Here is a 42066-nt window from a genome sequence, read left to right as displayed (position 1 = left end):
GTGGACATAGTAAGTGCAAATGCGATCATAAAAAATGTAAGGATTGTGGACATAGTAAAAGTAAATCCGAATCTATACATGAACAAAAGGTAGAGCAAAACGTTAATGTAAATGTAAACATACCTGCTCAAGGCTTTCAAGGTTCTCAAGGCCCCCAAGGCGACCACGGCCCCCAAGGCGACTACGGCATACAAGGCGTTCAAGGCCCCCAAGGCGACCACGGCCTCCAAGGCGACCACGGCCCCCAAGGCAATCAAGGCCCCCAAGGCGACCACGGCCCCCAAGGTGACCAAGGCCCCCAAGGCGTTCAAGGCCCACAGGGCAATCAAGGCCCCCAAGGCGACCACGGCCCACAAGGCAATCAAGGCCCCCAAGGCGTTCAAGGTCCACAAGGCGTTCAAGGCCCCCAAGGCGACCATGGCCCCCAAGGCCCCCAAGGCGACCATGGCCCCCAAGGCCCCCAAGGCGACCATGGCCCCCAAGGCGTTCAAGGAACACAAGGCGTTCAAGGAACACAAGGCAATCAAGGCCCACAAGGTGACCAAGGCCCACAAGGCAATCAAGGCCCCCAAGGTGACCAAGGCCCACAAGGCAATCAAGGCCCACAAGGTGACCAAGGCCCACAAGGCAATCAAGGCCCACAAGGCGTTCAAGGCCCACAAGGTGACCAAGGCCCACAAGGCGTTCAAGGCCCAGCTGGATCTCTATCGACCAACCTCATTTATGTAACAAATGGTGCCACCTTCGACGTTTCCGTTATTGATGGAGTAACGAATACCGTGATTGCTACCATTCCCGTAGGGAATACTCCAACTGGTGTGGTAGTCAATCCATCGACCAGTCGAATTTATGTAGCAAATGCAATCAACAACACTGTTTCCGTGATTGACGGAGCGACGAATACCGTGATGGCTACTATTACCGTTGGGACTCTTCCACTCGGTGTGGGAGTCAATCCATCGACCAACCTCATTTATATATCAAATAACTTAGATGATAACGTTTCCGTGATTAGCGGAGCGACGAATACCGTGATAACAACCATTACCGTTGGGGATGCTCCAAGAGATGTGGGAGTCAATCCATTAACTAATCAGATTTATGTAGCAAATCAGACTAGTTCCAACGTTTCCGTGATTGATGGATTATCAAATACCGTGGTTGCTACCATTCCTGTCGGGGGAAATGCAGTCGGTGTGGGAGTCAATCCATTAATCAATCGAATTTATGTAACAAATTTCACGGATGATACGGTTTCAGTGATTAACGGAGCGACGAATACAGTGATTGCTACCATTTCCGTCGGGGATGCCCCAGCCGCTGCGGGAGTCAATCCATCGACCAACCTCATTTATGTACCAAATTTGGGAGACGACAACGTTTCCGTGATTAGCGGAGCGACGAATACAGCGATTGCTACCATTTCCGTCGGGGATACCCCAGCCGCTGCGGGAGTCAATCCATTAACCAACCGAATTTATGTAGCAAATACTTTCGATGACAACGTTTCCGTGATTGATGGATTATTTAATGCAGTGATTGCTACCATTTCCGTCGGGAAGGCTCACAAGGAGTGAGAGTCAATCCTTAGAATCTCCTTGTTATAAGTAAGTCACTATTTGAATAAATAACTGTATGGAGGAGTGATGATCTATTTAGCTCCTCTCCACAATAATGTGTACTCTAATTTATAGAATGAATCTTATTGGAGATCAAAACATCCTGGATTTCATAAAATCTCAGGATGTTTTCATGCAATCAACAGTCTAAAACTCTTTTTTGATGTTATTTTAGACTGTTTCTTTCTGTTGTGGACTCTTTCACTAATTCCTTCAGCATTTGGATATTTTGGAGGATGTCTTTGTCATCAGGTAGGTAAGTAAGTGACAGTTGATTATGCTGAAGAGAGCGTTCATAGTCCGCTAAATGGAAATAGCAAAGAGCGAGTTGTTTATGGGGAAGCCAAGTCCGGAATGGTTGACTTTCGATAACCCAAGGATGGTCCGACATCGGCACTTCTATTGCCATTTTGTACCAGAACACCGCTTGAACATACTGTTTGTTTTCTAAAAACTGTTCCGCTAAGCGACAACAGAATTCCGGACGAGGAATGTCACAAGCGAAGGATTTTAACGTAATTTCCCGCTCTTTGTCCCGCTTTCCAACAAAGAAGTAACAACTTGCTAATTTGTTATATACATACAACCGATGTTCCACTTCGATATCCTTGCAATTTAAGAAGCGGAGATAAAACTTAATCGCTTTGTCATACAACTGGTGCTTTTGCAATTCCCTCGCATAATGAAATATATCGTGGGGAGTCATCTTTTTACCTTTGCGTATCGCCCTTTCATAGATAGTAAGGTTTCTATCCGATGTTGCAGTATTTTTCAGATCTTTCTTATGTGTGATGATAATATTACTATCATAATGTTGGCATGGCCCCTCTGCTTTTACATCTTCATGTACATATCCATACCATCGGAAATGTTTGTTTTGTTTCACCAACCGAAGTCTTCGAATACTTGACAGTACATTATTGTACTCATCAAATAAGGTATGGTAGATCATAGAGACGGCATCAATCGTTGGATCGAGTGTTTGTTTTAACTCAAGCAGTTTTTGGCGATCTTCTGGCAAAAGAATGTCATCAGCATCAAGCCACAAGATATAATCCATTGTGGCTTGATCAAAGGAGTAGTTGCGTGCGGCAGAAAAATCATCTATCCATTTGAAATCAAGAACATGTGGTGTCCAATTGAGAGCTATTTCTTTCGTCAGGTCTTTCGAGCCTGTATCTACAATGATGATCTCATTTGGAATGTCCTTGATGGATTCTAAACACCTTTCCAGTGTATCCACCTCATCTTTGACAATCATACACAGGCTGATGGTTATCATATAAACACCTCTTTACTTTAGCCAGAATGAGCAAAACAAATCTCAATACGGGGATTGGTTCAGGCAGAGGTGTATTCTTGCAATCGTCTAGATTTGCTATGACATCTACTCCTTCTGCCTCTACAAGATCAAGGTTAATCCATCCATTGAGAATCGTCCGTCCACAGCCTAGGTGAAGTTTTTCTCATGCATGTTTATACCTCGCTTTCCTTTCTTTTGAAAATTATTTGTGTTCACCTATATATATACAATTCTTATTTAAAAAATATACATTTCGTATTAAAGGATAACTGTACATCGCCAGCAAGGTAAGAAATTAACAAATGTTAGAAGAAGAGTAGGGATACCACCACTGTCACATTCATCAATAATGATGGAGGTATATTTTCAACTGAATACTTTATCACCATTATTTTGAAAAAACCTATGAAAAGCTGGTCTAAGGTATCCAGACCCATAATTAGGATATTATGTATATATTTTTATAGTTATAAAAATATACCTATATCTAGTACTGGATTAGCTGTGTTTTTTTTGTTAAGAAAATAGAATTTTTTTAACAAATCAAGGTTAAAACCAAGTATTTTTATCTGAATTAGATTATATTGAAATTATACTGATATTATTGTTGATTTAGCTTAAGGAGGAAACGGTTCATGTTACAGATAATTGTGTTAGGAATTATCTGTGGTTTACTGCTGGGTTTTGTGCTTCAAAGAGGCCGTTTCTGTGTTGTTGGTGCATATCGTGATTTAATTTTAGCTAAAGATGGACGGATGTTTTTAGCAACTTTTGTGGTAATAGCGATACAAAGTATTGGGGTCTATGCATTGAATGATACAGGAGTGATTCAGTTTGGTAATGATGGTTTTCCATGGTTGGGAACAATCGTGGGGGGCTTTATTTTCGGTATCGGAATGGTTCTTGCCGGTGGTTGTGCGACAGGAACATGGTACCGTACCGGAGAGGGAATGATCGGCAGTTGGGTCGCCCTTTTTGGATATATGCTTGGAGCTGCAATGACGAAATATGGTGTTTGGAAAGCAACCGGGGATAACTTGTTAGCCTACCGTTCAAGGGATACGTACATTCATGAAACACTGAATGTTTCACCATGGGTGCTGGTTATTGTGTTGACACTTGTAGTTGGTATCTTTGTGATCCGTGAAATAAGAAAGCCTAAACTGCCGATTTTTAAAATGAAACCGAAAAAAACTGGTTTGGCGCACATTTTATTTGAAAAACGTTGGCATCCATTTATCACAGCAGTACTAGTTGGCCTGATTGCAATAATGGCATGGCCTCTAAGTGCAATGACAGGGAGAATGTTTGGATTGGGGATTACAGCTCCTTCAGCGACATCTTAACGTTCCTTGTAACAGGAGATAATGCGTTAATCGATTGGGGGACGTTCTTAGTATTGGGTATATTTCTTGGAGCTTTCATCGCAGCTAAAGGGAGCGGAGAATTCCGTTGGAGATTGCCAGATATGAAAACTTTACGTAACAATGCTTTCGGTGGGGTAATAATGGGATTTGGTGCGAGCGTTGCCGGTGGATGTACTATTGGTAACGGTCTTGTAAACTCGGCGTTATTTGCTTGGCAAGGTTGGGTTGCCATTGTCTTTTTCCTATTAGGCACATGGGTAGCGACTTATTTTACTATTATCCGTAAGCAAAAGCACACAGCGGGTACTTCCAAGGCTGCCTAAGTTTTTAGAATGAAACCATAAAAAAATTTAGTTAAGGAGTGGAGTATTAATGGCGAAAGTATTGGAAACAACAGGGATGGTATGCCCATTCCCTTTAGTAGAAGCAAAAGAAGCGATTGTTGATATGGAAAAAGGGGAAGAACTGATTATTAATTTCCTTTCGATTGCACGCAAGCAACGGAAAGCATTCCGCGTTGGGCTGCTACAGAAGGTCATGAAATCACTGAGTTTGAACAAGTCGATGACGCAAAATGGCGAATAATAGTAATAAAAGGTAATTAATTTATAGAAACGTGCCAGGTTTTCCTGTGCACGTTTTTTTTGATATTTTCAAGGCTGAATCGTTGGCGTGAGACGCCTGGAGTGATAACATAACTTTAATCACAAATAAAGGAGATGTTTAAAAGATGATAGATGAAGTCATTTTGGACGATGTATCACTGCATGTTACTGATTTTCATGCAGAAGTTATACAAGATTCTGAAGGTGGAGAATTCAGAAAAGTCAGTTTTAATTTCAAGGTAACTAATAAAGAATATCATGATATAACAACACTGCTTTATCAAATGGTGTTTGATATAAAGATTCCGCAGTCAAACGAGGATTTTCGTGCGGAGATTTTCAACTATTCTACTTCGGTTACGAATCTTTATGAAGAAAATGCTGTGGGAGATTTTTCACTGGTTTTATTGGAAGTAAACGAACAAGAATGATTCTATTGCCAGTCTTGTAAAGATATGGGTTACTGTCTATAATACATAGTAACAATTATTCTATACATATGAGGTGGTTCTTTGCTTGGAGGCTGGTTTTTATGGTTTATTCTATTTTGGGTAGCCCTTTTAATAATTTTGATGAGCATCGGTGGCTTTTTCATGTTTCGGAAATTCCTAAAAAGGTTTCCTAAAGAGGATGGAAAATCCGATATGGATTGGGAAGAATATTATTTGGACCAAACAAAGCATTTATGGTCAAAGCAGCAAAAGGATTTACTAGAAGATTTAGTGAGCCCAGTACCAGAACTTTTTCGTGATGTTGCACGACATAAAATTGCTGGTAAAATTGGTGAATTGGCGTTAAAGGAAAAAGCGGGTGCTATTACAGAAGATATAGTAATACGTGGCTATATCATAGCCACACCCAAACGTGATCATAAATTTTTACAAAAAAAATTAGCTGAACGAAAAGTGAATATGAGTCCATATGAGCATTTATTTAGCTGATGATTAAAAAAGGTAGACTCTTTAGAGTATGCCTTTTTTTGCTTGAAAAAAGATGTGTTTCAAATTGTGGTAAAAATTAGAACGTTTGTACCCAATCCATGCTATCCGTTCAATTTTTGATATAATAATAGTAAGTAAAAATGAGGACGGAGTGAAACTATGAAATTTATCCATACGGCTGATTGGCATTTAGGGAAAATTGTTCACGGGGTACATATGACAGAAGATCAAAGACATGCACTCCTGCAATTTATTGAAATAGTAGAAGAAGAGAAACCAGAGGCAGTGGTGATTGCTGGTGATTTATATGATCGTTCCGTTCCACCGACGGAGGCAGTAGAGCTTCTTGATGAAATTCTTTATACGATTAATGTGAAAATGAATACGCCGATTGTTGCGATATCGGGAAATCATGATTCGGCGGAGAGGCTGTCATTCGGTTCATCATGGTATCGTCATAGCCAGCTATACATTCATGGGAAATTGACAAAAACATGTGAACCGGTCCGTATTAAGGGCGTGAATTTTTATTGTGTACCTTATGCAGAACCTGGAACCGTTCGCCATCTTTTTGAAGATGAGAGCATTCATTCTCATCAAGAAGCAATGAAACGGATAACTGGAACTATTGCAGAAACATTCAATCCGAATGAACCAAATGTTTTCGTTGGACATGCTTTTGTATTAGGTGGTAAAACGAGCGATTCAGAACGTATTTTGTCAGTAGGCGGTTCTGGATGTGTATCATCTGATTTATTTGATGCGTTTGATTATACGGCACTTGGGCATTTACATAGTCCAGATGCGATACGCCATCCAAAGGTATATTACTCCGGCTCACTATTGAAGTACTCTTTTTCTGAGGCCAAGCAAAATAAGTCGTTATCGATTGTCGAGATGAAAGAAGATGGAGCCTTTGATGTACGCTATCGATCTTTGATGCCTAAGCTTGATATGAGAGAGCTGGCAGGCACGATGGAAGAGTTACTAGACCCTGCTTTTTATCAATCACAAAAAATAGATGACTATTTAAAAATAACACTAAATGATGAGGGATCACTCATCGATCCGATTAATCGCTTACGCCAGGTCTACCCGAACGTACTTCACCTAGAGCGAAAATGGGATTTGGCTGACTTGAGAAGAAAAAAATCTTTTTCCTCTGTAAAGGATGAACGAAAGTCCGAATTGGATTTGTTTGAAACGTTTTACCAAGAGATGACAGATCGAGATTTTGATTCTCAAAAGCAAGATTTAATGGTTTCGGTAATTGAAGCTGTGAAGAAAGAGGAGGCTTTGAAATGAGACCTCATATTTTAACGATGCAGGCATTTGGGCCATATGCTGGAAGAGAAACTATTGATTTTAATACCCTTGGAGAAAGAACCATGTTTGTCATTTCTGGAAAGACGGGTGCTGGTAAAACAACGATTTTTGACGGAATTAGTTTCGCGATATATGGAAAAGCGAGTGGTGAAGATCGAAGTGGGCAAGATTTACGAAGTCAATTTGCCGAAGATGATATGTTGACGGAAGTCTCGCTACAATTTACACTGCGTGGAAAAATATATTTGGTAACTCGTTCACCACAACAGGAGCGAAAGAAGAAATCGGGCGATGGCACGACAACAGTTGGCGCGAAGGCTGAATTATATCAGCTGTTGCCAGAAGGCAAAAAACTGTTAGGTGCCAATGTACGCGAGGTTGAAGAGAAAATCAAATTACTTATTGGACTTGATGCCAATCAGTTTCGGCAAATTCTGATGATTCCTCAGAATGAATTCAGGAAACTGTTAACATCCGACAGTAAGGATAAAGAACAGATACTTCAGAAATTATTTCATACCGAACTTTATAAACGAATAGAGGAAAAATTAAAAGAAGAAGCTTCAATTCTTAAAAAGGAAAGTGAAAGAAGTGCACAGCGGCGAATTGAATTAATGAAGGGAATCAAGCCGGGTAATCATGAAGGACTGCAGGAACATTTGGAAGCAGAAGAGCCAAATGAACAACAAATTTTGCCGCTCTTACATGCTGTTATTTCGGCAGCAACAGAAAGAAGTCAATATGTTAGCAAGCAAATACAGGAGAAACAGGAAGCTCGAGATCAAGTTAACCAAGAGCTTTCAAAAGCGGTCGATTTGTTAAATAGGTTTACTGAAAAAGAAAGATTACGAAATAAAAAAGAGATCCTTGAAGCGAAAAAACCTGAAATAGATGAATTAAAAGAACAAATTAAAATGGCGCACAAAGCAGCTTCGCTTGAAAAACAAGAGCAATATTATTTGCGGATTGGCAAACAAGTACAAGATGTAACTACTGAACTTCAAAAATTAAGTGAGCAGGCAGAGAAGTTCATGGCTGAGCGGATTAAGAAGCAAGATTCCTATGAACAGGAATTATTGAAGGAAGATGAAAGGGAGAGGGCAGTTCGAAATGTGCATCAGCTTGAGCAGGTAAAAGATGCTGTGATGACATATGCAAGTTTAAAAGCGCAAGTTCTTTTAGATGAAAAAGAGTGGCAGAATAGTAAGCAGCTTCGTGAAAAAAATGTATCAGAACATAGTTCAATTGAAGCGGAAGCAGAAAAAGTTGGCCTTGAAAAATCCGAAGCGGAAAAAGCAGCCGTTCTTTATAGTGATAAGGAAAGAGAAGTCGAAAAAAGTCAGCAATTATTATTAAAAATGAAAAAACTTCAAGATGTTCTTTCAGAATCACAGAGCACAAAGCGGTTGTTGGCTGAAAAGAATAACCGTTTCCAGGAGCTTCTTAAAATTCAGCTACAAGAAAAGGAAAAACTAGAGGCTCTTAATCAAAAGTGGCGCACTGGTCAGGCAGGGATGCTTGCATCCATGTTACACACTGGTGAAAATTGTCCTGTGTGTGGATCTGTGCGTCATCCTGAACCCGCCCAAATGCATGATGAGATGCCAACGGATATTGAATTGAAACAGCAGGAAAATAAGCAAAAATATGCAGATCAACAAAAAAGTCAAGCTGAAAGCGAATTTTATCAAGCGGAATCTAAGTTCAATGCACTAATAGAGTCCTCACAAGAAAAATTGACTGACTTACAACAGAGTTTGCCAGAGCTTTCTTTCGATCAAATTGATGCTTACTTGAATCAGTTCGACCAAAAAGGAAAAGAGCTGCAAGAGCAGCTACGGATATTAAAGCTTAAGAAGGCCGCGTTTAGTGAACTGGAAAGAAAGTTGCTTGAATTAAAAGAGAAAGCAGTCCAACTAAAAGAAAATTTGAAATCCATAGAAAGAGTAGAAGATCAAGTCAAAACCAGATATATTGAAAATTCAACAAAGCTTAAAGGATTAACTGATTCTATGCCAGATGGAATCAGGACTGAGGAGGAATATACTGCAGCATATCAAGCGGCCGTCAAAAAGCAGAAACTTTTACAAAATGCATTAGAAGAAGCACGAAAAAATCTTCAAATGGTTAAAGAGAAAGAGTCGGCCATTGATGCGAAAAAAGAATCACTAACCGGAAATATTAAAGCGTTAAATCGTGAATTGACAGAGGAACGGGAAAAGTTGATTACGGATATGACCAAACAAGGATTTGCCAATTATAAAGAATATACAACAGCCAAAAAAACAGAATCGGCTCTCGAATATATAGAGAATCAAGTTCTGCAATACAATCAAAGTTGGCAAAGCGTTCTAAGTCTATTTCATGATTTGGAGATGAAATTAAAAGATGTGGTCAAACCGGACCTCGAAGGGTTGAAAAAGACTTTTGAGTTCATAGATTGTGAATTGGAATTGTTGCGCCGAAATCAGAATGAATTACTGGCTGACAAGCAAATGAACGAAGAAATTGAACGAAAACTGGCGCTAATAAGGGAAAATCAGAAAAGTCTGGATGAAAGGTACAGTATCGTCGGTCATCTGTCTGAGATTTCTAAAGGTCAAAACTCCTTCCGGATTACTTTTGAACGGTATGTATTGGCGGCCTTTTTAGATGATATTCTAAAAGAAGCCAATCTAAGATTGTTGAAGATGACTAGCGGTCGTTATCAGCTTTTACGAAAACTGGATCCAACACGAAGGAATATTCAAAGCGGTCTGGAGTTATCTGTATATGATCAATATACGGGCCAGGAACGACATGTCAAAACGCTTTCAGGAGGCGAAAGCTTTAAGGCGTCGCTTGCACTTGCTCTAGGGCTTGCCGATGTTGTCCAGCAGAATGCTGGTGGCATATCTCTTGAGACGATGTTCATTGATGAAGGTTTTGGTACGCTCGACCCTGAATCACTTGACCATGCGATTGAAGCGTTAATGGATATTCAGAGCACCGGAAGATTGGTGGGTATAATTTCCCATGTTCCGGAATTAAAGGAACGAATCGATGCCCAGCTTCAAGTCATTTCGACACAAAAAGGAAGTCGAACCTCATTTTACTTTGCGGGCTAATCAATATAAAAAAAGAATGGCACAGGAAGCAAGCAGCCTCCGTAGCCATTCTTTTTATTATGAAGAAAGAAAACTACTCAATATTTATATCGTCAACTGTTTTTCCGGGGGAAAACTTATGGATGCGAATCACTAATAACGGATTTGAAAATTCTGCAGTAATCCTACGTGAACAAATTGAAAAGGGGAAGGGGATTTTCCTTTGTGTGGGTAATGTATCCGCTTTATTTTCAAGAAAGGGTTTATGAGTATCGTCAACGATGATCGATAGCTCATTTTCAATTAGACATACTTTAATATCTTTAACATCATGATTTTCTAAAACCGCTTCCACCATATACTCATCTTCACTTTCGTATATATCAATTGAAAATAGTTGATGATCTAACGCACTTGTTTCTGGATCCAGAAAAAACTTTTTCACCCATTCATCAAACTTTTCAACCTCATTCATTTGCGATCCATGTAAATTGTCTTGCATGTTGATACCCCCGGTTTTTCCTTTGTATGTATTATATGTTTGAAGTATGAAGAATGGTGATTGAAAAAAATAAAAATGTTGGCAAAATTTCATAATCTGGAAACGATTAACACTATAATATATCCTGATAGACTGTTATTAAGGACAACTAAGCATTGGTCTAATAGAGGAAACTATAGAGAGATTTGAAGTGACAATCACGTAAAATGAAATAAAAAGCATATCAACGAAATTAGACTACTTTAGTCTCAAGAAAACAGAGATAAATTAGCTTATTTCGTAGGGGTAGCAAGGAAAGTGTGTGGGCACTAAATAAGAATCAATAAGTAGAATATAAGCTATTAAAAATGACCAATTTTGAGTTTGTCTACAGTTTTTTTGAGGGTTTTAAAAATTCGAACGTTACTTTCCACTTCAGGTACTCGCTTTCCGCGGGCGGTCCGGGAGCCTCCTCGGCGCCTTTGCGCCTGCGGGGTCTCCCTTGGACTCGCTTTTCCCGCAGGAGTCTCGCACCTTCCGTTCCAATCAACTTTGTTTTAACATTTAGATAGAACCCCTTTTGTCTACAAACTGAAATGACCAATTCATATTTGAGTTGGTCTTTTTTTTATTAATTAGAGATTTACTCTTAATCAAGTATTCAATCAATAAGATTTAAAACCTTGATATTATCAATTGAAATAGCTGTACTAGTGTTTAACCTGAAGCAGTCTATTAAGATATTAAATTATTGACAAACAGTATAAAAAATCTTAATAAGTATAATAATTTAAAAAATTTACCAAAAATAATTGCAATTCTGAAAATTACATAGTATATTATGTAATATAAACGGAAGTTAATAAAACGTAATACTAAAACAGAGGAGTGTTGATGAATGAGTACAGCAGTTGAAACTAAGAGAACGCTTACAATCCAAAAGAACAAAGAAACTGGGGTTGCAGAGGTACATCTTCATATTAACAAGACGAATGCTTACACGCTTGATTTTTACAAAGAGTTAAATGAGGCAATTGATGATATTCGTTTTGATTCAGATATTAAGGTAGCTGTGTTAATGAGCGATATGCCTAAATTTTTCTCGGTGGGGGCAGATATAAACTTCCTTAAAGCTGCTGATCCCGTTTTTAAAACACAATTCTGCCTGTTCTGTAATGAAACACTTGATAAAATTGCTCGTTCACCGCAAATCTGGATTGCTTGCCTAGAAGGCCATACAGTAGGTGGAGGTTTGGAAATGGCGATGGGCTGTGATCTACGCTTTATGGGTGATAAAGCAGGGAAAATTGGTTTACCAGAAGTTAACCTTGGGGTTCTTGCTGGGACAGGCGGTACACAACGTATGGCTAGATTGGTTGGCCACTCAAAGGCTATCGACTTGAATATCACAGGAGAATCGATTTTACCTCAGGAAGCTAAGGAAATTCGTCTGGTTGACCGGGTTTACCCACAAGAAGTAATTCGTGAAAAAACATTGGAATATGCCAAAAATGTCGCTAGTAAAGCAAGTTATGCAGTCACTAATATCAAGCTTTCGATCATGAATGGTAAAGAAATGCCATTAAACGCGGCGATTCGTTACGAAGGAGAAATACAAAATCTGTTATTCCGTTCTGAGGATGCTAAAGAAGGTTTGGCTTCATTCCTTGAAAAGCGTGAACCACAATGGAAAGGTAAATAATAAATTTACCCTTTGGAAAAGCAATATCGGTTTCTGCCGATATTGCTTTTTTAATACTAACTCTATAGGAAGATGGTGAAATATATAATGGAAGAAACTCAATTAATAAGACGTGTCAACGAAACAAAATTTCAAATCCAATGGGGTGATACAGATCGAGCGGGGATCGTCTATTATCCAAATTATTATAAATGGTTCGATTTAGCAGGTCATAATTTTTTTCGCTCAATAAATATGAGCCCTAAATATTTAGAAGAAGAAAAAAAAATTATCATTCCTTTACTAGAAGCAAAGTGTACCTTTGAAAATCCACTATACTATGACGATGAAGTGATGGTGTACACCCATGTGGAGGAAATGAAAACCAAGACAATTCGTTTTCATCATGAAGTATTTTGTGGAGAGAGAAGGACTGGCCATGGCTATGAAATTCGCGCTTGGACTTCTATTGAGGGCAATAAGTTAAAGGCTGTCCCAATTCCTGAAGATATTAAAAGATTATTAAAAGTTAGATGATAGTTTATTATATGATAATCCTCTAACAAGTTTGAAAATTGAGCTAATTTAGATTACATTAAGAAGAAAAGGCTTTATGAGAACAGGAGAATCAACATGAAACCAAGGTCATTATTGTACACTCTTTTTGGTGATTTCGTTCAATTTTATGGAGGGGAGGTATGGATTGGCACCCTTATAAAAATGATGAATCATTTTGGTATTTCCGAATCATCTGTGCGCGGTGCCATTTTACGACTCGTACAGCAGGATCTAATAATTGGGCGGAAAATAGGCAATAAAAGCTATTATTCATTAACACCAAAAGGAAAACGCAATATGGATGATGGTGTCAAACGTGTTTATACAATTAGAAATCATCAATGGGATGGTTTATGGAGAGTGGTAACCTACTCAATTCCTGAGGAAAAACGTGTACTTCGAAATCAAGTACGTAAGGAATTGAGTTGGACTGGTTTCGGGCTTATGTCTAATAGTATTTGGGTCAGTCCTAATCCATTGGAAAAACAAGTACTAACTCTCATGGATACATATGATTTAAAGGACTATTTAATTATATTTAGTTCGAGCCAGGTCATCACTCATACTAATGAAGAGATTTTAAGCACTTGTTGGGATTTAAAAGAAATAAACAAAAACTATTTAACCTTTATACAGCAATATGAATCGAAGCTTCATGACATGCAGCAGGCTGTTTGGGAAGATACCATTTCCAATGAGCAATGCTTTTATGAACGAACCAAGATTGTACATGAATATCGGAAATTCCTTTTCTTGGACCCCGGTTTTCCGCTTGATTTGCTGCCTGGTGATTGGCATGGAATCAAGGCTAGGGAGTTGTTTTGGAATATCCATCAACTAATTTCAGTCAAAGCGGTGAAATATTTTGAATCGATAATGGAATATCCGCCTGACAAAGCAGGCAATGTTAATCGAGAGAAAGCAATCAACCCTTTTTCAGAAATCTATCATGATTAATTAGGAGGAGAGGTTTATGCTAAAAGTTTATGTTACAAAAAAAGATAGTATCGCTTATGTCGTATTAAATAGACCGGAAGAGCTAAATAGTCTTGATTATGGGTCATTAAAGGAATTGAATGAAATCGTTCTGAACTTAAGTACCGATTTAGCCATTAAAGCGGTGGTTTTTTCCGGATCTGGTATGAAAGCTTTTTGTGCTGGCGCTGATTTGAAAGAGCGAAAAACATTGTCAGAGCAAGAGACACGAAGAAATGTTTGTCTAATTCGAGATGTTTTTAATAGAATAGAAGACTTGCCGCAGCCTACAGTAGCGATGATTAATGGATATGCACTTGGAGGTGGTTTGGAATTAGCCCTTGTCTGTGATTTTAGATTTGCGGTATCGGAGGCGCAGCTTGGTTTAACTGAAATAAACTGGGCTATAATTCCAGGTGCAGGTGGAACACAACGTTTACCGAAGTTGATTGGCATTTCGAAAGCCAGGCATCTTATTTATAGCGGTAAAAAGATTAATGCCATTGAGGCGAAAAATATTGGATTAATTGACGAAAACTTTGATGACCAGGACACACTTGAGGCTTATACACTTAAATTCTTGGAGCCTATATTGCTAAAAAGTTCGATTGCTCTCCAACAAGCGAAATATGCAATTAATAAAGGAAATGCTACTGATTTGCGAACAGGGATTGCTATCGAATCAAAGGCGTATGAGTTAACAATAGGCACTGGGGATCGAAAAGAAGCATTACTCGCCTTTCAAGAAAAACGGGACCCAGTTTTTAGGGGGTCCTGTCAATGGCTGTGCTTTCAGGAAATCATCAACAAATAACAGATTATTTAACACGCATCGGCATACCTGTACCATTCCCAATGAAGTATGTCTATTGTTATATATTCCGCACGATAGAAGAAATCATTTTGATTGATGTTGGTTTTCCAACAACAGACGCGAAACAGTGTTGGGAAGAAGTCTTTGAAGAGTTGTCTATCAATCCAACAGATATATCAAAGATTGTCCTGACCCATTTTCATCCTGATCATTCAGGATTAATTAGTTGGATGCAACAAAAAACCGGGGCGCATGTTTATATGAGCGAAGAAGAAGCTAAGATGATTAAAACTGTTTTTGGCGGAAGTACGAAGCAGGCTGAGGCAACATATGAATTATTTCAAAAGCATGCTGTCCCAGAGTCATTGTTGACGAAAGTTAAAGAGAACGTATTGTTTCTTTCAAATAAAGTAAATCCACTTCCCGAAATTAATAATTTCAATGAATCGCAATTAGATAGTCCTGGTGGAAGATGGGTCGTCCATAAATATAGTGGACATGCTGAAGGACATCTATGTTTTTATCATGAAAGTCAGAAAATTATGTTAATAGGCGATGTTGTCTTGAATCGAATCACTCCGAATATTAGTCTTTGGCCCAACTCTGATCAAAATCCCTTAGCTAGTTACTTTTCAACATTGCATTGCCTTGTTGATCAAGATATAAGCATTGCTTATCCAGCCCATGGAACACCTATTGAAAATCTCGCACAGAGAGCTAAAGAAATCATTTTACATCATAAGGAACGTTTAGCTACTATTTTAACCATTTTGGAAACGAAACAAGTAGCCTTTGAGATTACAGAGAAGCTGTTTCAGCATAAAAAGCTTACTGATCATCAGTGGCGATTCGCTATTGCAGAAACGCTAGCACACCTGGAATATTTAGTGGAATCAGAGAGAATTCATAAAATCTCAACAAATGGTGCGTTTAAATATAAATTATAAGGAATAAACGAGATGTATTTTTGTACATCTCGTTTATTTGTTTTCTGAAAAATCTGATAAACTCTTGACTATCCATATAAAGTAAATTATCATATTACTTATATAAGACGATAGTTCAAAAAACATAATATGATAGGAGAGGGAGATATGGCAGTATCTGCGAATGATTTGATGAGCAAGGTTCAATCTGGGTTTGTGGTGGAGAGATTAGAAGATATGGATGAAAATTATAAAAGGGCATTGAAACAAACTCTGATGATAGTTGGGGATACAGAGTTATTAAGTGTGCCGCCACTTCTGACTGTTTACAAAGATGCTCCTAATTTAAATTACAAAATAACAGCTCTTGCTGTGATGCAGGATGAAATTGGGCATGCGCATATTGCCTACAGGCTATTAAAGGATTTAGGAGAAGATGTTCAATCTTTGTTATACGAACGTCCGCCAAATAAATGGAAAAATCCATATGCCTTTGATTTTAAATTAAATAATTGGGTTGAGCTCGGTGTGTTTAATGGATTGTTTGACCGTGCAGGTTATACTCTGTTGGGAGATGCACATCAGCATACATCATACGGACCATGGAAACGTGCATTAGTCAAAGTAGATAAAGAGGAATTATTTCATTTAAGAAACGGTGAAATTATCATGAAGGCAGCTATGAAAGAACCTGAAACGGCTAAGCAGGTCCAAGAAGCACTTGATTGGATGTTTATTATGTCGCTGGAATTCTTTGGTGTAGCAGATAACTTAAAAAGTCGTTCATCCCAGCTTGATTATAAGTTGAAAGGAAAAACAAATGATGAATTAAGGCAAAAATGGATGTCAACAGCTGTTCCTTTCTGTGAATCTCTTGGGCTTAATGTTCCAGCCCAATACAATGAAGAGACCGGGAAATATGATTTGATTGTTCCCTTTCCATGTAAATTCGATGTTGAGAATAAGCGGTGGAAATACGATGAGCCGGATACATGGGATAATGTCATCCAGCGCTTTAAGCAGCGAGGTCCGCAAAATCAGGAATTTGTTAATCGAATTCAAAAAGGATATCAACAACTTGAAGAATATCGAAATGAGGCGATCTAGATGGAAAAGGTTTTTTATAAAGATCCCGTTCTTATCAATGCATTACAAGACGTTACTGATCCTGAATTTCCAATAAGCATTGTTGATATGGGATTAATTTATGGGGTAGAAAAACAAGAAAATAAGGCGCTTGTTACGATGACTTATACTTCAACAGGATGTGGGTGTATGCAATGGATTGAAAGTGATATCAAAAATCGGCTCCTTCAAGAAGCAAATATTAATACAGTGGAAATTGAAGTGGTTTGGAGTCCTGCCTGGACGGTCGATCAAATGAGTGAGGCAGGTAAACAAAAATTAAAGACTTGGGGGGTTAGTTCACGATGAATATTAAAGCAGTTCAACAGTTTGAATATGATGTGCTTTCCAGAATTAATCGAGGTGATGATTTAATGCATATTGGAACCGTCGAGGCCAACAGTGATGAGTTGGCACGTGTTTATGCACGTTATATTTACGACGAAGAAAAATGGGTGGAAATGTATATAGTCAAGAGGGAAAATATGATTTGCATTAGAGAAGTAGAACCATTTTTTAAGAAAAGGGTGGTTTAATATGGTGAATTCCAAAAATATCAATTATGAATTAATAAATTTAATAGAAACGATTGCTGATAACAAATTTATTTTAGGCGATCGTCTTGTCGAGGTCGGTGTGAGCGGACCAGACTTAGAAGGAACACTTGCAGCAATTGCGATGGCGCAGTCAGAGCTTGGACATGCGCGTCTTCTTTATAACTGGGGAGCGAATTTAAAAGGTGGGAAAGGTAACAAAAATGATGTGAAGGAACAAACGGGAAAAGCCTTCCATAGCATAGTTAAAATCGAGGACTGGATATCACTTATTGCAGGACTATACTGTATGAACACAGCGCTTAACACATTGATAACCGCTTTAACCAGTCATCAGAAAAGCAGTGAAATCGGGCTGCAATTTAATAAATTAGTAAAAGAACAGGAAGAACATATTTTGTATTCAAAAAGCTGGGCACTCAAGTTGCTAAATGATGGCGGATCTATACCGGCTCGTTTCATTAATGCTTTTAAGCTTTGTGAACAAGAAGTCATTACATGGATGAAGCAAGTGGAAAACAATATTGTTCTTGTTGAGAGTGATGTTCTTCTTGAAAATAGTAAGCTAGCTGATTCGTATAAGAATGCATTGATTCCAAGTTTAAGGGATGAGGAGATTGTAAATGCTCAGTGAAAAGGAAAAACCAACTTGTCCATTTTGTGATGGGAAAAATGTTGAGTTATATTCATCCTTCGGCACTGCACAGCTGGTTAGGCAGTACTATTGCCAGAGCTGTAAAACTGTTTTTGAAAGTATACGTTGGAATGGAACTGCTGCTACATCTCCTTAGCAAATTCAAGGAATCTAAACGGTCGGTGTAGTTGGTTCAGGGACAATGGGAAATGGAATTGCCCAGACTTTTTGCAAAGTGGATTATCCGTTACTTTATATGATATAGAAGCCGAAATCCTTGAAAGAAACTCTAGAAATATTATTACTAATATCGAAAAAATGAAAGTAAAGGCAAAATTTATCCTGAGCTGGCAGAGTCAGCAAAACTCACCGATGTATCGGGTTTAGACTTAATTATTGAAGCTGTACCGGAGATTAAATCTTTAAAAATAGAATTATTTAGAAGTTAGAGGCAGTTACTGACACTGAAACGATACTAGCAACTAATAAGTCATCCTCAAAGAATGGTTGGTATACATTTATTCAATTGAGTACCTCTAATGCCACTTATTGAAATTGTAAAAAGTTAATTAACTGACCAAACCACAATCGACAGAACAAGGGACTTATTACTCCAAATTAAGAAAAGGCCTGTAATATGTAAAGATACACCAGGCTTTATCGTCAATAGAATTGCCCATTCTTTTAAAATGAGTCCCTTAGAATTGTTGATGAAGGACTAGCCACACATGAAAAAGTTGACCGCATCATGAAAAAGGCTGGCGGGTTTAAAATGGGCCCATACTCCATAAAATTTTTGAAGGTTCTACAAAAATTGGATCTGCTAATCAATTAGCCGATTATGAAACAGAATTTTTTGATATCATTTGGGAAACAGAGCATGGCAATCTAGGAAACAAGAAAAAAACAATTCAGGCACTTGGAAAATTTGTTTTAAATAAACATTCAATTGTTATAACGAGTGTACTTTCTATTACTTGCACAGAAGTATTTAATTGGACAAATGGACATTTGAAAATTGTAGGATTTGCTTGTTTTCCAGACTTGGATTCTCAAAATCTGATTGAATTAACTTTGCCGTTAACTGGGGAAACCAACAATTTGAAAGCGGTTACTAAACAACTTGAAGATGTAGAATTAGAATCGGAATTTACTAAAGACCAAGTAGGACTAGTGCTTCCAAGGGTGCTTTCAATGATTATTAATGAAGCATTTTATGCTTTTACGCAAAAAATAGCTATTAAGGAAGATATCGATATAGCAATGAAGCTTGGAACAAACTACCCCAAAGGGCCGCTAGAGTGGGGAGAGCGTATTGGGCATGTGAAGTGTATTCTTTCTAACAAGGGTTATACAATAATTTACAGGAAGAACGATGTCGGGTGGCCCCATTGTTAAGAAAGTTTGTTATTACTGGTTGGAACGTTGAAGCATTTGCCCGGTATGAAAATTACAAACAGCAGATTAAGTCATATAACATGTCACGAATAGAGAATAAAGAACTACCTTTTACCACCTGAGACTCAATGAAAATTACAGAGTGAGAGATTTATCGGGTAGATGAAATGAAATCCCTATTCTTTTTTTGACAGTGCGGAGAAGAAGTATTCGGTCCAGTCGTTGTTGTCATGAAATCAATGAAAAAGAAGGAATTGAAATGGCAAACCACTCGATTCATGGTTTAGCATCTGTAGTTTGGACAATAACCCATGCAAAAGCGAATCGGGTAGCAGCAAAAATTAATGCCCGGATTGTTGATTAACAGCCAGATTTCTGCATTCCAGGGAACCCTATTTGGAGGTTATAAGCAGTCAGGATTTGGTAGAGAACTATCTCGTGAAACCCTTGGTTTATATACTGAAACGAAAAAAGTGTAGTCTCTTATGTAGGTGAATAGCAGTTAAATATGTTTGGTCTGTCAAAAGAATAATAGTTGGAGAAATTTCTATCAGAAAAATAAAGGATTTTAGAAAAAGGCAGGAAATCTATTAAGGTTATTGGGGGGAAATATGTGTGATAAAAACCGAGCATAAAATTAGAGGGTTGGGATCGATGTATAATGCATCTTATAATTTCTTTCAAAAAAATATAGAAGTAGGCAGAGGTGATAAAGCGGCGATTTTTTATGAAGATCGATTTTACACCTACCAAGAGATCGAAACATCTGCTAACCAATTTGGTGCTGCCTTAAAAGAGTTAAACACAGAGATGGAACAGCGCGTTTTACTATTATTAGATGACTCTCCAGAATTCATTATTGGTTTCTTTGGGGCAATTAAAGTTGGAGCGATTCCTATTCCTGCCAACACACTTTTACCTTTAAAGGATTATGAGTTTCTATTGAATAATAGTCGATCAAAAGTGTTGGTTACTACCTGTGAACGGTGGGAAGAATTAAAGGCTGTTAAGAATCGTTTACTCTTCTTAAAACATGTAATCCTAGTTGACGGGAAAAATCGAATCTTGAAAGAAGCTAATGAACACTCCTTTTACGATCTTATAAAGGGCCAAGATAAAGAATTGCCCCCCTGTTATAGCACTATTAATGATCAAGCGTTCTGGCTCTATACATCAGGTAGTACGGGTGAGCCAAAGGGTGTGATTCATCTTCAAACTGATATGGAAGAAGCCTATAAAAGTTACGCCAAAAATATTTTACAGATCACTGAAAATGACATTACTTTTTCTGCTTCGAAGCTTTTCTTTGCCTATGGTTTGGGAAATGGGATGTATTTTCCATTTGGGGCCGGAGCGACTACTGTATTAATGCCGGACCGACCGACTGCAGAGAAAGTGTTTGAGACGATTGAAAAGTATCGTCCTACCATCTTTTTTGGAGTTCCTACCTTGTATGGATCAATGCTCAACTACCTTGAGAAGACGAAAAAAAACTATGATCTCTCTTCGATAAGACTTTGCGTATCTGCGGGTGAGGCGTTGCCTGCCTCTTATATAGAACAATGGAAGAAAGTTTTTAATTTAGATATTATAGACGGAATCGGCTCAACGGAATCACTTCATATATATCTATCTAATCAAGTTAGTCAAATTCGGCAAGGGAGCACGGGGAAGATTGTTCCAGGTTATGAAGCTAAAATTGTGAATGAAGATGGTCATGAAGCTGCAGTGAATGAAGTAGGAGATCTTTTAATTAAGGGTGAAAGCATTGCGGCATCGTATTGGAATCTCAATGAAGAAAATAAAAAGAAATTTATTGGTGATTGGCTTGTGACGGGAGATAAATATTTTAAGGATGAAGATGGTTTTTATTGGTATGCCGGAAGAATTGATGACATGATGAAGGTGAATGGAATCTGGGTATCGCCAATAGAAATTGAAAACGCTCTCTTATCACATCCCGATATATTAGAAACTGCTGTTGTCGCAGTAAAGGACGAAAATAATTTAATTAAACCAAAAGCCTATATTGTATTAAAAGCTGGTGTCGAACCGAGGGAAGAACTGAAACTTGAATTTAAAGGATTTATCAAAAAGGTGTTGGCACCATATAAATATCCCCGTGTCATTGAATTCGTGAATGAGTTGCCAAAGACTACAACAGGGAAAATTCAAAGATTTAAATTAAGAGAGACTGAAACAAGTTAATTGTAAAACCTAAACAGAAAAAAGTAATGACTACCCTAAAAGCTAGTCAAATTTGCCCTAGAGTATGGGAGCAGCGCAGAAGCCTATCATAGTGTAATGGATATTCATCTCGTAGTTTTTAATTAGCAGAATGATTTATAACGAATCTAAAGAATATTCAAATAGGGATGGGGAGGCGAAGAATAGTGAAAGCAAGAGCAATGAGAGATGAATTAATTGAAGTGGCGCAAGGGAAACGACCCGCTGATATTTTAATTAAAGACGGAACAGTGATTAATGTGTATTCTGGTGAATTCCTAAAGCAAAATATCGCTTTGTATAAAGATTGCATTGCATATGTTGGGGAAAGTGAAGGTGTCATAAGTGAAAATACAACTGTAATTGATGCCAATGGATTGTACGTTTCTCCAGGGTTCATCGAAACACATGCACATCCTTGGGTTGTATACAATCCGGTGAGTGTTACTGCAAAGGTATTGCCGCTGGGCACTACGACGACAGTAAATGATAATTTGTTTTTTTATTTACACATGGGTGCCTTGGGGTTTAAACAACTTGTAGATGATATAGAGAAATTGCCAGGGAACTTTTTCTGGTTGATTAGATTAGTTTCGCAGGCCATATACCCAGGGGAAAGAGAATGGTTTAACCAAAAGGATATAATTGACCTCCTATCACTAGAAGATGTACTTGGAACAGCAGAAGTGACTCGTTGGCCGCTATTATACAATGGGGACCCAGTGTTATTAGACATTATAGATGAAGCGAAAAAGATGGGAAAAGTATCTGATGGCCATAATGCCGGGTGTTCTTATGAAAAATTAAATTCGATTGCAGCTTCAGGGATAAGTGCCTGTCATGAAGCTATTACAGTGGAAGAGGCCTTGGACCGTTTAAGGTTGGGATTGTGGACAGTACTTCGAAATAGTTCGCTGCGTCCAGATTTGTCAGAGATAATCAAGCTGATCACAGAGGGAAATGTAAGTACGAATAGAATCTTAATGACAACAGATGGCCCGCATCCATCTTTTATCGAAAAAGAAGGATTTGTTGATGGGCTAGTTAGGCAAGCCGTGGAATTGGGTGTACCCGTTATGGAAGCAATTCAAATGGTAACCATTAATGCAGCTACATATCTCAAGCAGGACGATTTTATTGGAGGAATAGCTCCAGGAAAAAAAGCGGATATTTTACTTTTGCCTGACCTCGTTCAGTTCCGTCCGGATTTAGTAATCTCAAACGGAGAAATAGTGGCTGAAAAGGGAAAATTAACTATACAGATGCCTAACTTTGATTGGAGTAAATATTTATCGGAAAAACCATTTTCATTTTCAAGAGAGATTTTAGGAAACCCTGATCTGTATCTTTTCCCACAAGCATCTTCAAGCAACTCAGTACCGGTTATTTTTTTTCGAAGTAATGTAATAACCCAACGAAAAGAATTGGAGCTTCCAATTAAGAATGGATTTGTAGATCTAACAGATCAAGAAGGTCTTATGTATGCAACTCTAATCCATAGAAATGGGGAATGGGTGACAAAAGGAATATTAGAAAAGTTTGCAATTAATTTAGATGGGATGGCCTCAACCTTTAATACAACTACTGATTTGCTTACAATCGGCAGAAATCCAGAAGCAATGGCTATAGCTGCTGCACGTGTCTATGAAATGGGGGGAGGGGTAGTAATTGTTGATGGTGAGGAAATCATTCTTGAAATCCCATTACAGCTTACAGGTATGATGACTACTGATCCTTCATTTGATAAGGCAGTAGAATTTAATGATAAATTATTATCGGCACTTCAAGCACGAGGATTTCCTTTCCATGACATTCTTTATACTTTATTGTTTTTAACTTGTGATTTTCTTCCGGGGCTCCGTTTAGTTCCCTTTGGTCTATACGAAGTAAAAACCGAAAAAATCTTGGTACCCTCCATACCCATGACTTACTTTTCAAACGAAATTAAAGCTTAAGTTAGACATGATGAGATTTAACTAGATTCTTGAGTTGTAAACAAAACTAGCAACTTAATTAAAGGAAAGCAGAATTCATTTAACCTTACAAAGGGCGACATTGTGAAGTAACTAAAGCCGAATTTCTCAATGTTATCAGCGAGAAATTCGGTCTTTTTATATAGAGGTATCGCAAACATAAAAAAATTCGCGTATTTTCCTGACGCTACCATTCTAGGTAGCCATTAAACGAACTAAGCCTTTCTCCAATGTTAATCCAAATGCGAAATCTACTATGTTGTTTAGTCTTTATTCTCCTGGTAGTTTACCTGTTTCATCGAATTATTTCTAAAAAACCCTAGTAGTTCTTCCTATCCTAGTTCAAAAGAACTGATCGCATGGTGAGAAAGCTTTAACAAATTAGCAGAGAAATTCTCTTCTAAAACATATTAATAAAAGCTAAGTACTACTCCTTGCATGCATTCCGAGAAGACCTTGTAATCGGGTTTCTTCTAGCTTTTTTAGATAAGAAACTGTACCTCAGATTGCCCTTGTCCATTTCCAATACTTCATAAAATAATCCCCTAGGTTCTAAGAAAAGTGGGCATTTTAGTCTTCTTCTAATTGATATGCCCACATTGGACGATCCTTTATAAAATCTATAATTTGAATTCCTAATAGAACATATCGTTGACACATTAAAAGGCAGTGACAAATTCCTAAATGTGACCTTTTGGTAACATTAAAAATCACCAAAGAGTGGAGCTAACTATAAAATTAAAAGAAGAAAGGAGGATAAATGATGATTAACTGCCACATCAAATTATGATAATCGCGCCTTCTGAAAAAGTATACGAAGCCATTACCACAACTGAAGGATTTAAGGGTTGGTGGACAACAGATGCTAAAGCTGAACCTCAAGTAAGAAGCATTGCTGAATTTTACAATCGTCAAGCTATTTTCCAAATGCACATTGATCAGCTTTAACCAGGTGTATGGACAGTCCAACATGATATGCCAGGATGGAAAGGTACAAAAATTCGTTTCGATTTGAATGTTAATGAAAACGGAGCGACGATTGTATACTTTAATCATTCTGGATGGGAGTGAATGGAAGGGCCATATGGGATGATTAAAACAACTTGGGGTTCACTTATGCTGAAGCAATATGTGGAAGGAAACAACCCAGGTGCGTGGCATCAAGGATAAATAAGATATAAAACAGAAAATATGTAGAGTTTTTATAGAAGCAGAAATATATCATATTTACCATAAAGATCAGGATGCATTTGCTTTGGAAAGCCAAAGGAGGGCAAAAATCTGGAGATTTCATTTCATAAATCGTTCTAGATGTATTTTTGCATGCTTTCCTAGAAGATTGAAAAGTCCCATTCTAGCCCAGCTGGATGGGATTTTTCAATCTGGAAAGATTCTTGTATGACTCATATTAGAAAAACAAAACTTTGTATAAAGAAAAGAAGGATGGAACTCGTTAAATTCCAAAATCACACTCTTATATTGAGAATTATTCTTAACTCTATCGAAAATTCAAAAATGAATTATTGGTTTTTAGATGAATCCTTAAAAGTAATGATTTTTAAGAGAATAAAATTCATTAATGAATTGATTCATTTCGAAAATTCAAGTTATTTACACCTATATATATCTTGGCATGCAAGTTGCATTGATAAATAAGTATAAAGCGAAAATGGAAAAATATGAAGATTTGTTACTAAGTGGAGGGATAAATGGTGCGTAAAACAGTAAATCACCCATGGGAGCAATGGTATGGAGAAAGAATGAAGTCATTAAAGCTACCGGAAATATCCGTCTATAAACTACTTGATATAACAGCAAAAAAGTTTCCTGATCATACAGCTATTATTTTTGAAGACAATTTAATAGACTATAAAAATCTGAAATGGCAGGTGGACAAACTTGCAGGTAAATGGAAAGAATTAGGTTTCGTGAAAGGAGAACGAATTGGTCTGATGATGGCCAATCATCCATTTTTTATTGTCAGTTATTACGCTGCGCAGGCTCTTGGTCTTATTGTTGTACAGCTGAATCCATTGTATAAACCTAGAGAACTATTGCAAATTTTATTAGACTCAAATGCTAAATATATTGTGTTTGATCAAACTGCTGCGAATACTGTTGAAGAAACGAAAGGGATATATGACTTTGTAGCTTGCATTAATACAGATGACGAACATAATGACTCTCATTCTCTTCGTTCAATGATTGAATTTGGAGAAGCAATTAAAAAGCCTGAATGTATAAATCCCTATGAAGATACTTCTGTTATTCAATACACCGGTGGTACTACAGGGAAGATGAAGGGGGTTATGCTTACTCATTATAACTTGACATCCAACGTAGTACAGAGCTCTGAAATGTACGGGGATTCAATGATACCAGGGGAAGAAATCGTCTTGGCATCAACACCTCTATATCATGTTTACGCAATGACAAGTGCAATGAATTTAGGTATCTATATTGGAGCCTCTATTCTATTATTTCCTAAATTCGAGCTCCAAAATGTACTTAATAACATTAAAAAGTATCGTCCAACTTTTTTTCCAGGAGTTCCAAAGATGTATAACGCTTTTGTCAATCACCCAGAAATCGAAAACTATGGACTGGATTGTATAAGAAATTGTTCTTGCGGATCAGCTCCACTTCCAGTTGAGGTAATGAAGCGATTTGAGGTGCTGACCGGTGCCAAAATTGGTGAAGGCTTTGGTTTATCAGAAGCTTCGCCATCCACTCACCGTAATCCACCCTTTGGGAAAAGAAAAATAGGAAGCATTGGCATTCCCTTTCCAGGCACAGACTGTATGATTATTGATGATGATAATAATGAAGTACCAAACACAGGTGTAGGAGAATTACTTATAAAAGGCCCACAAATTATGAAAGGTTACTGGAATAATGAATCTGAAACAAAAAAGGCATTACAAAATGATTGGCTATACACGGGTGATCTCGCTGTGATGGATGAAGAAGGTTATTTCTACATTGTCGGGAGAAAAAAAGAAATGATGATAGTTGGAGGGTTTAATATTTATCCCCAAGAGGTGGAAGGAGTTCTATATGAACATCCGACAATTAAAGAGGCTGCTGTAGTAGGCATACCGCATAAAGAAATAGGTGAAGTAGTAAAAGCATTTATTGTACCGAAAGAAAACGCCTCCATTGATCTTGATGAAATAGAAGGATATTGCTATTCACAGTTGACCCCCTACAAGGTGCCAAAAGAATTTGAAATTAGAAAAGAACTGCCGCGGAATACAGTAGGTAAACTTTTAAAAAGATTGCTTATAAAAGAAGAACTTGAAAAGGAGGAGAAAAGTGATTAAGGAAGAATGCATGAAAGATCATCAGAACGAAAACAAAGTCATTTTATAAGATTTTCATTCAAATAGATAGAGACAAGACGGCATTTTTCACTGGCGGAACAGATGAAGAAAGAAGTGCTTATAGTTGTATTAATTAAGTAATCATTTATTAGATTAAATTCGAAGTGTGTGAACACAAAAAAAGAAAAGAGGAATTCAAATGCGTTGGGTTGTTCTCATTCTATTATTCTTTGGGGCCGTTATTAACTTTGCTGATAAATCAATCATTGGACTTGCAGCTGTACCTATCATGAAAGAATTTGATCTTTCTTATGCTGAGTGGGGACTTGTCGGAAGTAGTTATTATTGGCTATCCGGTAACAGGTATTTTCGGGGCAGCGTGGGCGGATCGACTTGGGGCAAAAAAAGTACTTGGATTCATCATGCTGACTTGGACTGTTTTGCAATTCGGGGTTTTGGCCATTACTGCTTTGCCCTTGCTGATTCTCTACAGAGTTTTACTAGGTGCATTTGAAGGACCTTATAGCCCAGTTGCTTACAGTCACGCGGATAAGTGGTTTCCACCGAAACTAAAAGGATTTGCTAATTCGGTAGTGGTTGGCGGCGGAACTGTTGGAGCGATGATTGTTGCGCCAATCCTCGTTTCATTAATAACCATTTTCGGATGGAAGGTTGCCTTTGCTGCTCTTGGTGCAGCAAGTCTTGTTTGGTTCTTCCTATTTCAATTTTTAACAAAGGAAAATCCTGTTGAAGTATATGAAAAAGTAGAGAAGAAAAAGAAAGAAAAACTAGAGAAAATTAAAGTGAAAGATTTTCTGGTGCTTCTAGGGTCACCTACTGCTTTATTTACTACCCTTGCTTACTTTTCAACCTATATCCTTGTTGTTTGGTTTTCAGTTTGGCTGCCGATTTATTTAGTGGAAGCCGTTAAGATGACTCCCGGTCAGATGGGATCAAGTGTGGCAATAATCGGAGTCGTTTCCGTTTGTATTTATATGGGTGTTTCTATGCTGTCTGATTATTTATTTAAGAAAAATCAAAATTGGCGGTCATCAAGAGTATTCATTGTCGCTGGAGCAATGGTCTTAGGTGCAATATTTTTTTCATCAATCATGGTTTTTCAAAATCCAATTTGGGTGATTCTTGCGATGTGTTTAGCAAAGGGCCTTACATATGCCATATTACCAATAGGTCCAACGATTATGATCAATGAGATGCGTGAACGCGGTGGATTGATGACAAGTATTTTAACTTCATCAGGTAACTTAGCAGGGATTATTGCTCCACTTTTAACCGGCTATATCATAAGTTTAGCTGGAGGAAATAAAGTAATGGGCTATAACTTATCGATTTTGTTCATGGCTATTCTTGTTTTGGCTTTTGGCATACTATTTGCCATATTTGTAAAACCGTCTAAATCAAAAGGGAATAAAGATGAACAGAAAGACTATAATCTTAAATCCTCATAAGTTTGCTCTAAATAGCTGATTAAATAAATGATACCATTGGGAATATTTGATAGTTTATCTTTCTTGAAAGCCTTGATATGAAAAGGGATGAATTACAATGAAAAAGGAGCGGATGTAGAAATGAATAGAGATGCGGTCATTGTTTCAGCAGTACGAACAGCAATTGGGAAACAAGGAGGCGAACTAGCGTCAGTTCCCGCCCACGTATTTGGTGCTGAAGTGATAAAAGAAGCTTTAAAACGAGCAAATGTAAATTCTGAAATGGTCGATGATGTTATTTTTGGGAATGTTTTAAGCGGCGGTGGAAACATCGCCAGGTTAACCGCGCTTCAAACAGGCCTTTCTATCAAGCTGCCGGGCCTGACAGTTGACCGTCAGTGCGGTTCAGGAATTAATGCTGTCAATCTAGCTGCACAGGCAATCTGGGCTGGTGATGGAGAAGTTTATATCGCAGGTGGAGTTGAAAGTATGAGCCGGGCGCCTTACTTGATGGATCGTCCAGAGAAAACATACAGTTCAATGCCCCCGAAGTTCAGAAAATCACAGTTGTCTTCAAAAGAAATCGGTGATCCGCCAATGGGAATAACTGCTGAAAACTTAGCTGAAAAATATGAGGTCACCAGGGAAGAACAAGATGAATTCGCTTTCCAAAGCCAGAAAAAGATGGCTAGAGCAATGGAAGAGGGGCGTTTTAATGAGCAAATTGTTCCAGTGAGCATTCCAGTTAGAAAAGGAGAGCCTATCGAATTCAAATTTGATGAACATCCACGCCCGCAAATAACTAAAGAAGGGCTAGCAAAATTATCTCCAGCGTTTTTAGAAGGTGGATCCGTGACCGCTGGCAATAGTTCAGGGTTAAATGATGCCGCATCTGCCCTGGTTATTATGTCGAGGGAGAAAGCAGATGAACTTGGGAATAATCCGTTAGCAACAATTAGAGCACATGCTGTTGCAGGTGTAGATCCAAACATTATGGGAATCGGACCTGTTCCCGCTATAAGAAAGGTAATGGAAAAGTCAGGACTTTCCTTAAATGATATGGACATTATTGAAATTAATGAGGCCTTTGCAGCTCAAGTGATTGCTTGTAACAGGGAGCTTGATATGAATCCTGCAAAAGTGAATGTGAATGGCGGGGCCATCGCACACGGACATCCACTTGGTGCTACAGGTGCAATTCTTATTACGAAAGCAGCCTATGAATTGAAGCGATCTGGCGGTAGATATGCTCTTATTACAGCTTGCATTGGGGGTGGGCAGGGAATTGCTACGATTATTGAACGAGAGTGCTGATTTTTTGCTTATCACTCTCTAGGAAAAATGCGTAAAAAAATGGACTATTTCGATCGTAATCTTATTAGTTAGCTAAAAAAAATAAGTGAACAGACTTAAGGAGGAGTATGAATTATGACGATTACTTTAAATAAAGAAATGCTGCAAATGAAGAATATGATACGTAATTTTGTTGAAAAAGAAGTAGAGCCTTATGCTCAACAAATTGAAGAAGAAGATGCCATCCCGCAGCATTTAGTTGAAAAATCCAAAGAACTTGGTTTATTCGGGATAAGCATTCCTGAACAATACGGTGGAATTGGCTTGAATGCGGTAGAAAAGGCTACCGTTTTAGAGCAGTTAGGAAGAACACATAATGGATTTGTTTCTTTAATTAGTGCTCACACCGGGATTGGAAGCACAGGTCTTGTTAAGCTTGCATCCGAACATTTGAAAAATAAATATTTGCCTGAAATGGCAGCTGGTAACAAAATTGCTGCCTTTGCTCTATCCGAGCCCGGTGCAGGATCGGATGCAACAAATTTGGCAACAAGCGCAGAGAAAAAAGGTGATTATTGGGTTATGAATGGAACGAAGCACTTCATCACTAACGGGCCGATTGCTGATGTCTATACGGTATTTGCCTTAACCGATAAAGAGAAAGGGGCAAAAGGCGGAATTACTGCATTTTTATTAGAAAGAGATTTTCCCGGCTTAACTGTCGGTAAAAAGGACAAGAAAATGGGATTAAGAGGATCGTATACATCCCAAGTTATTTTCGAAGATTGTATCATTCCAGAAGAAAACGTAATTGGTGAAGTTGGAATGGGGTATATGTCAGCACTAAAAATCTTAGGAGAAGGGCGTGTCGGGCTAGCAGCAAGAGCGGTTGGATCATGCGGCAAATTAATTGAATTATCTGCCAAATATGCGAAAGAGCGTATTCAATTCGGCAAACCAATTGCGGACAACCAGGCAATCCAATGGATGCTTGCAGACATGGCAACGGAAACAGAAGCGGCAAGAACTTTAACAATGATGGCAGCGCAAAAGATTGATGAAGGGAAAAAGGTGATTAAGGAAGCATCAATGGCAAAACTGTTTGCTTCTGATGTTTTTAATCGAGTGGCGGATAAGGCTGTTCAAATTCACGGGGGTATGGGGTATATGACGGAATATCCAGTTGAGCGTTTTTATCGGGATGCCCGCATTACTAAGATTTATGAAGGAACAAATGAAATTCAACGATTAATAATTGCTAGGAATGTCTTGGAAGTGTGTTAAACGTCTTTTGTCTCTTAAACCATGGACATAAGAATTAAAAAGTAAGGAGTTAAGGGATCTGGTAAAAAGGTAAAACTACTGAAGCCAGCGAGAAATACGGATAAAGCATAGTGGTGGAAAAACCTGTACATTTGCAATGAAAATTTCAAGGGGGAGAACGAAATGGGAGAAGAGATTGTAATCGTGAGCGCGGTCCGTACACCAATTGGACGATACGGAGGTGCGTTTAAAGAAATTAGTTCGGGTCATTTGGCGAGTATTGCCATCAAAGAAGCGATCAAACGGGCTAATATAGAGGCCGAACAGGTCGATGAAGTTATCATGGGAGAGGTTAGACAAACGACCGAATCGTCCAATGTCGCGAGAGTGGCAGCACTACGTTCAGGAATTCCTGATTCTGCACCCGCTTTTACAGTGAATCGATTATGTGCATCAGGAATGCAGGCCATCACTTCAGCTGCTCAGCAAATAAGCTCTGGTCAAGCTAATATAGTCGTTGCAGGAGGTACGGAAAATATGAGCCGTTCACCTATTTATTTAAGAAGTGCCCGTTTTGGTGGTGACCGGACTAAACTTGTAGATTCAAATACTGAAGCTGGACAACAACCACAAGAAATTTACGGAGAAAACTTAGGAATGGGGATCACAGCTGAAAATGTCGCAAAGCGATACAATATCTCTAGGGAAGAACAAGATGCTTTTTCGGTTGGAAGCCAACGAAGAGCGGCTAAAGCAATAGAAGAAGGAAAGTTTAAGGATGAGATAGTTCCTGTCCGGGTTATTGATAGGAAGAGTACGGTTACAATTGAAAAAGATGAATACCCTCGCCCTGACACCACTAGGGAAAAGCTTGCAAACTTAAAGCCGGCATTCAAAGAAAATGGAACGGTTACCGCTGGAAATGCATGCGGTCGAAATGACGGAGCTTCTGCATTGGTATTAATGAAGGCTAGTGAGGCTGCACGGTTACAATTAAAACCAATTGCAAAGGTTGTAGATTGGGCGACTGCGGGGGTTTCTCCTGAAGTGATGGGAATCGGTCCGGTGCCAGCCGTTGGGAAACTATTGGAACGTACCGGGAAAAAAGTAGAAGAAATTGGCCTTTTCGAATTAAATGAAGCGTTTGCCTCACAGGCATTGGCAGTAATTCAGGATTTAGGCCTTGATGAAAACAAGGTCAATGTTAATGGAGGCGCAATAGCACTCGGACATCCAGTTGGATCAACGGGTGCCCGTATTGTGACAACATTAATACATGAAATGATTCGCAGGGAAGAAAGATATGGAATTGCTACCCTTTGTGTTGGCGGCGGTCAAGGAATGGCCATTATGATCGAAACGATTTAAAGAATGTCATTTAAAGGAGTAGAAACTCATTATGTTTCTGCTCCTTCGGTACATAAGGTAGATGGATGTAATAACAAGGGAACTAGAGAGGAGAAGTGACATTTTGTCTGTTAAAGTGGAGGATATTCGCAACCTATTCGAAAGTAGTTCATTCTTTTCACATATAGGGTTTGAAATCGTTCGATTTGAAGAAGGGAATGTTCTTTTAAAGCTAAATATCGAAGACCATTTACTCAATGTTAATGGAACACTACACGGAGGTATTCACGCTACCATGTTGGATACTATTCTTGGAATGGTGACTCGTTCTGTGACTAAATCTAAGGTAGTGACGACAAGCCTAACCGTTCATTATCTATCTAGTATGTCATCAGGAGAATTATTTGCGGAAGCAAAAGTCCTTCAACAAGGATACAAAATTGCCTTTACAGAGGGAGAAATTAAGGATTCCAAAGGCAATATTATTGCAAAAGGTACTGGAGTATTTAAACTAATTCGTGATAAATGAAAATGTCATAACCGGTTGTTAATGATATTCAGGTTAAAGTGATAGTCAAGAATCACTAATAAAGGTTTAATAGAGAAGAGTCAAAGAAAGTAGATGTTTTTAAAGGATTTGGTGTGTTGCGCTTTTATTTGGAGAAATAGTATAAGGGACTGAGGAAATTGAATAGAACTTGGCATGAATTTTATCCGAAAGAGACTCCTTTAGAAATTGAGATTCCATTATTGTCATTATACGATTTATTAGAACATTCGGCTCAACAATATCCAACTAATAAAGCAGTTATAGATGGTGAGAAGGAACTAACTTATTTGGAATTGAAGAATGCATCAGATCGTTTCGCTGCGGACTTATATAATAGGGGGTTTCAGAAGAACAATCGCATAGCACTCATGCTGCCAAATTGTCTAGAATATATTATTGCCTATTATGCTATTCATCGTTTGGGTGGTGTGGTTGTTCAAGTAAATCCCTTGTATCAGCCAAATGAATTAGACTATATTTTACGGGACTCCGAAGCCACATGGTTTATTGGGAAGGATGAACAAAAGAAAAAGTTAGAGCAAACCGGTTTGACTGACAAGTTTACGATTATTTTAGCTAGTAATTTATTGGAAAACGGCCTTTATTCTTTGAGTGTGGCAGAAAATAAAGACCTTCCTGCATTGGATATTAAACCGAAAGAAGATATAGCGGTTCTTCAATATTCTGGAGGAACAACAGGGAATTCTAAAGGGGTCATGCTTACACATTTTAACTTAATCTCCAATGTCTATCAAGATTTTACATTTACGGCAAATGCCCTTCAACTCCAAAGACCAGGTGAGCGTATGCTTGGATTGACACCATTATTTCATGTGTTCGGTAATGGACGTTTGAATAGTTCTGTTTATGCTGGATCGACTTATATCACTTTAGATAAGTTTGAAATTAACAAGGTGGTAGATTTAATTCGGAAACACCGGCCCACCATTTTCCCAGGCGTTCCGACTATGTATATCGCCCTACTAAATCATCCGGAATTGACTGCTGACGATTTAAGTTGCTTTAAATATTGTAGCTGCGGTTCAGCCGCCCTCCCGATAGAGGTCATTAATCAATTTGAAAAAAAATTGGGTATTTCGATATCTGAAGGGTTCGGAATGTCGGAAACTTCACCTACCACTCATCGGAATCCTGTAATAGGTCAAAGAAAGCCAGGAAGTATTGGAATCCCGTACCCTAATACCGATGCTAAAATTGTGGATATCGAAACAGGAACACATGAATTGCCAACAGGCAAGGCAGGTGAACTGATCATTAAAGGACCGCAGGTGACGAAGGGTTACTGGAAAAATCCAGTGGAGACTGCAACGGCTTTGCGAGACGGTTGGTTATATACTGGGGACATCGCGACGATGGATGAAGAAGGATATTTCTATATTGTAGGCAGGAAGAAGGATATGATTATTGCTAGCGGATATAATATTTACCCTATTGAAGTGGAAGATATAATCTATCAGCACCCGAGCGTAGAGGAAACATGTGTTTTTGGAGTACCAGATACATATCGAGGGGAAACAGTCAAAGCGGCCATTGTCCTAAAGAAAGGGATGCGTGTAACGGAGCAGGAAATCAGGGATTTCTGCTATAAACGCTTGGCAAGATATAAGGTGCCGAAGAGATTTGAGTTCAGGAAACAATTGCCAAAATCTACAGTAGGGAAAATATTGCGGCGGATATTATTGGAAGAAGAAACCGAGAAGCCAGCTACAATAAAAAAAGGGGAAAGCTAAGCGTACTTGTTTAAAAATTCAAGAATAAGTGATTCAGAGCTTAAACTATTCATATAAAAGTCAAGAAAGAACCCTAAATATTGGGAACCTTATAAAGGTTGCCCTTATTTAGGGTTTTCTATCGTTTTTTAATAACTACTTATCTATTTTCCTTTTAGAGAAATAGTAAACGAAGTCCCCTCAACTAATAATTCATGAGAAACACCATCTGCTATATCATCTGTTGTAAAGGAAAAGGAAGTGAGCTCATCAATGTTTTCTTCTGAATCAATTAATAAGCTAATTATTCCTTTTCTAGTTTCCCCTGGTTGGTAATCTGATCGACTGACTTTCTTTGTCCCAATAAAAGTATCCCCGGAGTGGATGAAATTTTTAGACGGCACATTATATGTAAGTTCATTATTAAATGTAACATCTTCCATGCTGAAAAATTGGAGCTCCTTCGAGTCTTTATTTTTCACAGAATAAGTTATTTCAAGATAAGAAACCTCGTCGCCAACATCTGTTTTAGACCACGCAGCCCGTTGATCGATTTCCTCCATGCTTAAATTCTCTTTATAGTATATCGAATAAGCTTCCTCAAAACTTAATCCCGTATAGGACTTGAGCTCTTCTTTTGCCACTTCTTCGAGGGAGGATAATTGAATCCTGCGGATATCCTTGATTGTGATGACCATAGGCGCTAATTCAAATGACTCATTTATTGACTTTGTCTCTAGTAAAGTGAAAGTTCCCCAATTTTTTTGATGGACCTTATCGCCAACTTTATCGAGATGGCTCCCACCATATTCCTGTACCTCAGGAATATTGACTTCCTTAACTTCAGCATTTTTCTGTTTTTTTGGTTTATTTTCGCTGTTGAAATAATAGAAGGTTAATACACTTACTAAAATAAGTATTAATCCTGCAATTGTTGATATGACCCATCTTTTATGGATATCTCTTCACTCCTTGTTTTAAACCATTGATGTAACAATCTTTAATATACCATTTTTTCGCCAATGGTGAGATTAAGTACCTGAAATTGACAGGTTAGTTTAATATAAATTTATTTTATGTGTTAAAATTTGGATATGGGAGAGTTAGAGGTATTTGACTTTTTAAGACTTGTTTTTATTATTAGTTTATTTGTTATATTGACTATTTTATTTGCTAAGAGAACTCGAACAAAAGACCATTAAATGGCGTAAACCTCAGATGGTAAAGAACAGGTTAAGGGGATTTATCAAATTAAAATGTTAATAATTATCACATCCGAGTAGCTAAATACAATGATTTAATGGTGTGGCAACAAAAAACCTTGACCATTATTTGATTAAATTTAGATATAAATTGGTACCGTCAATAATTTTGTGTAAATGCGAGGAGGGAACTATATGGTAGTGAAAGAAGCCATCTTAAACAGAAAGGGAGCCAAGAAAGCAAGTGAAATTCCTAATGAGGTATTACAATTACTAAATCAAGGGAAATTAGAGAGTGTTAATCTAACAGAATGGCTAGTTATAAACCATATTGTATTAATTAAAAATGTCTTCCCGTCAATAGGACTTGAAGGTAGTTTAGAATTTGTAGTAGCTGAATTGGAAAAGCAGAACGCAAAAACTGGAATGAAAGCCATTCGAATGACAGGAGCTTTATTGGATAAAGTTATACTCAAAGAAAGTGAAAGAAAAAAGAAAGATTTAATCAATAAATGCTCCAATCATGTTTCTGATAGCGTGCGATGTTGGGCGGCATTTATGAATAAAAACCCTAATGATTCATTAGAAGATAAATTGTCGTATATCCGACCTTTTGCAGCAGATCATCATTTTGGTGTTCGAGAAATTGCTTGGATGTCTATTAGAGGAGACCTTTCACAAGATATAGAAAAAAGTTTGGAATTGTTAGTAGACTGGGCAAAAAGTGAAAATGAGAATATTCGCAGGTTCTCTGTAGAATCTATTCGTCCTCGTGGCGTATGGACTAAGCATATTGAAATATTAAAACAAGAACCTGATAAAGCATTTCCTATTCTTAATTTACTTAAATCAGATCCATCTAAATATGTCCAAGATTCAGTTGGAAACTGGCTAAATGATGCTAGTAAAACCAAACCAGATTGGGTAATCGACCTGTGTGAAGAATGGACAAAGGATACTGATATAAAGTCAACTAGTAGAATTATAAAAAAAGCCAAAAGAACAATATTGAAAAAAAATTAATCTTTTATAAAAAGAATAATCTGAATAGATATGACAAGAGCGTGTTTTGACCAATCTTTTTTTCAAAACAGACTCTTCATATTTGCTTTTATATCAAGGTTAAAAGTGTTAATTTAATCAAGTTTTATTTTAAAGCTCACTAAAAGTAATTTTATCTCTTGTATTTGTTCTATGTGTCGCTGTTCATTCAAATATATCTGTTCAATCCATTGATCAAGAGGTAATTCACCTAAAGCAGGATGCTTCACTGATTTTTCCGCCAATATGGATTAATCTTTTATAGTACTAAGAAAAGTCATCAATTTTTTTCTCGAATCGTTAAACAAATCAATTATTTGCGTAACTTCAAATATCCAAATAGTTATATAACTACTCATTCGATGCAAAATTCAAAAGACTATTTTCCAACATATAATAATAGAGGTTAATTATTTTAACCCTGGTAAAGATTATTGGGTTATTTCTGATTAAACTACTGGGCAGGTTAGTTAAAGTAAAACAATTATAGGAAGACAGTACACTTCCAATAATGGAACTAACCTGCCGTTTTAGTTTGCCTTAAAAAGCGGTGACATCGGGATCAGCAGTATGAGATTGTTTTGGGAATAGGAATCCTGTAGTGTAGGGTGACGATTGACCTTTTAATCGAAAAGCTTTTTCAATTTCAACCGCAGCACGCCGTGCATCTTCTACGGTTCGCTTGCCAGTAACAATTTCGTTCATCAAGTTTAAAGCCATAAAATTCGCCGCTTCTTGATCGCATTTAGCTGTAGCTTCACCAGCCGTTCGGTCTGGATATAAACTACCATCAAACTGTGCTAATTCATCAAAAAATTGAACAGGAACTTTATAATCAATGGTTTGTTCCAAATAATCAAGATGGGGAGTCGGAGTGTTATGAGGTACTGTATCAAGATGAACAATCGTACGCTTCCAAGGACCATTGTTATACCAGATGATTCTTTTTGAACTTGCTTCATTAGGTAAACCATATTTATTGATTAACAAATAAACTGTATTTTTTGGTTCCCCAGTCCATCTCTCCAAAATTTGATCTAAAATTGGATGAATACTGGGATGTTGACGATAAAAATCGCTATGTCCATAATCCATATAAAATCCCTCCTGACATATTTTATACTGGTAATTTGTCTATAGTTACAGTGGGCAGATTGGAAAGCACAAACAAGAATGTGAATAATTGTACTTAAACAAACGGGTAGCTTTAGTTGAAGAAAAATAGACCGTCTTTGAAGTGAACCCAAAAAGTTAGACACTTTATTTAATTAGGCAGCCATGAGGGCATGAACCCGGTAATCTACTGGGCTCATGCCTTTTAATTTCACTTTGATTCGTCGGTAACAAGCACTTAGAGATAATTGTAGCTTTATAAAAATGTTTGATAATCGTAATAAACCTTCATAAATGAGCAGAAAGAAAGAGCATGTTTTGAAAAACGATTTGATCAAAGTATGCTCTTTTATTATTTCATCTCTTTCTACTTTGCATTTCTTTATTGTACTTTTGTATAGGCAAATCCCATGAGGTCTTTAACATGATGTGCATTTTCTTTAGATGTCAGCATTTCAAGCAATAGAAAGGCTACATCAAAAGCAGTACCTGGATTTGAAGATGTGATAATATTTTTGTCTTGAACAATTCTCTCATTTTGTACGTTTTGGCAGAAATTCTTTAACTGCTCTTTTCTTTTACTCGTTGGATGATCGTAAGTTGTAGCTTTTCTATCTATGAGAATGCCACTTTTACCTAGTGCTAACGATGCAACACAAATACTAGCAATAGGTTTCTGTTTTTCGTGAAAATGCCGGATAATGTTTAAAAATGACTCACTGAATGCGTCTTCATAAAAGCCGGCCTCTTCAAATCCTCCAGGAATAGCCAGTGCATCGAATTCATCTAATTGAATGTTATCAACAGTTTTTTCGGGTACGACGGTGAAATTCCATGTGCAATTTAACTTATCCCGAAGACCAACTGTCACAACCTCAGTCGAACCGTCCCCTTCCCATTTATTCCAACCAAGCACATCTGTAAATACGCTAGCCTCCACAGCTTCAAAGCCATCAGCTAATAACAATAATATTTTTTTCATCTAAATCTCCTCCAATGTATTCATTGTATGAGACTATAGGGGTATATTACATAAGTTCAAAAAGGATATTTGTTTGTTTTTATTTAAATAATAAAGAATTTAGGTTATTCTATTTTATAAAAAAAGGTGAGGGGAAATATGGATCAAGTAGATAAAAAAATAGTGAGGGAATTGCAATTAAATGCGAAAATTTCTATGAAGGAATTAGCAGAAGTAGTTCATTTATCTTCTCCAGCAGTTACAGAGCGTGTTAGAAAGCTAGAAGAGCAGCAAATTATTGAAGGTTATCATGCACATGTCGCATTGAAAAAAATGAATCGCCCAATGTGCGCTATTATATTGTTTGAGTCGAAGGATTGTAAAGCATTAGCGAACTTTTGTCATAACCATCCGGATGTACTTGAGTGTTATCGAGTAGCAGGCGAAATTAGCTATATAGTCAAATTAGCAACACATTCTGTCGAGAGTTTAGAACAATTTATCGATGCGTCAATGCAATATGGCACACCTTCAACAAACATTGTGTTATCTTCCCATAAAAAAAAGGAAATAGAACCTTTTATAGTGGAAGAACAATAATTTGAGTTATGTTGTCATGAGTAGAGAATTTATTGAACAAAGAAATTATTTTTGATTTGGACAGTCGATAATATCAACAACTTTTTTACCCGAAAAACGAATTATACTAAATGTTTAACAAACTCGTTTACACTTCAGAAGCGAAAGTCTTCAACTAATTGGTGCTTTACTTCAATAAGGGAGTTGCTTCGGCAGTCTTTTACTTATGTAGTTAATGGGGGAGGTTAGTTACAAGGGCTTCATTCGTTACAAGTTAGGCATGGACGTTCTTTTGAATAAGGGGAATTACCGTTTATTATTGCATATCACGTTCCATTTTACCAAGCTTTTAAACATAACGCGTCTCCTTCTTCATATTTTAATTATGTATGATGGAAAATAGGTAGATTATTCTTTCATTTTAGTTTCCTGTCTAAAACCGTAGTTGTCTTCGATCGAAAAGAAAACGCTTTCAATTAATGCTGATTTTTTGTATAGTTGAATTAGGAGGTGCTTTATGGAGGAAGAAAAAAGTTCTCTTTACGATAGACTACCTTTAGATTTATTGGCCGGATTCTTTTATGAAATAAATAAGAACATAGAAAAAGGAATCTTATCAAATGCCATGTATCATGAAATTAGATTGATTGAACAATCAGCCTTAAAAAGAGGTATCTCACTTGAATATTCACATGATAAGGCTTATTAATAAAGAATAAAATTTTTAACTCCTAGCTTGTAGTATGCTGGGAGTTAATTTTATTTTTGAACATTTATGTATAGTACATTCAATGGTGGCATCAGTAAAAGGTAGATTTATAACATATGTATTTGGGACAATTCTTATGAGATATTTTGAGTCTAAATTAAGGTGATTTGATTATATCTCAATAGACTTTACTCTATTGAGAATGTGAAGATTTCTACTTAAAATAATTTTTGGTAAAATATAGAGAACAAGGATATAAAAAAGGGTAATGCTTAGTGAAATTCTTAGTGTACTAAATTATACTTATTATTTTATCACTCTTAATAGAGAAATTTTTTAATGATATGGGTTGGTGTAGAAAAGAAAAAGATATCCGAAACTTTTGGTAAGAATATTGACCTTTAAGGAAGAGGTCCAATATTTTAAAAGAAGAATTAATCAGTATCCCAGCAAGCGTACTAATTAGCCATGCCAATCAGGCTATATAAAAGGAGAGAAAAAACATGCAAAGAGTCAAACTAACGGAAGACCTTAGTCTTTCACGTATTGTTCACGGTATGTGGAGATTAGCAGATTGGAATTTTTCCAACGAGAAAATCCTATCTCTGATTGAACATGGAATGGAACGAGGTGTAACTACATATGATCACGCAGATATATATGGTAGCTACACGTGTGAAGAAATATTTGGGAACGCTCTTTCATTAAAGCCTTCTTTACGCGAAAAAATGGAGATCGTTACGAAATGTGGCATAGTCGTACCATCAGATAACCGTCCTTCTCATATAACTCACCATTACAACACTAGTAAATCTCACATTCTAAAGTCAGTTGAACAGTCTCTTATGAACCTTAAAACGGATTATATTGATTTGTTACTTATTCATCGTCCGGATCCACTAATGGATCCAATGGAAACGGCTGAGGCTTTTAATCAGTTAAAAGAATCTGGAAAAGTACGTTACTTTGGAGTTTCGAACTTCAAAAAAGCGCAATGGGATATGCTTCAATCTTATCTTGAATATCCTCTTGTGACGAATCAACTCGAACTTTCTGCATACAATCTCGAAAACTTTGAAGACGGTACTATTAACTTATGTCAAGAAATGGGTGTGGCTCCAATGGCATGGTCACCTCTTGCAGGAGGAAGTATCTTTGAAGAATCGAATGAAAAAGCTGTCCGCTTAAGACAAACGTTACAGATTGTAAAAGAAGAAATCGGTGCAAACGGAATAGATGAAGTTATGTATGCATGGCTTTTGAATCATCCTGCAAAAATCATACCAATTGTTGGATCAGGTAAGAAAGAACGACTTGATAGCGCTATAGCTTCACTAAACCTAAGCATGCAACGAGAACAATGGTTTAGCATTTTAACAAGCTCTATGGGACATGATATCGCTTAATGGGAAGGGAACGTTTTTGGGACATTGATAACTAAAAGTACTAAATTGCATTATGAGTGGACTTTTTAAACTAACAGGTATGATCGCTTAATATTGGAGCTGTCTATAAGGCTGTAAAAAAGCTAAAAAAGAGGATAATAAATCCTCTCAGACTGTAGACAAACTCGATGAAAATCGAGTTTGTCTACAGTTTTTTTGAGGGTTTTAAAAATTCGAACGTTGATTTCCACTCGCTTTCCGCGGGCGGTCCGGGAGCCTCCTCGGCACCTTTGCGCCTGTGGGGTCTCCCTTGGACGCGCTTTTCCCGCAGGAGTCTCGCACCTTCCGTTCCAATCAACTTTGTTTTAACAATTAGATAGAACCGCTTTTGCCTACAGTCCTTTTTGTTTTAAAATAGGAGTATTAAAACTTAGATGATGACGATGCTTTCGAAACATAATTCTATTCAGCGAGATCAACTTGAAATGATTACTTTGGATCAACTGGTGCCAGCGAACCATTTGGTTCGT

37 protein-coding genes and 7 pseudogenes are annotated in these 42066 nt (G+C 37.6%); 37 read left to right on the top strand and 7 right to left on the bottom strand.

The window, feature by feature from the left end; all coding sequences use genetic code 11:
- The coding region (locus ACQKMR_RS09725; RefSeq protein ID WP_427697203.1) for a hypothetical protein at window positions 1-284 on the bottom strand (284 nt) is incomplete at its 3' end.
- 1 nt (window position 285) lies between these two features.
- Here ACQKMR_RS09725 and ACQKMR_RS09720 point away from each other — a divergent pair.
- From ACQKMR_RS09720 to ACQKMR_RS09710, 3 genes and pseudogenes are all read left to right on the top strand, one after another.
- Entirely contained in the window at window positions 286-729 is a 444-nt protein-coding gene (locus tag ACQKMR_RS09720) for a hypothetical protein (RefSeq protein ID WP_427697202.1), read from the top strand.
- Window positions 720-776: pseudogene (locus ACQKMR_RS09715) on the top strand (hypothetical protein); the annotation flags it as partial. The gene ACQKMR_RS09720 and the pseudogene ACQKMR_RS09715, both read left to right, overlap by 10 nt.
- Window positions 777-779: 3 nt before the next feature.
- Window positions 780-1577 (top strand): beta-propeller fold lactonase family protein, encoded by a 798-nt coding sequence (locus ACQKMR_RS09710; RefSeq protein WP_427697196.1) that lies wholly within the window; start codon window positions 780-782, stop codon window positions 1575-1577.
- Window positions 1578-1785: 208 nt separating this feature from the next.
- Here ACQKMR_RS09710 and ACQKMR_RS09705 read toward each other — a convergent pair whose 3' ends face one another.
- Window positions 1786-2901: a tetratricopeptide repeat-containing glycosyltransferase family 2 protein gene (locus ACQKMR_RS09705; protein ID WP_427697114.1), complete on the bottom strand. Its 1116-nt coding sequence runs from the start codon at window positions 2899-2901 to the stop codon at window positions 1786-1788.
- A gap of 656 nt (window positions 2902-3557) precedes the next feature.
- On the opposite strand from ACQKMR_RS09705, the pseudogene ACQKMR_RS09700 reads away from it, so the two are divergent.
- The 6 genes and pseudogenes from ACQKMR_RS09700 to ACQKMR_RS09675 all read left to right on the top strand — a co-directional run bounded on the left by ACQKMR_RS09700 (window position 3558) and on the right by ACQKMR_RS09675 (window position 10268).
- Window positions 3558-4612 (top strand): annotated as a pseudogene (locus ACQKMR_RS09700) (YeeE/YedE thiosulfate transporter family protein).
- 49 nt (window positions 4613-4661) lie between these two features.
- Window positions 4662-4894 (top strand): annotated as a pseudogene (locus ACQKMR_RS09695) (sulfurtransferase TusA family protein).
- 125 nt (window positions 4895-5019) lie between these two features.
- Window positions 5020-5325, top strand: a complete 306-nt coding sequence (locus ACQKMR_RS09690; RefSeq protein ID WP_427697113.1) for a DUF3219 family protein — start codon at window positions 5020-5022, stop codon at window positions 5323-5325.
- 81 nt (window positions 5326-5406) lie between these two features.
- Entirely contained in the window at window positions 5407-5835 is a 429-nt protein-coding gene (locus ACQKMR_RS09685; RefSeq protein WP_427697112.1) for a DUF2621 domain-containing protein, read from the top strand.
- Between the two features lie 159 nt (window positions 5836-5994).
- Complete coding sequence (locus ACQKMR_RS09680; RefSeq protein ID WP_427697111.1) at window positions 5995-7140, top strand: exonuclease SbcCD subunit D; 1146 nt, start codon at window positions 5995-5997, stop codon at window positions 7138-7140.
- Window positions 7137-10268 carry an SbcC/MukB-like Walker B domain-containing protein gene (locus ACQKMR_RS09675; protein WP_427697110.1) on the top strand — a complete coding sequence of 1044 codons (3132 nt, stop codon included), beginning with the start codon at window positions 7137-7139 and terminating at the stop codon, window positions 10266-10268. The genes ACQKMR_RS09680 and ACQKMR_RS09675 overlap by 4 nt, the downstream gene beginning before the upstream one ends.
- 73 nt (window positions 10269-10341) lie before the next feature.
- On the opposite strand, the gene ACQKMR_RS09670 is transcribed toward ACQKMR_RS09675, so the two are convergent.
- Window positions 10342-10749, bottom strand: coding sequence for a hypothetical protein (locus ACQKMR_RS09670; RefSeq protein ID WP_427697109.1), 408 nt, complete (start codon window positions 10747-10749; stop codon window positions 10342-10344).
- An 877-nt stretch (window positions 10750-11626) separates the two neighbouring features.
- On the opposite strand from ACQKMR_RS09670, the gene ACQKMR_RS09665 reads away from it, so the two are divergent.
- The 24 genes and pseudogenes from ACQKMR_RS09665 (at window position 11627) to ACQKMR_RS09550 (ending at window position 34567) form a co-directional block, all read left to right on the top strand.
- Window positions 11627-12430: an enoyl-CoA hydratase/isomerase family protein gene (locus ACQKMR_RS09665; RefSeq protein ID WP_427697108.1), complete on the top strand. Its 804-nt coding sequence runs from the start codon at window positions 11627-11629 to the stop codon at window positions 12428-12430.
- Between the two features lie 87 nt (window positions 12431-12517).
- Window positions 12518-12946, top strand: coding sequence for an acyl-CoA thioesterase (locus ACQKMR_RS09660; protein WP_427697107.1), 429 nt, complete (start codon window positions 12518-12520; stop codon window positions 12944-12946).
- Window positions 12947-13042: 96 nt separating this feature from the next.
- Entirely contained in the window at window positions 13043-13924 is an 882-nt protein-coding gene (locus tag ACQKMR_RS09655; RefSeq protein ID WP_427697106.1) for a PaaX family transcriptional regulator, read from the top strand.
- Between the two features lie 16 nt (window positions 13925-13940).
- Window positions 13941-14756 carry an enoyl-CoA hydratase-related protein gene (locus tag ACQKMR_RS09650; RefSeq protein ID WP_427697105.1) on the top strand — a complete coding sequence of 272 codons (816 nt, stop codon included), beginning with the start codon at window positions 13941-13943 and terminating at the stop codon, window positions 14754-14756.
- Window positions 14723-15703, top strand: coding sequence for an MBL fold metallo-hydrolase (locus tag ACQKMR_RS09645; RefSeq protein ID WP_427697104.1), 981 nt, complete (start codon window positions 14723-14725; stop codon window positions 15701-15703). Before ACQKMR_RS09650 ends, ACQKMR_RS09645 begins: the two co-directional genes overlap by 34 nt.
- A 147-nt stretch (window positions 15704-15850) precedes the next feature.
- Window positions 15851-16789 carry a Phenylacetic acid catabolic protein gene (locus ACQKMR_RS09640; protein WP_427697103.1) on the top strand — a complete coding sequence of 313 codons (939 nt, stop codon included), beginning with the start codon at window positions 15851-15853 and terminating at the stop codon, window positions 16787-16789.
- Window positions 16790-17116, top strand: a complete 327-nt coding sequence (locus tag ACQKMR_RS09635; RefSeq protein WP_427697102.1) for a metal-sulfur cluster assembly factor — start codon at window positions 16790-16792, stop codon at window positions 17114-17116.
- A complete protein-coding gene (locus tag ACQKMR_RS09630) occupies window positions 17113-17343 on the top strand; it encodes a hypothetical protein (RefSeq protein WP_427697101.1) in 231 nt (76 codons plus the stop codon). The genes ACQKMR_RS09635 and ACQKMR_RS09630 overlap by 4 nt, the downstream gene beginning before the upstream one ends.
- Window position 17344: 1 nt before the next feature.
- On the top strand, window positions 17345-17995 hold the full coding sequence (locus ACQKMR_RS09625; protein ID WP_427697100.1) for a Phenylacetic acid catabolic protein: 651 nt from the start codon (window positions 17345-17347) through the stop codon (window positions 17993-17995).
- Entirely contained in the window at window positions 17985-18152 is a 168-nt protein-coding gene (locus tag ACQKMR_RS09620) for a hypothetical protein (RefSeq protein WP_427697099.1), read from the top strand. The genes ACQKMR_RS09625 and ACQKMR_RS09620 overlap by 11 nt, the downstream gene beginning before the upstream one ends.
- 27 nt (window positions 18153-18179) lie before the next feature.
- Window positions 18180-18260, top strand: a pseudogene (locus tag ACQKMR_RS09615) (hypothetical protein); the annotation flags it as partial.
- A gap of 435 nt (window positions 18261-18695) precedes the next feature.
- Window positions 18696-18830 (top strand): annotated as a pseudogene (locus ACQKMR_RS09610) (3-hydroxyacyl-CoA dehydrogenase family protein); the annotation flags it as partial.
- Window positions 18831-19006: 176 nt separating this feature from the next.
- Complete coding sequence (locus ACQKMR_RS09605) at window positions 19007-19393, top strand: 3-hydroxyacyl-CoA dehydrogenase family protein (protein ID WP_427697098.1); 387 nt, start codon at window positions 19007-19009, stop codon at window positions 19391-19393.
- A complete protein-coding gene (locus ACQKMR_RS09600; RefSeq protein WP_427697097.1) occupies window positions 19387-19515 on the top strand; it encodes a hypothetical protein in 129 nt (42 codons plus the stop codon). Before ACQKMR_RS09605 ends, ACQKMR_RS09600 begins: the two co-directional genes overlap by 7 nt.
- A gap of 78 nt (window positions 19516-19593) precedes the next feature.
- Window positions 19594-19892, top strand: a pseudogene (locus ACQKMR_RS09595) (aldehyde dehydrogenase family protein); the annotation flags it as partial.
- Between the two features lie 155 nt (window positions 19893-20047).
- Window positions 20048-21601 (top strand): benzoate-CoA ligase family protein, encoded by a 1554-nt coding sequence (locus ACQKMR_RS09590; protein WP_427697195.1) that lies wholly within the window; start codon window positions 20048-20050, stop codon window positions 21599-21601.
- Between the two features lie 167 nt (window positions 21602-21768).
- Window positions 21769-23574, top strand: a complete 1806-nt coding sequence (locus tag ACQKMR_RS09585; RefSeq protein ID WP_427697096.1) for an adenine deaminase C-terminal domain-containing protein — start codon at window positions 21769-21771, stop codon at window positions 23572-23574.
- A 1730-nt stretch (window positions 23575-25304) separates the two neighbouring features.
- Window positions 25305-26915 carry a long-chain-fatty-acid--CoA ligase gene (locus tag ACQKMR_RS09580; protein WP_427697095.1) on the top strand — a complete coding sequence of 537 codons (1611 nt, stop codon included), beginning with the start codon at window positions 25305-25307 and terminating at the stop codon, window positions 26913-26915.
- Window positions 26916-27241: 326 nt separating this feature from the next.
- Complete coding sequence (locus ACQKMR_RS09575; RefSeq protein ID WP_427697094.1) at window positions 27242-28384, top strand: MFS transporter; 1143 nt, start codon at window positions 27242-27244, stop codon at window positions 28382-28384.
- A gap of 120 nt (window positions 28385-28504) precedes the next feature.
- On the top strand, window positions 28505-29677 hold the full coding sequence (locus ACQKMR_RS09570; RefSeq protein WP_427697093.1) for a thiolase family protein: 1173 nt from the start codon (window positions 28505-28507) through the stop codon (window positions 29675-29677).
- A 114-nt stretch (window positions 29678-29791) separates the two neighbouring features.
- Entirely contained in the window at window positions 29792-30940 is a 1149-nt protein-coding gene (locus ACQKMR_RS09565; protein WP_427697092.1) for an acyl-CoA dehydrogenase family protein, read from the top strand.
- A gap of 162 nt (window positions 30941-31102) precedes the next feature.
- Window positions 31103-32287, top strand: coding sequence for a thiolase family protein (locus ACQKMR_RS09560; RefSeq protein WP_427697091.1), 1185 nt, complete (start codon window positions 31103-31105; stop codon window positions 32285-32287).
- Window positions 32288-32390: 103 nt separating this feature from the next.
- Window positions 32391-32795 (top strand): PaaI family thioesterase, encoded by a 405-nt coding sequence (locus tag ACQKMR_RS09555; RefSeq protein ID WP_427697090.1) that lies wholly within the window; start codon window positions 32391-32393, stop codon window positions 32793-32795.
- A gap of 158 nt (window positions 32796-32953) precedes the next feature.
- A complete protein-coding gene (locus ACQKMR_RS09550) occupies window positions 32954-34567 on the top strand; it encodes a long-chain-fatty-acid--CoA ligase (protein WP_427697089.1) in 1614 nt (537 codons plus the stop codon).
- Window positions 34568-34710: 143 nt separating this feature from the next.
- Here ACQKMR_RS09550 and ACQKMR_RS09545 read toward each other — a convergent pair whose 3' ends face one another.
- Entirely contained in the window at window positions 34711-35244 is a 534-nt protein-coding gene (locus tag ACQKMR_RS09545) for a hypothetical protein (protein WP_427697088.1), read from the bottom strand.
- Between the two features lie 699 nt (window positions 35245-35943).
- Here ACQKMR_RS09545 and ACQKMR_RS09540 point away from each other — a divergent pair.
- On the top strand, window positions 35944-36771 hold the full coding sequence (locus tag ACQKMR_RS09540; RefSeq protein ID WP_427697087.1) for a DNA alkylation repair protein: 828 nt from the start codon (window positions 35944-35946) through the stop codon (window positions 36769-36771).
- Between the two features lie 113 nt (window positions 36772-36884).
- Here ACQKMR_RS09540 and ACQKMR_RS09535 read toward each other — a convergent pair.
- The 3 genes and pseudogenes from ACQKMR_RS09535 to ACQKMR_RS09525 all read right to left on the bottom strand — a co-directional run.
- Window positions 36885-37121: pseudogene (locus ACQKMR_RS09535) on the bottom strand (DinB family protein); the annotation flags it as partial.
- 208 nt (window positions 37122-37329) lie between these two features.
- On the bottom strand, window positions 37330-37884 hold the full coding sequence (locus ACQKMR_RS09530) for a hypothetical protein (protein WP_427697086.1): 555 nt from the start codon (window positions 37882-37884) through the stop codon (window positions 37330-37332).
- Window positions 37885-38284: 400 nt separating this feature from the next.
- Complete coding sequence (locus ACQKMR_RS09525; RefSeq protein ID WP_427697085.1) at window positions 38285-38884, bottom strand: DJ-1/PfpI family protein; 600 nt, start codon at window positions 38882-38884, stop codon at window positions 38285-38287.
- A gap of 138 nt (window positions 38885-39022) precedes the next feature.
- Between ACQKMR_RS09525 and ACQKMR_RS09520 the strand changes: the two genes are divergently transcribed.
- From ACQKMR_RS09520 to ACQKMR_RS09510, 3 genes are all read left to right on the top strand, one after another.
- Window positions 39023-39463 (top strand): Lrp/AsnC family transcriptional regulator, encoded by a 441-nt coding sequence (locus ACQKMR_RS09520; protein ID WP_427697084.1) that lies wholly within the window; start codon window positions 39023-39025, stop codon window positions 39461-39463.
- Between the two features lie 496 nt (window positions 39464-39959).
- The gene (locus ACQKMR_RS09515; RefSeq protein ID WP_056523459.1) at window positions 39960-40151 is read left to right on the top strand and encodes a hypothetical protein; all 192 of its coding nucleotides are present in this window, start codon (window positions 39960-39962) and stop codon (window positions 40149-40151) included.
- A gap of 503 nt (window positions 40152-40654) precedes the next feature.
- On the top strand, window positions 40655-41557 hold the full coding sequence (locus tag ACQKMR_RS09510) for an aldo/keto reductase (RefSeq protein ID WP_427697083.1): 903 nt from the start codon (window positions 40655-40657) through the stop codon (window positions 41555-41557).
- Window positions 41558-42066: the final 509 nt, after the last annotated feature.

Origin of the sequence: Peribacillus sp. NPDC096540 (assembly GCF_050278525.1) — a bacterium.
Lineage (GTDB): Bacteria > Bacillota > Bacilli > Bacillales > DSM-1321 > Peribacillus.
This window is presented reverse-complemented; position numbering and strand designations above follow the sequence as displayed.

Excerpts from the sequence above, each read along its gene's own strand:
- ACQKMR_RS09620 (WP_427697099.1), top strand. The coding sequence starts at position 17,985 with ATGCTCAGTGAAAAGGAAAAACCAACTTGTCCATTTTGTGATGGGAAA.
- ACQKMR_RS09655 (WP_427697106.1), top strand. The coding sequence starts at position 13,043 with ATGAAACCAAGGTCATTATTGTACACTCTTTTTGGTGATTTCGTTCAA.
- ACQKMR_RS09625 (WP_427697100.1), top strand. The coding sequence starts at position 17,345 with ATGGTGAATTCCAAAAATATCAATTATGAATTAATAAATTTAATAGAA.
- ACQKMR_RS09515 (WP_056523459.1), top strand. The coding sequence starts at position 39,960 with ATGGAGGAAGAAAAAAGTTCTCTTTACGATAGACTACCTTTAGATTTA.
- ACQKMR_RS09565 (WP_427697092.1), top strand. The coding sequence starts at position 29,792 with ATGACGATTACTTTAAATAAAGAAATGCTGCAAATGAAGAATATGATA.
- ACQKMR_RS09530 (WP_427697086.1), bottom strand. The coding sequence starts at position 37,884 with ATGGATTATGGACATAGCGATTTTTATCGTCAACATCCCAGTATTCAT.
- ACQKMR_RS09675 (WP_427697110.1), top strand. The coding sequence starts at position 7,137 with ATGAGACCTCATATTTTAACGATGCAGGCATTTGGGCCATATGCTGGA.
- ACQKMR_RS09705 (WP_427697114.1), bottom strand. The coding sequence starts at position 2,901 with ATGATAACCATCAGCCTGTGTATGATTGTCAAAGATGAGGTGGATACA.
- ACQKMR_RS09640 (WP_427697103.1), top strand. The coding sequence starts at position 15,851 with ATGGCAGTATCTGCGAATGATTTGATGAGCAAGGTTCAATCTGGGTTT.
- ACQKMR_RS09630 (WP_427697101.1), top strand. The coding sequence starts at position 17,113 with ATGAATATTAAAGCAGTTCAACAGTTTGAATATGATGTGCTTTCCAGA.
- ACQKMR_RS09510 (WP_427697083.1), top strand. The coding sequence starts at position 40,655 with ATGCAAAGAGTCAAACTAACGGAAGACCTTAGTCTTTCACGTATTGTT.
- ACQKMR_RS09520 (WP_427697084.1), top strand. The coding sequence starts at position 39,023 with ATGGATCAAGTAGATAAAAAAATAGTGAGGGAATTGCAATTAAATGCG.
- ACQKMR_RS09585 (WP_427697096.1), top strand. The coding sequence starts at position 21,769 with ATGGGGAGGCGAAGAATAGTGAAAGCAAGAGCAATGAGAGATGAATTA.
- ACQKMR_RS09545 (WP_427697088.1), bottom strand. The coding sequence starts at position 35,244 with ATGGTCATCACAATCAAGGATATCCGCAGGATTCAATTATCCTCCCTC.
- ACQKMR_RS09570 (WP_427697093.1), top strand. The coding sequence starts at position 28,505 with ATGAATAGAGATGCGGTCATTGTTTCAGCAGTACGAACAGCAATTGGG.
- ACQKMR_RS09665 (WP_427697108.1), top strand. The coding sequence starts at position 11,627 with ATGAGTACAGCAGTTGAAACTAAGAGAACGCTTACAATCCAAAAGAAC.
- ACQKMR_RS09540 (WP_427697087.1), top strand. The coding sequence starts at position 35,944 with ATGGTAGTGAAAGAAGCCATCTTAAACAGAAAGGGAGCCAAGAAAGCA.
- ACQKMR_RS09690 (WP_427697113.1), top strand. The coding sequence starts at position 5,020 with ATGATAGATGAAGTCATTTTGGACGATGTATCACTGCATGTTACTGAT.
- ACQKMR_RS09635 (WP_427697102.1), top strand. The coding sequence starts at position 16,790 with ATGGAAAAGGTTTTTTATAAAGATCCCGTTCTTATCAATGCATTACAA.
- ACQKMR_RS09590 (WP_427697195.1), top strand. The coding sequence starts at position 20,048 with ATGTATAATGCATCTTATAATTTCTTTCAAAAAAATATAGAAGTAGGC.
- ACQKMR_RS09525 (WP_427697085.1), bottom strand. The coding sequence starts at position 38,884 with ATGAAAAAAATATTATTGTTATTAGCTGATGGCTTTGAAGCTGTGGAG.
- ACQKMR_RS09560 (WP_427697091.1), top strand. The coding sequence starts at position 31,103 with ATGGGAGAAGAGATTGTAATCGTGAGCGCGGTCCGTACACCAATTGGA.
- ACQKMR_RS09680 (WP_427697111.1), top strand. The coding sequence starts at position 5,995 with ATGAAATTTATCCATACGGCTGATTGGCATTTAGGGAAAATTGTTCAC.
- ACQKMR_RS09645 (WP_427697104.1), top strand. The coding sequence starts at position 14,723 with ATGGCTGTGCTTTCAGGAAATCATCAACAAATAACAGATTATTTAACA.
- ACQKMR_RS09650 (WP_427697105.1), top strand. The coding sequence starts at position 13,941 with ATGCTAAAAGTTTATGTTACAAAAAAAGATAGTATCGCTTATGTCGTA.
- ACQKMR_RS09660 (WP_427697107.1), top strand. The coding sequence starts at position 12,518 with ATGGAAGAAACTCAATTAATAAGACGTGTCAACGAAACAAAATTTCAA.
- ACQKMR_RS09670 (WP_427697109.1), bottom strand. The coding sequence starts at position 10,749 with ATGCAAGACAATTTACATGGATCGCAAATGAATGAGGTTGAAAAGTTT.